Consider the following 55,418-nt stretch of genomic DNA (forward strand, 5'->3'; position numbering starts at 1 on the left):
CGGAGCGGGCCCTATACGGGGCGTAAAGCGAAGCAGCCCCGTATAGGGCCCGCGGAGGCCCGACCCCGCACCATGACCAGCCCCGCGCAGCGGACCCCGCCCCGCGCAGCGGACACCGCGCCCACACCCGGGCAACAAGGGAACACTGAACGCCGTCAACCGGCCGCGCCCGGGACAACCACGACCGTCACCGTCCCCCTGGCCCACACCCGCGGCCTCGCACTCACCCCCGGGGGTACCCGGACCGTATCCGTCCGACCCGGACCCAGAACCCGCAAACGCCAGCCGCGCGCAAACCGCGGAACGGAGAGTTCGGTCGGACCCCGGCCACGGGGCTCGTACGTCAAGGTGTACGTGCCTGCCTCGTAGCTCTCGGACCGGACGTCGCCCGCCACCGCCACCGCATAGGGACGAACCGTCGCCGCCGTGGAAGGGTGAACGCGGCCCGCCTCGTCCAGCGCGCAGTAGCCGCCCCCGTAGCACCACGTGTAGCCCGTCCAGCCCGCCGCGTAGCGGGACATGGACGCCAGCGCGTCCTCGTAGAAGCGGGGCATGTTGGGGAGGGAAGGGTTCGGCGGGCCCCACTCGCCGATCACGACCGGGACGTGCCGCTCGCGGGGATAGCGGGTCACCGCCGCCTCGTACGTCTCGATCCAGCCGGCCGCGGGGTCGTAGTCCTTCCCGGCCTCCATGGCGGCGTTGTAGAAGTGCGGTGCGTAGACCACCTTGCGGTCGGCCACGCGTCCCAGGGCCGTCGGGAGTCCCTCGCCGACGATCGGGGTCGGCTCGATGAAGAGCCAGTGCCGGCGGTCGACGCGCCGCACCGCCTCCGCGAGGCGGTTGTACATCGGGGTGAGCTGGTCCCGCTCGATGCGACGCGCGGCGTCCGGCAGGGACTCGCCCGCCCGCAGCCGGCCCATCGGCTCGTTGATGAGGTCGTAGCCGAAGACGGCCGGATGGTCTGCGAGGCGGCCCGCGAGGACCTGCCACATCCTCGCCTGGGCGCGCCGCAGGTCCGCGTCCTCGTAGAGGTGCTCGAACGCCGCCTGCACGGCGGGCTCGTAGTACTCGGCGAACCAGTCGTCGGGGTGCGGGGTGTACGGCAGGCCGTCCGTGCGCGTGGCCCATTCGGGGATGCCGCGGTGGCTGCCGAAGGCCGGCCCGTAGATGTCCTGGTGGGCGTCGATCACCACGCGGACGCGATGGGCGTGCGCCCAGTCCAGGATCCGTTCGACTTTGCGGAGGTAGCGCTCGCTGTACTGGCCCGGCCGCGGCTCCAGGTCGTCCCAGAAGACGAGCAGCCGCGCGACGTCGAAGCCGTGCGCCGCGAGGTCGCGGAAGTGCCTCTCCGTGATGGCGGACAGCGCGTCCGCGCCCCGGTGGTTCTTGTCCTCGACGTTCCAGCCGCGCAGCGTGAGCACCCGCCCGTGCTCGTCGGTCAGGGGCGGGATGCCGCCCGGGGGCGTACGGGCCTGCGCTGTGCCCGGCATGAGAAGCGCCATCAGCAGCAGTAACGCCGCCCCCACCTTGCGCACGGCCCACCCCTTCCCGTCAGACGGTCAGGACCACCTTGCCGAACAGGTCGCCGCCGGCCATCTTCTCCAGCCCCTCCCGCGCCCGGTCAAGGGGCAGGACGCTGTCGATCACCGGCCGCACGCCCGTGGCCGCGCAGAAGGACAGCAGATCGGCCAGTTCCTCCTTGGTGCCCATCGTCGAGCCGACGACCTTCAGCTCCAGGAAGAAGATCCGGTTGAGCTCCGCGGACTTCGGGCTCGGCCCGCTGGTCGCGCCGGAGATGACGAGCGTGCCACCGGGCTTGAGGGACTTGACCGAGTGCGACCACGTGGCGGCGCCCACGGTCTCGATGACCGCGTCGACGCGGTGCGGCAGCCGTGTCCCCGGCTCGTACGCGGCCTCCGCGCCGAGCTCCACGGCGCGCTCGCGCTTGGCCCCGTCGCGGCTGGTCGCGAAGACCCGCAGCCCGGCCGCGGCGCCCAGCACGATCGCCGCCGTGGCGACGCCGCCGCCGGCGCCCTGGACGAGGACGCTCTGGCCGGGCCGTACGTCCGCGTTGGTGAAGAGCATCCGGTACGCGGTCAGCCAGGCGGTCGGCAGACAGGCCGCCTCCTCGAAGGAGAGTCCCTTCGGCTTGGGCAGGACGTTCCAGGCGGGGACGGCGACGCGCTCGGCGAACGTGCCCTGGTAGCGCTCGGTGAGGATGGAGCGCGGCTCGCGCGGGCCCACGCCGTGGCCGGTCTGCCCGATGACGGAGTGGACGACGACCTCGTTGCCGTCGCCGTCGAGACCGGCGGCGTCGCACCCGAGGATCATCGGGAGGGCTTCCTCGCCGAGCCCTACGCCGCGCAGCGACCAGAGGTCGTGGTGGTTGAGCGACGCCGCCTTGACGTTGACGACCGTCCAGCCCGGGGGTGCCTCGGGCTCGGGGCGCTCTCCCAACTCGAGGCCGTTGAGCGGCTGGTCACGGTCGATGCGTGCGGCGTAGGCGGCGAACATGATCCGAACCTAGACCCGGGGCGTCCGTGGCGGAACCACACCGCGATGTGACACGCGCCGCGTCTCTTTCCGGCCGACCCGCCCCGGAGGCCGTCCGTCCCCATTGACCGCGCCCGGAGGCCGGGATTGGCTTCCCTCTGCCCGTACTCGGCACCGCCCGTACATGTCGCCCGGAGGGGTAGGAATGCGCTGACCCGGACGACATCACGGCCGACCCCGCCGTCCGAGCGGTGCCCTTCGGCCACGACCCCACCTTCCGGAAAGGGCTTCATGCCTCGTATCAGACGGGCCGTCGTAGCGGCGGCACTCTTAGGGAGCGGCCTGGCGGTCCTGCCGCCCCTGACCACCGCCTCGGCCGCCGCGAAGGAGCCGGGCGTCGAGCGGGTGAGCGTCGCCACCGGCGGCGCCCAGGCCGACACCGAGGCGACCGGCGCGCGGATCAGCGCCGACGGCCGCCTCGTCGTCTTCGAGTCCCAGTCCACCGCCCTGGTGCCCGGCACCAAGGCCAACCGCAACCTCTTCGCCCGCGACCTCGCCGGCGGGAGGACGGAGCTGGTCAGCGTCGCCACCGACGGCACCCAGGCCGACGGCGCCTCGTACTCGGCATCGGTGAGCGGCGACGGGCGGTATGTCGTCTTCGACTCCGAGGCGGCCAACCTGGTGCCGGGCCGCAACACCGGCAACACGCTCGACGTCTTCGTCCGGGACCGCCGGACGGGCCGCACCGAGGCCCTTCTCCCCCGCCCCGCCGCCGAGCGCTCCCAGACCTCGTCCCCGTCCATCAGCGCCGACGGCCGCTACGTCGCCTTCTCCTCCACCCGCTCCGACCTGGTGCCCGGCGACACCAACGGGCAGGCCGACGTGTTCGTCATGGACCGCCGGGACAACAGCGTCCGGCGGGTCAGCGTCACCAGCGCCGGCGCCCAGGCGGACGGCTTCTCCGTCACCCCGGTGATCAGCGCGGACGGCAGCCGGGTGGGCTTCAAGAGCGTCTCCGACCTGGAGCCCGGAACCGGCGCCTCGCTCCAGCGCCCGAGGGCCCGCAGCTTCTACACCCACGATCTGCGCACCGGGCGCACGGAGCTGGCCGCCAAGCGGCTGGACGGCGGCCCGGCGGCCGCCGACGGGCCCATCAGCCTCAGCCCCGACGGCCGTTTCGCCCTCTACTCCTCCACCTCGGCCGACGTCGTGGACGGCGACACCAACGGCAAGGCGGACGCCTTCGCGAGGGATCTGCGCACCGGCGTCACCCGGCGCCTGAGCCTGGCGGCCGACGGCTCCCAGGGGAACGCCGGCTCGTACAGCGGCGCGGTCATGAGCGCCGACAACCGGCGGGTGTTCTTCGCCTCCGACGCCACCAACCTGGTGCCCGGGGACACCAACGGCGCCGCGGACGTGTTCGTACGCGACCTGCGCACCGGCGGCGTGGAGCGCCTCAGCGTCGCCGCCGACGGCACCCAGGCCGACGGCGGCTCGTTCGGCGCCGAGGTCGACCTCGCAGGCCGCGCCGTGGTCTTCGACAGCGCCGCGGCCAACCTGGTGCCGGGCGACACCAACGGGGTCCAGGACTCCTTCGTCCGTCGCACCCGCTGACCGCCCGGCGACGGCCGGGCCGCGCCCCCGGGCGGGGGCGCGGCCCGGATCGCGCGTCAGCGCCGGGCCACGCCCTCCGCGCGGGCCGCGGCCGCCACGGCGGCCGTGACCGCCGGGGCGACCCGCTCGTCGAACGGCGAGGGGATCACGCACTCCGCGCTCAGCTCGTCGGCCACCACGGCGGCGAGCGCCTCGGCGGCGGCGAGCTTCATGCCCTCGGTGATCCGCGAGGCCCGCACCTGGAGGGCGCCGGCGAAGATGCCGGGGAAGGCGAGCACGTTGTTGATCTGGTTGGGGTAGTCGCTGCGCCCGGTGGCGACGACGGCCGCGTACTTGCGGGCGACGTCGGGGTGGATCTCCGGGGTGGGGTTGGCCATCGCGAAGATCAGCGCGTTCTTCGCCATGGTGGCGACCGCCGACTCCGGGACCGTACCGCCGGAGACGCCGATGAAGACGTCCGCACCGTCCAGCGCCACCTCCAGCGGGCCGGAGAGCCCGGCCTTGTTGGTGTACTGCGCCAGGTCGCGCTTGACGGAGTTGAGGTCCTCGCGCTCCCGCGACACGATGCCCTTGCGGTCGCAGACGGCGACGTCGCCGATGCCCGCCTCGACCAGGATCTTGGCGATGGCGACGCCGGCCGCGCCGGCACCCGAGATCACCGCGCGCAGCTTGCCGAGCGGCCGCTCCGTGAGCGTGGCGGCGTTGCGCAGCGCGGCGAGGGTGACGACGGCCGTGCCGTGCTGGTCGTCGTGGAAGACCGGGATGTCCACCCGGTCCTGGAGCTTGCGCTCGACCTCGAAGCAGCGCGGCGCGGAGATGTCCTCCAGGTTGATGCCGCCGAAGGAGGGCGCGAGGCGCGCGATGGTGTCGACGAGGTCGTCGACGTCCCGGCAGTCGAGCGCGATCGGCACCGCGTCGACGCCGCCGAACTGCTTGAAGAGGATCGCCTTGCCCTCCATCACGGGCAGGGACGCCTCGGGGCCGATGTCCCCCAGGCCGAGCACCGCGCTGCCGTCCGTCACGACCGCCACGACCTGGGACTTCCAGGTGTAGTCGTGGACGAGCTCGGGCTGCTCGGCGATGGCGCTGCAGACCTTGGCGACGCCCGGCGTGTAGGCGAGGGACAGATCGTCCCGGTCCCGCACGGGGACGGTCGCCTGGATGGCCATTTTTCCGCCCCGGTGCAGCGCGAAGGCCGGATCGAAAAGTTCGTCGTGAGCCTCGTCCGGACCGTTGCCGCTCCGAGGATTCACAATCTCCGCTGCCACTATTTGACCCCTTTGTCGAATTGCCGTCGAGGGTAGCTGCCCGAGGTAGCGGACGGCCGGGCGCACCGCACATGCGCCCTGAGCCCCGGGTCCGGGGTGCAGGTCTTTCTATCAAATGAGCGCTACGGCCGACGAGTGAGTATGCGGCGCCGTAACCCACGGCACACACACGGAGACGTCAAAACCGTGTCAACTGGTGCCGGAAGTCCATGGAGTGAGACAGAAGGTGCGTGATGTGCGTCTCGCGCCTATGAGGAACGCCCCAGTCCGGTAGTACGAACCGACCTGGTGCCGCACGGGGATCACCCGTTATCCGATTTTGACATGGCTGGCACCCCGAACGGTGCAGTCCAGATGGCAAGATGCCCAAACCACACGAGGTCGCGGCTCCCGCCGATGCGTGCTCGTGACCTTGTGTGACCAGCGCTTATGCAGCGAGATCCGTCGGCTATCCCCTCACCCGCAGGAGGAATCAGCAATGACCGCAAGCTCCACCCATCGCCCGGCTGCCGCCAGGAGTCGTACGGCCGCCGTCGGCGCGATCGCGGTCGCCGGCGCCCTGCTGCTGACCGGCTGCGGCGACATGAGGGACAAAGCAGGCCCCGCCGACCAGGGAGTGAAGGGGTCGCAGGCGCCGCTCTTCGGCAAGCTGCCGAAGCGGATCCAGGATTCCAAGGTCATCAAGGTCGGCTCCGACATCGCCTATCCGCCGGTCGAATTCAAGAAGGGCGGCAAGGCGGTCGGCATCGACCCCGACATCGCTGCCGCCCTGGGCAAGGAGCTGGGGGTGCGCTTCGAGTTCAACAACGGCACCTTCGACAACCTGCTGATCGGTCTGCGCTCCAAGCGGTACGACATGGCGATGTCGGCCATGACGGACACCAAGGACCGCCAGGAGGGCAAGGACTCCAAGACGGGCAAGAAGGTCACCGACGGTGTCGACTTCGTCGACTACTTCACCGCCGGCGTCTCCATCTACACCAAGAAGGGCGACACCAAGGGCATCTCGTCCTGGTCCGACCTCTGCGGCAAGAAGGTCGGCGTGCAGCGCGGCACGGTCTCCGACGACATGGCCAAGGCCGAGTCGGAGAAGTGCGAGAAGGACGACAACGACGCGATCTCCATCGAGGCCTTCGACACCGACCTGGAGGCCCAGACCCGGCTGAAGGCCGGTGGCGTCGACGCCGTCTCCAGCGACTTCCCGGTCGCGGCCTACGCGGTCAAGACCTCCGGTGGCGGAAACGACTTCGAGGGAGTCGGCGAGCAGGTCGAGGCCGCTCCGTACGGCATCGCCGTCGCCAAGGACAACGCCCAGCTGCGGGACGCCCTCAAGGCGGCCCTCGACGCGATCATCAAGAACGGTGCGTACGAGAAGGTCCTGAAGACCTGGGGCGTCGAGGCCGGCGCCGTCAAGGAAGCCAAGATCAACGGCGGTTCCTGACCCCTCTCCCTCCCCTCGTACGGCACGCTGAAAGGCCATACCCCGTGACTGCTTCCCCCGAAAAGCCGGAGCCCGACAAGTCGGAGCCGGACCGTCCGCAGCCCGAGGCCGCGGACGACAAGACCACCGGCGCGACGCCGGAGCCGAAGCCCGAGAAGGCGGCTGAGGACAAGGCCGAGCCCGAGAAGGCCTCGGACGCCAAGGCGGACAAGGCTGACAAGCCGGACACCGAGAAGTCGGACGCCAAGGCTGCCGCCGCGTCCGACAAGACGGACGACAAGGCGGACGACAAGCCCGCCGACGCCGAGCCGGAGCCCGAGAAGAAGGCCGCCGAGAAGGCCGCCGAGACGCCGGACGCCGACAAGAAGGCCCCCGCCAAGGCCGACCTCGCGAAGAAGAGCGCCGACGAGCCGGCCGCCGACGGCCCCCGGGCCAAGGCCGCGACCAAGACCGCGGGCGGTGGCGGCGGGCCGGAGGCCATCAAGGCCATCCCCGTCCGGCACTACGGCCGCTGGGTCTCCGCCGTCCTCGTCCTCGCCCTCCTGGGCCTGCTGTTCAACGCCTTCGCCACCGCGAACGTCAACTACAGCGCCATCCCGGACTACCTCTTCGACTCGACGGTCGTGACGGGCCTCGGCAAGACCGTCCTGATCTCGGTGCTCGCCATGGCGCTGGGTCTGGCGCTCGGCATCGTGCTGGCCGTGATGCGGCTGTCGAAGAACCCGGTGACCTCCTCGGTCTCCTGGCTCTACATCTGGTTCTTCCGGGGCACCCCGGTGTATGTCCAGCTGCTGCTGTGGTTCAACCTCGCGCTGATCTTCCCGTACATCAACCTCGGCCCGATCTACCGGGACGAGATGAGCGACTTCATGACCCCGTTCATGGCCGCGCTGCTCGGCCTGGGGCTCAACGAGGCCGCGTACATGTCGGAGATCGTCCGTGCGGGCATCCAGTCGGTCGACGAGGGCCAGACCGAGGCGTCGCACGCGCTCGGCATGAACCAGGGCAAGACCCTGCGGCGGGTCGTGCTGCCGCAGGCGATGCGGGTGATCGTGCCGCCCACCGGCAACGAGTTCATCAACATGCTCAAGACCTCGTCGCTGGCGGCGAGCGCCGCGCAGTACCTGGAGCTGCTGCGCTCCACCTCCGACATCGGCCAGACCACCGGTGCCACGGTCGAGATGCTCTTCCTCGCCGCCACCTGGTACCTGATCCTGACCAGCGTCTTCAGCGTCGGCCAGTTCTACCTGGAGCGGCACTACGCCCGCGGCTCGCTGCGAGCCCTGCCGCTCACGCCGTGGCAGAAGATCAAGACCAACCTGGCCACCGTCGGTCACCGTTCCCCCGGAGGTGTCAGCGCATGAACGCGATGGTGAAGGCCGAGGGCGTCCACAAGTCCTACGGCGCCGTCCAGGTCCTCAAGGGCATCGACCTCGAGGTCGCCCCGCGCGAGGTGTTCTGCCTCATCGGCCCGTCCGGTTCCGGCAAGTCCACCTTCCTGCGGTGCATCAACCACCTGGAGAAGATCAACGCCGGTCGGCTGTCCGTCGACGGCGAGCTGGTCGGCTACCGCCAGAAGGGCGACAAGCTGTACGAGCTCAAGGACAGCGAGGTGGCCCTGAAGCGGCGGGACATCGGCATGGTGTTCCAGCGCTTCAACCTCTTCCCGCACATGACGGCGCTGGCCAATGTCATGGAGGCGCCGATGCAGGTCAAGGGCGAGACCAAGGCGGTGGCCCGGGAGCGCGCCCTGAAGCTCCTCGACCGCGTCGGCCTGGCCGACAAGGCCGGCAACTACCCCTCCCAGCTCTCCGGCGGCCAGCAGCAGCGCGTGGCGATCGCCCGCGCGCTGGCCATGGAGCCGAAGCTGATGCTCTTCGACGAGCCCACCTCGGCGCTCGACCCGGAGCTGGTCGGCGATGTCCTGGACGTCATGCGGGGCCTCGCCGAGGACGGCATGACGATGATCGTCGTCACCCATGAGATGGGCTTCGCCCGCGAGGTCGGCGACTCCGTCGTCTTCATGGACGACGGCGTGGTCGTCGAGTCCGGCCACCCGCGCGAGGTGCTGACCAACCCGCAGCACGAGCGGACGAAGTCGTTCCTGTCCAAGGTCCTTTAGGGCCGGCCGGGCAATGACGAGGAGGCGGTACGGGCGAGCCCGTACCGCCTCCTTCTGCCGTCCGCGCCTACTTCAGCGCCAGCACCATCGCGTCCGTGGGCGAGCACCACACCTGCCGGGCCTCGGCGAAGCCGGCCTCGCGCAGCGTACGGGCGTGCCACTCGGCGGAGGGCATGTCACCGTCGGCGTGCTCCCCGTAGATCGCGAAGCGCTCGGCGGTCGGCCCGGCGAGCACCGGGTCGGCGGCCGCGAGCTCCCACCACTCGCGCCAGTCGACGGCGCCCTCGGCCTTGGCCCGGTCCATGCGCGCGTGCCGCAGGGCGCGTTCGGCCGCGTTGATACGGGGCGTGGAGTCGTCCGGCATGCCGTCGGCGTTCATGAAGACGCCGCCCTCCCGGACGAGCCCGGCGAGCTGTCCGTAGAGCGTGCGCAGCGGTTCCGTGTGCAGCCAGTGGAGCGCGGTGGCGGTGAGCACCGCGTCGTAGCTGTCGTGGGGCAGCTTCCGGGTCCACCGCGGGTCCTTGAGGTCCGCGGTCACGAACTCGATCCGGCTGTCGCCGGCGAAGGTGCCGCGGGCGATGGTCAGCAGGGCGGGGTCGAGGTCGACGCCGGTGGAGACGGCCTTGGGGAAGCGGTCGAGGAGGCGGGCGGAGATCGAGCCGGTGCCGCAGGCGAGGTCCAGCACCCGGGCCTCGGTGCCGACGCACGCCTCGACCATGTCGAGCATGACCCGGAACCGCTCCTCGCGGTCGGGCAGGTACCACTCCTGCTGCCGGTCCCAGCTCTCCTGCCAGGCGCCCCAGTCCGGGCCGGTGACGGCCTGTGTCATGACATCCCCTCCAACAGGTCACACGGTGTAATACCCTCGATCGCACACCGACCATTACTGATCGACAGCAGCGACCATAGACCGCCTGCGTAAGGACCACAAGTGGAACTGGCCTATTACTCGGACTTCGCCGTGCGGCTGGTCAACAGCGAGGAGCCCGCGCGCGGCACCGACCAGCTCACCTCGGTGGAGGCCGTGCGCGAGCTCTTCGGGGCCGGTGCGCAGGGCGCCCGGCGCGCGGCCGACAGCGACGTCACCCGGCTGAGGTCCGTACGGGCGCGGCTGCGCACGGTCTTCGAAGCCGCGGCCGAGGGCGACGAGGTGCGGGCCGTGGACCTGCTCAACGCGCTGCTGATGGAGTTCCCCGTCAGCCCGCAGATCTCCGGGCACGAGTTCCGCGACGACGACGGCCGCCCCAAGTGGCACATGCACATCGCCGATCACGCCGCCAACGCCAGCGCCTCGTACACCGCGACCGCCTGTATGGGCCTGGCCGTCCATCTGACGGAGTACGGCGTGGACCGGCTCGGCATCTGCCAGGCGGCCCCCTGCCGCAACGCCTATCTCGACACCTCGACCAACCGCTCGCGCCGCTACTGCTCCGACCGCTGCGCCACCCGGGCCAACGTCGCCGCCTACCGCGCCCGCAAGCGCCTGGAGAGCCAGGAGGCCGAGGCCGCCGGCACCGCCCGTACGGGCCTGAGCGCCGACGCCAGCCACGCGAGCAGCGCACCCGCCGAGCGCTGACCCGGGGCCGGCGGGCGGCGCAGCCGCACCCAGGCGCGGGCCACCACGAACTCGTCGGGCACGGTGCCGAACTCCCGGCTGTCGTTCTCCACGAGCGGGTTGTCGCCCATCACCCACCAGCCGCCCTCGCGGCGCTCCACCGCCCGCTTGACGATGAGCAGGTCCTGCCGGAACGGGTGTCGCAGCACCACGACATCACCCGGTCGCACGGCCGCCCCGTACTGCACGACCAACTGGTCGCCGGGGTTGAGCGTCGGCACCATCGACGGGTTGTAGACCTCGGCCAGCCCGATCCGCAGCAGTCCGCGACGCTCGCGGTCCTGCTCATGCCCGCGCTCGTCCACTTGCTCCCGCACCACGGCACCTCCGGTCCGTTTCCTCCACCAGTCCCAGCCTGACACCGGTCTTTTGTCCTAAGCCCCCCGGGGCACCCGAGAAAAGCCTTCCCACACCGAGTAATCTCGCACCTGAGAAGACGATCACGAGGAAGGACAGCTCTATGCTTTCCCGCCTGTTCGCCCCCAAGGTGCAGGTCAGTGCCCACTGCGACCTGCCCTGCGGCGTTTACGACCCGGCCCAGGCCCGCATCGAGGCCGAGTCGGTCAAGGCAGTCCAGGAGAAGTACCAGGCCAACGAGGACCCGGACTTCCGCACCCGCGCCCTGATCATCAAGGAGCAGCGCGCGGAGCTGGCCAAGCACCACGTCTCGGTGCTGTGGAGCGACTACTTCAAGCCGCCGCACTTCGAGAAGTACCCCGAGCTCCACCAGCTGGTCAACGACACCCTCAAGGCGCTGTCCACGGCCAAGGCGTCGAACGACCCGAAGACGGGCGAGAAGGCCCTGGAGCTCATCGCCCAGATCGACAAGATCTTCTGGGAGACCAAGAAGGCCTGACCCGGTATCGGCCGCCCGGTCATCGCCGCGTCGCCGCCACCGATTCACCGTCCGCGCCCGGTCCGTCTCGGACCGGGCGCGGTCGGCTTTCCGTTCGCTCAATTGATCGCATCCGAAGGTATTCCCATCGGTCTGTCGTCAAACTCTCCCCGGCCAGGGCGCCATGTGGTTCTCTGGATGGCCAGTACGGTTCACCGCACGCGCATCACGGGGGATGCAATGGGCGATCCACCCATCGAGCTCTTACTCCTGACCGAACGTCCCGTCGCCCGGAACGACGAAGTGACGGAAATCGACGCGATCGTCGAAGTCAGATGCCGCTCCACGGAGAGCGTCGGCCGCGCCGCGAACGCCATGAATCTCTGTCTGGTGATCGACCGCAGCGGCAGCATGTCGGGCAAGAAGCTCGACACCGTCAAGCGGAGCTGTGCCGACATCCATCGGCGCATCACCGGTGACGATCTCTTCACCGTGGTCGTCTTCGACGACGACGCCCAGGTCGTCATCAATCCGCAGACACCCGCCGATCAGGTGGAGGAAAGGCTGGCCGCCATCACCTCGGGCGGCCTGACGAACCTCTCGCTCGGCTGGTATCAGGGGCTCCTGGAACTCCAGACGCACATGGAGGACAACCACTACAGCCGGCTGATCCTGCTCTCCGACGGCATGGCGAATGCCGGGGAGACGAAGAAGACGACGCTCGCCGGTATCGCGTCGAGGGCGCGCGACGAGGGCATCACGACGTCGACCATCGGGGTCGGCAACGACTTCCAGGAGGATCTCCTGGAGGCGATCGCCACGGCGTCGGGCGGCAAGTTCTGGTACATCGACGAAGCGGGAATCGAAAACATCCTCGAAGAGGAGTTCCAGGGCGCTCTGACCGTGGCCCTGGACAGCCCCACGGTCGAGCTGTCCCTGCCCCGGGGTGTGACCATGAGCCGGGAGCTGAATTCCCTGCGCAAGGTCTCCCGGCGGTATCGGCTCCGGCCGCTCAAGGGTCAGGACACCTTCAATTTCGCGGTCCGGCTGGAAATCGATCCGACGCGGATGAACGCCGGGGAGCTGACCCTCGGCGCGGCGCTCTACGACAGCGGCCGACGCGTCGCCGGCACCGAGCGGAACGTCACCCTGGCCCCCTTGCAGGACGTGGCCCGCGCCCCGGTCGACCCCCTGGTCCGCAGCGTCGTGGAGCAGCACGAGGCGGCCACGACCGACGAACAGGCCCTCCGGCAGCTGGACTCCAACGACCTCAGCGGGATGCGGACGATGCTCACGGCGGAGGTCGCCAGGATGCGTACGATCGAGGAGGGGCTGTTCGCGGAGTCCGACGGTCCGGACGGCGACCGCTACCTCGGCGAGATCGGGCACCTCGGCTGGCACCGCTCGACGAACGAGGTGCAGGCGACGATCGTCGACCTGGTGGAGCGGTATACGCAGGAGCCCGAGGTCGGCTCCATCCTGATCCGGCTGCGCAAGAGCGTCGCCCATAAGTACGGCATGAAGAACGTCCGCCAGGTCGGCTCCATGGGCTACGACGACGACGTCCAGCTCGCCCTCCTGGTGGAGGCCATCGGCGTCACCGACATCCTGATCGGCAAACACCCCGAGGACCGGGACGTACTGGAATCGAAGCGCGAGAAGCTCCGTGAATACCTGGCACGCTTCACCCGATAGCGACTGGACGACGGGTGGCACCCCAATCGTCGGCCACGGCGGCGGCATCGGGGAATTCGGCGCCTCCTACGCGCTCGAACCGCGGACCGAGCCGATGCTCAACGGCCGGATCACCGCCGAGGTGCTGCTGACGAGCCGCCGGGGCACGGGCGCCGGGCTGATCTGCCGGGCCGACCACGACTGGACGTTCCTCGCCTTCTACACCGCGCCGGAAGGGGCGGACGACACCACTACGGTCGCGAGATTCGGCGTCTTCCGGGAGGGCGTGCTGACCCCGGTGGCGGCGCTGCCGGAGCCGGTCGATCTGAGCCCCGGCTACAACCGGTTCTCGCTGGAATTCTTCTCCGGCCACGTACGGGGCGAGATCCGCGCCGGCGAGCGGACGTACGAACTCCACGCGAGCTGCCCGCACCTCCCGCTCCCGGGGCGGGTGGGGGTCGTCAAGTTCTACGGCGCGGGCGTCCTGATCAAGTCCGTGTCTGCCGAAAGGACGGAAATGCCGATCGCCGCACCGCAGGAGGAACGCACGGAAGGGTAGTTCGAGTTCGACGTCTTCCTCTGCCACGCGAGCGAGGACATCGCGGAGGTGAAGCGGATCGCCGAACGGCTCAAGGACAACAAGATCACGTATTGGCTGGACAGCGAACAGATCAATTTCGGCGACGACATCATGGACAGGATCGAAGCCGGTCTCAAGGCCAGCAGATACGTCCTGCCCTGCGTCAGCGCGGACCTCGTCCGCAGCGGCTGGTCGCGGGCGGAGTACGGGAGCGTCCTGAACGCCGAGCTCAGCGGCCCCTCCCGGCAGACCGTGATCCCACTGATGCTGGAGCAGACGGCATACGAGGACCTCCCGTACCTCACCAGGAACAAAAGGCGGGTCAACTACACCAACCAGGTCGAATTCGCCGCGTTCCTCGACTTCCTGATCAGCCGCTGAAAGCCCGCCGCCGGTCCGCTACAGCTCCTCACCCGACAGCAGCGGCTCGAAGGACCGGTAGGCGGCGTAGTTCCGGAAGTGCCGGGCGTAGAGTTCGGCGCCGTCGACGAGGTTCTCGTCGAGAACCTCGTTGACGTCCACCACATGCCGCAGCTTCCAGGTGATCAGCTCACCGCGTTCGTTCTCATAGCTCGTCTCCAGTCGCCGGCCCCGCTCGGCGGCCTTCTCGCGCGCCTCCGCCGGATTCCCGGCCATGAGCAGGACGAAGCTCTCCTGGTAGAGCGGAGTGTGATCCGCGGCGTCGGCCGAGCTCTCGCTCAGCAGAACGGCGATGTACGTGCCCATGTCCTCGGCCTGCTCACTTCTTGAAGCGGTTGTCGTTCAGGAGCTTCCAGGCCGTGTTGCACGACTTCTCCCGGCAATCCTTGAGGAAGCCGAGCGTGTCTCCGTAATGCTGCCCCGGGAACACCTGCCGGATGCCCCCCTTCCGGCACCGGGAGATGAAGTTGTTGGCGATCTCGCCCAGATTGTCGTTCGCCACACAGACGTCGTAGCCGGGCACCGGCGCGGCCGCCGCGCCCGCCGCCGCGGGGACCCCGGCCACCGCACCGGCCGCGAGCACGAGCGCGACCGCGCCCCGAGCGATGAGTCCTCGCATGTCAGCAGCCCACGAACTTCCCGTACGCGATCCAGACCTCACCCTTGTTGTTGAGGCTGATGTTCCCGGACTTGTGGGCCCCGGTGTACTTGCCGCGCCACTTCCTGAGCTGCCCGAAGGGCGACTCCAGCGCCAGGTACGGCGAGTCGAGCTTCCAGTCGCCCGAGTACTGGGCGTAGACGCCGTCGGTGCCGTCGGTGCCGCTCGACCAGCAGGCGCGCGAGCCGGAATACAGCACGAGGTTGCCGTCGTACTGCATTTCGAGGCGGTTCCCCCCGTTCTGGAGGCAGTGTCCGGGGAGCAGCCGGTCAGTGAACGACGTGCCGTCGTTCCGGCATCCCTCACGGGCGGCGGGGGCGCCGGGAGCCTGCGCGGGCGTGGCGGAGCCCGACGCCCCCACCAGCGCCAGAGCCACGAGCAGGTTTCCGGCGGCGATTCCGCAGGCGCGGGACACGCGGGACATCTTCCTCATGCAGTGCTGCCCTCCGTTGAGCGCTTACGAGCGACAGACACAGAGGGTACCGATCTCAGCACTCCACGTCACCGGAAAGCCGGGGTCGGTGTGACGTGTAAGGGTTCGCGCCCAACAGGCCGTTCCGGTTGGATATGGGCACACACGTCCGTACAAGCGGGGGGCTCATGTTCGACGTATTCATCCTGGCTCTGCCGAGCCTGATGGCGGCCGGCGGGATCGCGGCGATGGTGTGGGCGGTGATACGGATGCGACGGCTGAGGGCGGCCTGGCGGAGCGGCATCGAGGTCCAGGGCCGGTGTCTGCGCCTGTACGCGCGGACGACCACCCGTCGTCGGCAGGGCGGGCACACCTCGTCGTCGACGACGCTGCACCACGTCCATGAGTTCACCACCGCCGACGGCGAGGTGCGCCGATTCGAGGAGGCCGGCGGTTCCGCGACGGTCATCGAGGGCGACACCGTCGTCATCCGCTACCCGGCGGGCCGGCCGGACCGGGCGACGGCGATCCCGCCCGGGGACGCCAGGACGTGGGCGGGGACCGGGATCCTGCTGGCGTTCCTCGGCATCTTCGTCGCCGCGTGCGTGGGCTTCGGTGTCTTCTACCTGACCGTGTTCGGGCCCTTCGAGGACGAGGTCTCGGACCGGATCGAGCAGGTGCCCGGCATGGCGCCCGCCGAGCCGTCCGCCGACGTCCCCGCCAGGACGCCACCCGCCCTCCCGACGGGCCCGCCCGACGGATTCCCCACGGGCCCGCCGGAGGGCTTCCCCACGGACCTCCCCACCGGGCCGCCGAAGGGCTTCCCGTCGGGGTTCCCCGAGCCGCCCCGGCCCTGAGGCGAACGACCTGGTCACCCTGTCGTGAGGGCCACCCGTCGTCGGAGCGGCCCGCACGCCCTGTCGGAGCCCTCGGCGGCAAGCCGCCGGAGGAACCCGGCACGAATCCGTCATGTCCTGCCGATCGCTGGGTATGCGCGAGGGCGAGGAAACAGAAGGAGCCGCACGATGGTCGTCATCGAATCCCCCTGCGGGGACGCCGCCGGCGCACGCCACGCGACGGCGGAGTTTCTGGCCCAGCACTGTCCCTGGGCCGATCTCGACGCGGTCGTACTCGTGGTCTCCGAGCTGGTCACCAATGCCATCCGGCACACCGGCGGCTGGTGGCGGCTGTGCGTACGGGCCGTCCAGGGCCGGCTGGTGGTGGAGATCGCCGACGCCAGCACCCAGCCGCCCGTGCCCCGCACCCCGTCCCTGACGGGGGCCGGCGGGCTGGGCTGGCACATGGTGGAGCGGCTGGCCACGTCCCTGGAGGTCGACCGGGGGCCGGAGGGCAAGACCGTGAGAGCCACGTGGCTGCGGCCGGCCGTACCGGCGCCGGTGGGGGTCTGACACCCCCGGCGGTACGGAGCGGCCCGGGCGAGGTCGGGGAGCCCGGGCCGCGGACCGTTACCGCTGCTGGCCCACCATCCCCGCCCGCAGCCTGGCGACGATGCGGCTCAGCAGCCGTGACACGTGCATCTGGGAGATCCCGAGCTCGGCGCCGATCTCCGACTGGGTCATCTCCCCGCCGAACCGCATCCGCAGGATCTGCCGGTCCCGCTCGCTCAACTCGGCGACCAGGGGCTTGAGCGCGTGCAGGTTCTCCACCCCTTCGAGGGCGGGGTCGAGGTCGCCGAGCCGGTCGGCGTAGCTGTTGCCGGCCTGGTCGGAGCCCTCGTCCACGGGCACGTCGATCGATCCGGCGGTGTAGCCGTTGCTGGCGACGATGCCCTCGATGACCTCTTCCCGGCTGAGGCCGAGGTGCTCGGCCAGCTCGGCGGGGGTGGGCGAGTGGTCCAGCTCCTGCGACAGCTCGCTGGTGGCCTTGGCGAGTTCGACGCGGAGCTCCTGGAGGCGCCGGGGCACGTGCACGGACCAGCTGGTGTCGCGGAAGTGCCGCTTGATCTCGCCGACGATGTACGGCACGGCGAAGGTCGTGAACTCGACCTCGCGCGAGAGGTCGAAGCGGTCGATCGCCTTGATCAGGCCGATCGTGCCGACCTGGATGATGTCCTCCATCTGGTCGCCGCGGCTGCGGAAGCGGGAGGCGGCGAAGCGCACGAGGGAGAGGTTTATCTCGATCAGGGTGTTCCGGGCGTACTGGTAGGCGTGCGTGCCCTCTTCGAGCTCGTTGAGCCGGTCGAAGAAGAGCTTGGACAGCTCGCGGGCGTCGCGCGGCGCCACTGCGGTCGCGTCCTCGATGTACGGCAGCCCCCCGACCGATTCTTCGAGCCGCTGCGGAGCAGCCGTCGAATGTCCTGTCGTAACCGTGGATGCCGTGGTGGTCACGTCGTCCTCCCCTATCCGTTGGTGACGACCGCCCGCCTACCCGAGGCGCCGGTGGCTATGCCTCCTTTTTTCGCCGACGGCGAAGGAAACGGAACGGGAGAACGGTCGTTGCCCCCTGGCCATCCCGGATTTCCTCCCTCGTCACCGGCGGGCGTGAGCATGCCACTCATGACCGCATCGACCTCCTCGGCCGCACCCAACTCCCCGGCCTCACCGCCCTCTTCGCCGGCCGTTCGCCGGGTCCTGGCGGCCGTCGCCGTCGCCACCCTCGCCGTCGGCGCGACCACGACGACGGCCACCGCGGCCACCGCCTCGCCCGCGTCCGCCGTCGCGAACTCCGGCCACACATCCGGAACCGCCGGCCTCAAAGGCGTCGACTACGCGACCTGGTCGCGCGAGGTGAGGTCCGTCATCGACGGGGCACGGCCCTACGTCACCGAGCGCACCGGGAACGCGCACGGCGAGAAGCAGGCCATCGTCCTGGACATCGACAACAGCTCGCTGGAGACGGACTTCCACTGGACGTACCCGACCCCGGCGATCGCGCCGGTCCTGGAGCTGACGCGGTACGCGCACGAGCGCGGCGCCGCGATCTTCTTCGTCACCGCCCGGCCCGGCGTCCTCGAACCGGCCACCTCCTACAACCTGCGGCGGGTGGGCTACCCGGTCAGCGGCCTGTACGTGCGCCGGCTCCCGGACCTCTTCCGGGACGTGAGCACGTACAAGACCGCCAAGCGGGCGGAGATCGAGGCCCAGGGCTACAAGATCATCGCCAATATCGGCAACAACACCACGGACCTGGCCGGCGGCCACGCCGAGCGGACCGTCAAGCTGCCGGACTACGACGGCAAGCTGTCCTGACCACCGCCACCGGAAGGGCCGGGCGCGACCGCCCGGCCGCCGGAAGGGACGCGCCGCTCAGTGACGGGCTTTCGCGCGGTCGAGGGCGGCCACGCCCAGGGCCGCCAGTCCGATCTGGATGAGCCACTCGATCCAGTCGACGCCCTTGGTGTCGTCCACCCCCAGCGCGTGGGCGATCGCCGCCCCCGCGAACGCCGCGACGATGCCGACCAGGATCGTCCACAGCACGCCGATGTGCTGGCGCCCCGGGACCACGAGGCGGCCCAGCACACCGATGATGACGCCGATGACTATCGCGCTGAAAATTCCCGAGATTTCCACGACTCCCCCTTTCCAGCCCTTTCCGGTACTTCCGGCCTGTTTCCTGTCGTTACCTCTGCCCAGTCCACGGGGGGTGCATGTCCGCCGGTTCCACCGGCGGAGCGTGCCTAGACTGGTCGTGCGCGGGTGCGGGGAAAGCCCGCCAGGGACGGGAGAGTGCGACAGTGGCCGCAGGTGTCGGGAGCGTCGAGGGCTTCCCAGGGGGCATCGACGAGGGCTTCGACGACCCGTCGGCGGAGGTGCTGTCCGAGGCCGCCGCCGCGTTCGGGCTGCTCGCCTCGTCGGCCCGGCTGCACCTGGTCTGGGCCCTGGCGCAGGGTGAGAGCGACGTCAGCGGGCTCGCCGAGCGGGTCGGCGGCGCGCTGCCCGCGATCAGCCAGCACCTGGCGAAGCTGAAGCTCGCGGGGCTGGTGCGGTCGCGCCGCGAGGGGCGCCGCGTGGTGTATCTGGTGGACGACCCCGATGTCGTCACGATCGTCCGCCTCATGGTCGGCCAGCTCGCCGACCGCAAGGCCGGTACCGGAGCCGTCACCGGCACCGGGCGCCTTCGTGGTCTGGGCGCCTGAGGGGCCTGCCGCGCGACCGATCGCGGACGGCACGACCCTGGAAGTCCTGCGCGCCCTGGAGACCGGGCCGCGCGGGTTGGTGGAGGCCCGGGCGGAGGAGCGGCTCGCGCGCCACGGCGAGAACACCTTCCCCGGCCGCCGCCCCGCCTCCTGGCCCCACCGCTTCGCCCGCGGCCTGCGTGACCCCTTCACAGCCGTCCTGCTCGGCCTCGGCCTGGTCTCGGCGGCGGTGGCCGCCTGGGGCACCGCCTGTGTGATCGCGGTCCTGGTGACGGTCAGCTGCGTGCTGCGCGCCACCGGCGAACACCGCGCCGACCGGGCGGCCGCCGGGCTGCGCGATCTGATCGCCACCACGGCCACGGTGCGGCGCCGCGCCACGGACACCTCACCACCGCTGGCCCGCGAGCTGCCCGTGGACCAGCTCGTGCCGGGCGACGTCGTGGTCCTGGCCCCCGGCGACCTGGTCCCGGCGGACCTGCGCCTGCTGCGTACGACCGGGCTGACGGTGCACGAGGCGGCCCTGACGGGCGAGTCGGCGCCGGTGACGAAGTCGGCGGAGGAGACAGCGGCGTCGGCCGCCGACTCTCCGGGCACGGCGGACCGCGCCGCGCACCACGGCCCGGACGGTCCCGACCCGACGCCGGAGCCGGCCGCGCACCACGCCCCGGACCGTCAGCCCCCGACACCGACCCCCTCCGCGCACACCGCCCCCAACCGGCCCCACCTCTGCCTCCAGGGCAGCAGCGTCGTCTCCGGCAGCGGTGTCGGCGTGGTCGTCGCCACCGGCGCGGACACCGTCCTCTCCGGGGCGCTGCCGCGCGTACCGCTCGAACAGCCACGCCTGCCGCGCCCGTTCGAGCGGTCGGTGAACGGGATCGCCTGGACCCTGGTGCGGTTCATGCTCTGCACCGCGCCGCTCGTGCTGGTCGCCGGCGCCCTGCTGCGCGGGCGCGGGCCGGAGGCGCTGCCGTTCGCCGTGGCGGTGGCGGTCGGGCTCACGCCCGAGATGCTGCCGGTCGTCGTGACGACCGCGCTGGCGCGGGGCGCCGCGCTGCTCGCGCGCGGCGGCGAGGTCGTCGTCAGGCGGCTGCCCGCGCTCCACGACCTCGGCGCCGTCGAGGTGCTGTGCGTGGACAAGACCGGCACGCTCACCCAGGACCGGCCCGTCGTGGCCTGTGCCGTGGACGGCGAGGGCCGGCGGGATCCGGCCGTTCTGCGCTGGGCCGCCGTCAACGCCCTGTGGACGCTCCAGCTGGCGGAGCTGCCCGCCCCCGACGCGCTCGACGAGGCGATCCTCGACGCGGACGAGGCGGCGGACGGCGACGCCGCGGACTTCGACGGCGTCGCCGCGCTCCCCTACGGGCCCGGCCGCCGCCTCGCCACCGCCGTCGTGGCCCCGTCCGGCGGCTCGTACGGAAACGTCCGCGCCCTGAGGGCCACCCACACGCTCGTCGTCAAGGGCGCCCCCGAGGACGTCCTGGCGCTCTGTGCCCTCACCGCCGAGGACCGGGTGCGGCTGGCGCGCCGCGCCGACGGGCTCGCGGCGGACGGGCTGCGCGTGCTGGCCGTGGCGGTCGCCGAGCGGCCGGCCCGCTCCCGCCCGTACACCCCGGCGGACGAGCGCGAGCTGACGTTCCTCGGCTTCGTCGGGCTGCGCGACGCCCTCGCGCCCACCGCTGCCGAGGCGCTCGCCGTGCTCGCGCGGCGCGGCGTCACCGTCAAGGTCCTCACCGGCGACCACCCGGGCACCGCCGCCCGCGCCTGCCGCGAGCTGGGCCTGGACCCCGGCGAGGTCGTCACCGGCGACCGGATCGACGGCCTGGCGGAGCCGGAGCTGGCCCGCCTGGCCGCCCGGACGACGGTCTTCGCGCGGTGCGCGCCCGAGCACAAGGCCCGCATCGTGCGCGCCCTGCGGGCGGGCGGCCGCACCACGGGGTTCCTCGGCGACGGCGTGAACGACCTGGCGGCGCTGGGCTCCGCCGATGTGGGGATCTGCCCGCGGCAGGGCGTCGACGTGGCACGGGAGGCGGCCGATGTGGTGCTCGCCTCGAAGGACCTGACGGCCCTGGACCGGGCGATCGTCGCCGGGCGGCGCAGCACCGGCAACATCGCCGCCTATCTGCGGATCACGCTCTCGTCCAACCTGGGCAACGTCGTGGCGATGCTGGTGGCCGGGGTGCTGCTGCCGTTCCTGCCGATGCTGCCGGCGCAGGTGCTCGTGCAGAACCTGTGCTTCGACGCGGCGCAGCTGGCGCTCGCCTTCGACCGCCCGGCCGCGGCCGCGCACCGGCGCCCGGCGGTCCTGCGGCCGCGCGCCCTCTTCCGCTTCATGACGGTGTTCGGCCTGCTGAACGCGGTCGCGGACCTGGCGACCTTCGCGGTGCTGGCGCCGGCCGTACGGTCGCCGGGCGGCGCGGAGGGGCAGTCGGCCTTCCACGCCGGGTGGTTCACGGAGAACCTGCTGACGCAGGCGCTGGTGATGCTGTTGCTGCGGTCGGGGCGCCACGCGGCGCAGGGCCGGGCGCCGGGGCCGATCCGGGTCGCGGCCACGGCGCTGGCGGTGGTCGGCCTGCTGCTGCCGCTGTCACCGCTGGGCCCGGCCCTGGGCATGTCGGCGCTGCCGCCGCTGTATTACGGGCTGCTGGCGCTCGTCCTGCTGCTGTACGGGGTGGCCTTGGCGGCCGTGCGGGCGCGCTACGAGCGCTCGGCCGCGGCGTCGCTCGGCTGACGGCCCATCGGCGGCCGGGCGGCCGTCACCAGTCGCCGCCGCCGAAGCCGCCCCCGCCGCCGTCCCCGAAGCCGCCGCCGTCCCCCCAGCCGCCGCCGGAGAAGTCGTCGCTGTTGAAGTCGGATCCGGTGTAGTCGCCGCCGTCCGGGCCGGTGTCGCCGGGCGACGCGGCGTAGGCGGGGCCGCTGAGCATGCCGCCGAGCATCGTGCCCACGAGGAGGCCGGGCAGCAGACCGCCGCCGAAGTAGCCGCCGGCCCAGGGGGCGTAGGCGGGTCCGGCGTTCCAGTACGGCTGCGGACCACCCGCGGTCTGGACCGTGCGGGACATCGGCTCCTCGCCGTCGGCCACCCGGGCCGCGTCGGCCGCGCACGCCGGTACGGTCCGGGGCGCGCCGCCCGGGGGCGCCCACTCGACGTCCCGCACGGACGGCCCGTGGCGCGGGTCGAAGAAGCAGGGCATGCGGCGCTCGGGCAGCGGGGCGCCGGTGCGGCGGGCGGCGAGGGTGGCGAGGGCGAAGCGGCCCTTGTCCAGGGACTCGGTCACGCCCGTGACCGCCGTCGGTTTGGTCGCGGCGGCCATCTTGGCCTTGGCCTCCTCGTAGGAGTCGAGGGCCTCCTCGTAGTCCTTGCGCATCGCGTCGTCGGCGCCGGCCTCGGAGGGGGAGAAGTCGAGCCGGTCGAGTTCCTCGCCGAAGGCGGTGATGTCCTCGTCGACGACCACGCGCAGGGCGTCGAGCTCGGCGCGCTCGCGCTCCTCCCGGCGCTTCTTGTTGCGCCGGTGGAGGGCGTACGCGCCCGCGCCGCCGGCGACGACGATCGCGCCGACGGTGATCAGGCCGGTCGCCGAGGCGCCGGAGCCGGAGTCGCCGCCCCAGGAGTCGGGCTCGCCGCCCTTGGCCTGCCGGTCGGCCTGGTCGACGAAGCTGTTCAGCTGCGCCTTGGCGTCGCCGCCGGAGCGCTGGACGGATCCGACGAGGTTGCGGACGGAGTTGATCGACATCACCCTGCGGTCGGCCTGCGCGTTGAACTGGTCGCCGCGGTGGATGACGTAGACACCGGCGATGCCGACCTTGGTGCGCAGGTCCTGGAAGACCGTCGTCTTGGGGTACTCGTCGGTGGCGGGCAGCACCGCGACGAATACGGGCTTGCCCGCGTCCCTGATCTTCTTCGCGAGCGCTTCGGCGTCGGCCTGCGGGAGCTGGGCGGCGGCCCTGGGGTCGACGTAGACCGGGCCCTTCCGCAGGGTGTCCGCGGCCGCGTCCAGTCCGGTGGCGGTGGAGGTGTCGGCATGTGCGGCCGGGGTGAACAGCGCCGCGCCGGCCAACGCGATCAGGGCGGCGATCAGGGCCAGCAGCGGCCTGGGCAGCGCCCGGGGGGTGGCGGACATGGCGTTGCTCCTCGGAGAAGGACTGATCGTCTGGCTCGGAGAACTCGAAGGACTCACAGGACTCACGGGATCCACACGGCTCACTGTGCGCTTACCACTCTGCGCCTACCACCAAAACGGATGAATCAGGCACGCTGTTCCCCTCGCTCTTTCGTGCTGTTCCCTTGCCCCGCCGCGCGGCCGACCACTCGGTCAGCCGTACGAGAGATTGGCGCAGGGGTCGTCGTCGGCCGACCGGGCCTTGCCGGTGACCTCGGAGGAGAGCGTGCCGGGCGGGGCCGAGGGGGAGGGCGGGGCCGAGGCCGAGGGCCGCTCGGCGTAGTCGCGGCCAAGCGTGACCGTGATGCCGTCGGCGGCGTCGCCCCGTACATACGCGCCGGGGAACAGCGCCGTCAGGCTGCGCGCGCGGGCCGCCTGGCCGGGGCCGAAGGTGATCACGGTGGTGGACTGGTCCCGCTCCTCGGCGGTCCTGGTGTCCGTCACGGTGAAGCCGTGGTCCTTGAGGGAGGCGGCGGCGCGGGCGGCGAGGCCGGTGACGTCGGTGCCGTTGGCGACGGAGACCCGGGCGCCGTCGCCGGAGACGCCCGCCCGGGCGGCTTCCGCGCTCGGCCGGGCCGCCTTGCCTCCGCCACCGGGCTTCCGGGTGGCGTCCTGGCCGTCGAGCGTGCGGTCGGCCTTGAGCGAGGCCCACAGCGCGTCGGCCTCGGGCTGGACCACGTCGACCCGGTCGCCCTCGTAACGCCAGGGCACGGTGATGAACTTGATGTCGTGCAGGTCGATGTTCTTCAGCGACATCGCGAAGGAGAGCAGCTTGTCGGCCGAGCCGAGCCCGGGGTCGACGGTCAGCGACTTCGTCGCCGCGTCGGCGAGCGGCAGCAGCGTGGTGGGGTCGAACCCCTGCGACCGCACCTTCTTGATCATGCTGGAGACGAACGCCTGCTGGCGCTGGATCCGCCCGATGTCGGAGCCGTCGCCGAGCCCGTGCCGCACGCGCACGTAGTCCAGCGCCCGCTGACCGGAGACGCTCTGCTGCCCCTTGCGGAAGAGCAGGTCACCGCGCGCGCCGAGGTTGGGGTTGAGGTCGCCCTGGTAGACGTCCTTGGGCACGCACACCGCGACGCCGCCCACGGCCGAGGTCATCGAGGCGAAGCCCTCGAAGTCGACGACGATCGTGTGGTCCACGCGCAGGCCGGTGAGCTTCTCGACGGTGTTCTGGGTGCAGGCCGGGTTGCCCTTGGCCGACTCCCCCACGGAGAAGGCGGAGTTGAACATCGCCCGGGTCCGCCCCGCCGTCCAGCTGCCGTCGGGCAGCCGGCACGGCGGGATGTCCACGAGGGTGTCGCGGGGGATGGAGACGCCGATGGCGTGCTTGCGGTCGCCGTAGACGTGCAGCAGGAAGGCGGTGTCCGAGCGGCCCACGTCGCCCTCGCCGCCGCCGAGCCCGCTGTTGCCGCCCGAGCGCGAGTCCGAGCCGATGACCAGGACGTTCTGCCCGGCCGCGCCGGCGCCGGGGCGGTCGTCCGAGAGGCCGCCCGCGTCGAAGGTGCTGATGTTGCCGTTGAGCTTGAGGTAGAGCCAGCCGGCGGCTGTGGCCAGCAGCACCAGGAATGCCACCACCACGACGGCGGGGGTCCGCATCCGGCCGTGCGCGCGCTTGCCTCGGGTGCCTGTCATCTACGAGCCCTCATCTACTCCCCCGGTCCGTGCCTGTCGTCCGGAAAGACGGACGAGCGGGGACTTTGGTTGTCCAGTTGCGCAAACTGGCAAGTATGGTGAAGGCGATCGCCGCCGGAGAGAAGACCGAGAGAAGAGAAAGAAGGCCCTCATGCTGCGCAACGCCCTGGAGCCGTGGCACATCCTCGTGGTGGTGCTCGTCGTGGTCGTGCTGTTCGGTTCCAAGAAGCTCCCCGAGACCGCCCGCTCCCTGGGAAAGTCCCTGCGCATCCTGAAGAGCGAGGCCAGGGCGCTGAAGAGCGACGGCGCGGCCGGCCCCGCCGACAGCCCCCGGTGATCCAGAAGTCACTCTGTCGTCCCCTGCCGTACACCCGCCCCTGGTGAGCTTCGTCCGGCCGGGCATCCTGCCCGGCCGATGAGGAGGAAACACCATGGGTTCTCGTCCGTACCGGCGCCGTCTCGCCTGGGGCGCCGCCGCACTGCTCGTCGCCGGGATCGCGGTGCCCGCGGTGGCCGTCGCGTCGGAGTCGGGCGGCGCATCGGACGCACCCGCGCTCAGCGCGGGCCACGGCGCCAAGAAGGCCAAGAACGTCATCCTGCTCATCGGTGACGGCATGGGCGACTCGGAGATCACCCTGGCCCGCGACTACACCGTGGGCGCGGCCGGCCGGCTGAACATGGACAAGTTCCCGCTGACCGGCGCGTACACCACGTACTCCGTCGACAAGAACGGCAAGCCGGACTACGTCACCGACTCCGCCGCCAGCGGCACCGGCTGGGCGACCGGGCAGAAAACCGTCAACGGCCGGATATCGAAGTCGCCCGGCACCGACAAGCCGATGACGACGATCCTGGAGCTGGCGCAGCGCAACGGCCTGGCGACCGGCAGCGTCACCACCGCCGAGCTCACCGACGCCACCCCGGCCGTCCTCGCCTCGCACGCCACCGACCGCAGCTGCGCCGGCCCGGCCGACATGAAGGCGTGCCCGGCCGACACCATCGCCAAGGGCGGCCCGGGCTCGATCGCCGAGCAGAGCGTCAACCACAAGGTCGACGTGCTCCTGGGCGGCGGCAAGGCCCGCTTCGACCAGAAGATCACCGAGGGCCCCTACAAGGGCCTGACCGTCACCGAGCAGGCCCGCAAGCTCGGCTACGACGTGGTCACCGACGACAAGGGCCTGAAGGGCGCCCGTGCCGGCAAGCCCGTACTGGGCCTCTTCGCCCCCGGCAACGTCCCCGTCGAGTTGACCGGCAAGGCCGCCGCCCAGGGCGGCACCGACCCGCAGCGCTGTGTGACGAACAACCCCGAGCGCAAGGCCGGCACGCCGAGCCTGGACGACCAGACCCGCAAGGCGCTCCAGCTCCTGGAGACCAAGGGGAAGGACACCAAGAAGGGCTTCTTCCTCCAGGTCGAGGGCGCCTCGATCGACAAGCGGGACCACGCGGCGGACCCCTGCGGCCAGATCGGTGAGACCGCCGCCCTGGACCGCGCGGTGAAGGTCGCCCGCGCCTACGCCGCCACGCACCCGGATACCCTGGTAGTGACGACGGCCGACCACGGCCACACCAGCCAGATCGTTCCGCTGGAGGCGACCCCGCCGGGGCTGTCCTCCACGCTCGTGACCGACGAGGGCCAGCAGCTCAAGGTCAACTACTCCACGAACACGCCCGGCCAGGCCCAGGAGCACACCGGCACCCAGGTGCGCATCGCGGCGCAGGGCCCGCAGGCGGAGCGCGTCCTCGGGGTCACCGACCAGACGCAGCTCTTCAGCACCATCCGCTCGGCGCTCGCGCTGCGGTGACACCGGCCTGAGGGGGTGGGGCCCGGCCGCGGACGCGGCCGGGCCCCTGAGGTTTGTGCCAGTTATCCGGCCAGAAGATTGGTGGATCACATACCCGTCTACCGGCCGCCAACCGTCAAGACTATTGGTCCCGTACTCACCACCGTCCGCCCGCGCAGGAGGAGCCGCCGATGACCGGGTCCCGTGTACTCGCCCTCGGCCACTACCAGCCGGCCAGGGTGCTGACCAACGACGAGCTGGCCACCATGGTCGACACCAGCGACGAGTGGATCCGCTCCCGGGTGGGCATCCGCACGCGCCGGGTCGCCGAGCCCGACGAGACCGTCGCCTCGATGGCCGGCCAGGCCGCCGCGAAGGCGCTGGCCAACAGCGGGCTGGCGCCCGAGGACATCGACCTCGTCCTCGTCGCCACCTGCACGGCCGTCGACCGCAGCCCGAACACGGCCGCGCGCGTCGCCGCCGAGCTGGGCCTGCCCTCCCCCGCCGTGATGGACCTCAACGTCGTCTGCGCCGGCTTCACCCACGCCCTCGCGAGCGCCGACCACGCGATCCGCGCCGGTTCCTCGAAGAACGCGCTGGTCATCGGCGTGGAGAAGTTCACCGCCGTCGCGGACTGGACCGACCGCTCCACCTGCGTCCTGGTCGGCGACGGCGCGGGCGCCGCCGTGATCACGGCCTCCGCCGAGCCGGAGATCGGCCCCGTGATCTGGGGCTCGGTGCCGGGCATGGGCCACGCCGTACGGATCGAGGGCACGCCCTCCCGCTTCGCCCAGGAGGGCCAGTCCGTCTACCGCTGGGCCACGACCCAGCTGCCGCCGATCGCCCGCCAGGTCTGCGAGCGCGCCGGCGTCCTCCCGGAGGACCTGGCCGCGGTCGTCCTCCACCAGGCCAATCTCCGCATCATCGAACCGGTCGCCCGCAAGCTGGGCGCGGTCAACGCCGTGATCGCCACGGATGTCACGGAGTCCGGCAACACGTCGGCGGCCAGCATTCCGCTGGCCCTCTCCAAACTGGTCTCCCGAGGCGAGGTCCCCTCCGGCGCGCCGATCCTCCTCTTCGGCTTCGGCGGCAACCTGTCCTACGCGGGCCAGGTCATCCGCTGCCCTTAGCCGACCAAGCCCGTCCGGCGTTTGAGGACAAAGGGGGTCTGGGGGCTTGCCCCCAGTTATGGGAAGGGGCGGGTCGGGGAAAACCCCACCGGTCACCGACTACGGCACCTCCCGCAAATACAGCGCCCCACACGAGTGACACAACGGAAGCCCGGACGTCCCCCAGTCATCCACGGACCGCGTCTCCGCCGAAGGATCCAGCTCCCGCCCGCACATAGCCGTCGCGGAGTCCTCCCGCACGACGTGCCAACTGCGAACACCGCCGTTCTCATACTCCGCCCGCAACTCATGCTCCATGAGCACCAAGATGCGGTACGAACAAGCGCCCCGCCACCCCACCAGGGGCCCGTCAGAACACCGACCACCCGGTAAGCGTCGTGAAGTGATCCAACGCCGCCACCCCCGCCACGGAGTTCCCCCGCGCGTCCAGCCCCGGACTCCACACACACAGCGTGCAGCGCCCCGGTATGACGGCGACGATGCCCCCGCCCACGCCGCTCTTGCCCGGCAGCCCCACCCGGTACGCGAAGTCGCCGGCGGCGTCGTACGTGCCGCACGTCAGCATGACCGCGTTGACCTGTTTGGCCTCGCGCCGCGGCAGCAGCCTCGTGCCGTCGGCGCGCAGCCCGTGGCGGGCCAGGAAGCCGCTCGCGAGGGCGAGGTCGCGGCAGCTCATCTCGATGGAGCACTGCCAGAAGTAGTGCTCCAGGACCGTGGGCACGGGGTTGTCGAGGTTGCCGTAGCTGGCCATGAAGTACGCGAGGGCGGCGTTGCGGTCGCCGTGCTCGGTCTCGGACGCGGCGACGGCCGGGTCGAAGGCGACGGAGGGGTTGCCGCTCTCCGCGCGCAGGAACTCCAGCATCGTCGTGCTGGCGTCGCCGGTCAGCGTCTGGAGCCGGTCGGTGACGACGAGGGCGCCTGCGTTGATGAAGGGGTTGCGGGGGATGCCGTTCTCGTATTCGAGCTGGACGAGGGAGTTGAAGGGATTTCCGGACGGTTCCGTGCCGACCCGTTCCCAGATGCGTTCGCCGCCCTCCGCGAGGACCAGCGCGAGGCTGAACGCCTTGGAGATGGACTGCACGGAGAACGGCCGTTCCCAGTCCCCCACGCCGTACACCCCGCCGTCGATGTCGACGACCGCCATGCCGAAGTGACCGGTGTCCACGCCGGCCAGCGCCGGGATGTAGTCGGCCACCTGGCCGCGGCCGACCAGTGGCCGCGCGAACGCGGCGACCTCTTCGAGAACGGCCTGGTAATCCACTGTCCTTCAGTCTCGCGCTTCCGTGTCGACGATGAGATTTTCGACCTGAGGCCGAATCGGCTCGCACGATATCCGAACGCCCGGCCCACCTGCGAACTTTTGGGTAAAAGGGGGTCATTCGGCCTACGCGTCCGGCGTATGCCACGCGATTTCGCTAGGAGGGCGGCATGGCCCCACCCATGTCCGCGAACGAGTTCCTCGCCGCACTGCGGCGCGAAGGCGCCACGGTCGTCGAGGTCGACGGCTGGCGCGACCACAACCGGGACGGGCACGGCCCCTGGGGCCCGGTCAACGGCGTGCTGATCCACCACACCGCGTCCTCCGGCACCGACAGCAGCGTGCGGCTGTGCTGGAACGGCTACGACGAGCTGCCCGGCCCCCTCGGCCACGGCGTCATCGCCAAGGACGGCGTGATCCACCTCGTCGGCTGCGGGCGCGCCAACCACGCCGGGGGCGGTGACGGCGACGTGCTCCAGGCGGTGATCGCCGAGAAGCGGCTGCCGCCCGTCCGCTGGGCGGACACCGACGGCAACGTCCACTTCTACGGCTTCGAGTGCGTCAACCGGGGCGACGGCAAGGACCCCTGGCCGGAGGAGCAGCTCCTGGCCATCGAGCAGGTGGCGGCCGCGATCTGCCGCTTCCACGGCTGGAGCGAGCGGTCCGTGATCGGCCATCTCGAATGGCGGCCGGGCAAGCTGGATCCGGTCGGCTTCTCCATGGAATGGCTGCGCGAACGGGTCCGTGACCGGCTCAAGTGACGACAGAAGTGACAATAGAGACGTGACCAGCGACCTCTCCGCCGACGCCGCCGGACCCGCCGCGCTGCGGCCGCGACTGCCCTCCCCGCTCGTGGAGCTGCCCGACGAGCGGTTCACCCGGCACGGCGTACGGCTGCTCCTCAAGCGGGACGACCTGATACATCCGCGGCTTCCGGGCAACAAGTGGCGCAAGCTGGAGCCGAATCTGCGGGCCGCCGCCGAGTCGGGCCGGCGCACGCTGCTGACCTTCGGCGGCGCGTACTCCAACCACCTGCGGGCCACCGCCGCCGCGGGCCGGCTGCTCGGTTTCGCCACCATCGGCGTCGTCCGGGGCGAGGAGCTGGCGGACCGGCCGCTCAACCCCTCCTTGGCGCGCTGCGTGGCGGACGGCATGCGGCTGCGCTTCGTCAGCCGCGCGCTGTACCGGCGCAAGGCCGAGCCCGAGGTGCTGGCCGAGCTCGTCGCGGAGGCGGGGGACGACTGCTTCGTCGTACCCGAGGGCGGGTCCAACGCCGCGGCCGCGCGCGGCTGCGCGGCGCTCGGCCACGAGCTGCGCGGCATGGCGGACGTCGTGGGCGTCGCCTGCGGCACGGGCGGCACGCTGGCGGGTCTCGCGGCCGGGCTGGGCGAGGGCCAGCGGGCGATCGGCTTCCCGGTCCTCAAGGGCGGCTTCCTCGGCGCGGAGATCGACCACCTCCAGCGGGAGGCGTTCGGCGGCCGGCGCGGCTCCTGGCGGCTGGAGGAGCGCTTCCACGGCGGCGGCTACGCCAGGTCCACCCCGGAGCTGGACGCCTTCGCCGACGACTTCACCGAGCGGCACGACCTTCCGCTGGAGCGGCTCTACGTGGCCAAGGCGCTGTACGGCCTGACCACCCTGACCGAGGAGGGCACCTTCGCGAGGGGCACGACGGTGGCGGCGGTGATCACGGGACCACCGGCGGGGGTCTGATTCCCCGCCCCCGGTCTCACTCCTCCCGATAGGCCGCCGCCTCCTCCAAGTCCAGCCGCCGCAGCAGCGTCCGCAGCATCTCGTCATCGATCCGGCGAGCGTCCCGCAAGGAGACGAACACCTCCCGCTCCGCCTCGATCATCTCCCGGGCCAACCGCCGGTACATGTCGTCCGCGGACTCCCCCGTCGCCTCGTCGACCGCCCCCAGCCGTTCCCACACCGCGTTGCGGCGCCGCTCCAGGACCGTACGCAGCCGGTCGGCGAGGGGCGACGGAAGCGCGTTGCCGCCCTCCGCGAGGAGCTCGTCGAGGCGGCGCTCGGCGGCGGTGGACGCCTCGCTCTGGGCCTGCGCCTCGGCGAGCGTCTCGGCGCCCCGGTCGCGAGCGGGCAGCCGCAGCAGGCGGATCAGCGTGGGCAGGGTCAGACCCTGGACGACGAGCGTGCCGATCACGGTACTGAAGGTGAGGAAGAGGACGAGGTTGCGGGAGGGGAACGGCTCGCCGCTGTGCGTGGTCACGGGGATGGAGAAGGCGATGGCGAGCGAGACCACGCCGCGCATCCCGGCCCAGCCGACGACGAACGGCGCCTTCCAGTTGGTGTCGGGCTCACGCGCGCGGATCCGGGCGGAGAGGACTCGCGGCAGGAACGTGGCGGGGAAGACCCAGACGAAGCGGGTGACCACGACGGCGGCGAAGACCGCGGTGGCGTACCAGAGCGCGGTCTCCCCCAGCCCGTACTGCCCCAGTCCGCGCAGCACGACGGGCAGTTGGAGGCCGATGAGCGCGAACACGGCGGATTCCAGGACGAAGGAGACCATCTTCCACACGGCCGCCTCCTGGAGGCGGGTGGCGAAGTCCACCTGCCAGGAGTGGTGTCCGAGCCACAGGCCGACGACCACGACGGCGAGCACCCCGGACGCCTCGACCTCCTCGGCGGCCGCGTAGGCGACGAAGGGGATGAGGAGGGAGAGGGTGTTCTGGAGCAGCGGTTCGCGCAGGTGCTTGCGCAGCCAGTGCAGCGGCACCATCAGCACCAGCCCGACCCCGACCCCGCCGATCGAGGCCACCGCGAATTCCCGGAGCCCCTCGCCCCAGGTGGCGCCCTCGCCGACGGCGGCGGCCAGCGCCACCTTGAAGGCGGTGATCGCGGTCGCGTCGTTCACCAGCGACTCGCCCTGGAGGATCGTGGTGATCCGCGAGGGCAGGCCGAGGCGGCGCGCGATGGCCGTGGCGGCGACGGCGTCCGGCGGGGCGACCACCGCGCCGAGCACCAGGGCCGCGGTCAGCGGCAGGCCGGGCACCACCAGATAGGTGACGTAGCCGACGGCGAGGGTCGCGAAGAGCACATAACCGACCGAGAGCAGCGCGACGGGCCGGATGTTGGCCCGCAGATCGAGGTACGAGCTTTCGAGCGCGGCCGTGTGCAGCAGGGGCGGGAGCAGCAGGGGCAGCACGATGCCGGGATCGAGGGTGTAGTCCGGCACGCCCGGCACGTACGCGGCGACGAGCCCGGCGGCGACGAGCATCAGGGGCGCGGGCACCGGGGTGCGCCGCGCCGCGCCCGCGATCGCGGCGCTCGCCGCGACGAGCATCAGCAGTGGCATTACGTCCATCGGTCCGCGCCCGTCCCCATCCGCCCGTCTCCATCCCTCGGCAGTGCGATCTAATCTGGCAATCATGAGCGAGTGCCCGCACGTTCCCGAGCTGCCGCGCCTTGAGCCGGTGCCACTGCACGCCACCTGCCCCGAGTGCGAGGCGGCCGGCAGCCACCCCGTGCAGCTGCGACTGTGCCTGGTCTGCGGGCACGTCGGGTGCTGCGACTCCTCGCCGTACCGGCACGCGACCGGCCATTTCACGGAGTCCGGGCACGCGGTGATGCGCAGCTTCGAGCCGGGACAGAGCTGGCGCTGGTGCTACGTGGACCAGCGGATCGTCTGACCCCGCGGCCCGCCGGAGGGCCGCCCCCGCCCTGCCCGGGACCGGCCTGCGGACCCGGCCGCCGGAGCGCTGTCACCGCCGACCGCTAGCATGCACCCATGATCCGACCCGCCACCCCCGCCGACGTTCCGGCCCTCCACGCCATGATCCGCGAACTCGCCGAGTACGAACGGGCGCTGGCGGACGCGCGGGCGACCGAGGAGCAGTTGCGCGAGGCGCTGTTCGGGGCCCATCCGGCGGTCTTCGCACTGATAGCGGAGAGTGACGAAAGCTCCGTGAGTGACGGCCTCGCGATGGGTGAACCGCTCGGCTTCGCGCTGTGGTTCCGCAATTTCTCCACCTGGACGGGTACGCACGGTATCTATCTGGAGGACCTCTACGTCCGGCCGCGGGCGCGCGGCGCCGGTTACGGCAAGGCGCTCCTCGCGGAGCTCGCGCGGATCTGCGTGGACCGCGGTTACGAGCGTTTCGAATGGTCAGTGCTGGACTGGAACGCACCGTCGATCGCGTTCTACCGCTCCCTCGGCGCCGAGCCGATGGACGAGTGGACGGTGCAACGGATGTCCGGAGAACCGCTCCGCACCCTTGCGGCGCTCGCGCAGAGTGACGAAAATCCCAACAGGGCGACCGCTCTTTCGATTTGAGACCGCAAGCCCCTAGCCACTGTCCGTGCTCATGGGTTTACCATGAGTGACAGTCGCGGGGCTGCTCCACAAACCCCCAGATCGCGATAGCGTCGCAGCCGAACCATGTGCCGCACCGGCCCACGCCGCCCTCCGCCCCGGAGGGCATCCAGGGCGCGGGACCGGCGCTGCTCGTAACAGCTCAAGAAGCTTGTGCCACCTTGGAGGTGAGGGTGTCCCCAATCGCAGGCGAGCCCGGGACCCAGGACTTCGTGGAAGTCCGGCTGCCCGCTGCGGGTGCCTACCTGTCGGTGCTGCGGACGGCGACAGCCGGCCTCGCGGCCCGTTTGGACTTCACCCTCGACGAGATCGAGGACTTGCGCATCGCCGTCGACGAGGCGTGCGCGATCCTTCTGCAACAAGCCGTGCCCGGCTCCGTCCTCAGCTGCGTGTTCCGCCTGGTGGGCGACGCGCTCCGGGTGACGGTCTCGGCGCCCACCACCGACGGCCGCGCGCCCGAGCGCGACACCTTCGCCTGGACGGTGCTCTCCGCCCTGGCCGGTGAGGTCGACTCGACCGTCGCGGACGACCGTACGGTCAGCATCAGCCTGCACAAGAAGCGCGGCGCCGGCCCCGGACAGCCGTGACGGAAGAGGGGGCTCCGTGAGTACTGCATCGCCGCGGGGAGTGCGTACCCCGGCCATCCCGCAGCAGCCTGCCCGACCGCTTCCGGGAGACCCGGGAGAGCCGGTGAACCCGGCACCGGCCGAGGCGAGCGACCCACCAGAGCGGGCGGACCACATGGAAGAGCACCAGCACCAGCAGTGGCATCAGCGCCCCGACGCGCACGACCGCAGCGGTGCCCGGGCCCTGTTCATCGAGCTGCGGACGCTTCCGGACGGCTCGCCCGAGCGCGCCGAGCTGCGCAACCACCTGGTGCGGATGCACCTGCCCCTGGTGGAGCACCTGGCGCGGCGCTTCCGCAACCGCGGCGAGCCGCTGGACGATCTGACCCAGGTCGCCACGATCGGCCTGATCAAGTCCGTGGACCGGTTCGACCCGGACCGCGGGGTGGAGTTCTCGACCTACGCCACCCCCACGGTCGTCGGCGAGATCAAGCGGCACTTCCGCGACAAGGGCTGGGCGGTGCGGGTGCCGCGCCGGCTCCAGGAGCTGCGGCTGGCGCTGACGACCGCGACCGCGGAGCTGTCCCAGCGGCACGGCCGGGCGCCCACCGTCCATGAGCTGGCCGAGCAGCTGGGGATCTCCGAGGAGGAGGTGCTGGAGGGCCTGGAGTCGGCCAACGCCTACAGCACGCTCTCCCTGGACGTCCCGGACACCGACGACGAGTCCCCGGCGGTCGCCGACACCCTCGGCGCGGAGGACGAGGCGCTGGAGGGCGTGGAGTACCGCGAGTCCCTCAAGCCGCTGCTGGAGGATCTGCCGCCGCGCGAGAAGAAGATCCTGTTGCTCCGCTTCTTCGGCAATATGACCCAGTCGCAGATCGCCCAGGAGGTCGGCATCTCCCAGATGCACGTCTCCCGGCTGCTGGCGCGGACCCTGGCCCAGCTGCGGGACCGGCTGCTGATCGAGGAGTAGCCGCAGGGAGGACCTCCCGGGCGGATACGTCCCGGATCACTCCCGTGCCGGTGACACCGGGCCCCGCGGGGCCTACGACTCGCGGGGGCCGATGCCGAGCGCCTCGGTCGCCGTGGGGTTCACCAGCAGCGCCAGGGTGCCCACGGCCACCAGCGCGAGCGCGATGCCCGCGGCGATCAGCGCGCCGCCGGTGTTGAACAGCGTCCAGGCCACCGGCAGCGCCATGATCTGAGTGATCATGGCGGGCCCGCGGCTCCAGCTGCGCAGCTGCCACAGCCCGCGCGCCGCGACCAGCGGCAGCGCGCCCAGGGCCAGCACCGTCAGCCCGCCCATCTCGGCCTGCTGCGGGCTGTCCGGCTTGCCCAGCAGACCCATGACCAGCAGATAGACCCCGGCGACCAGCAGCGCGACGCCCTCCAGGGCGCTCAGCGCGGCGGCGGCCGTCAGCCGGGCCGGCCGGGGGCCCGCGGGCTCGGCGGCCCGGGACGCTTGCGGCCGTGCGGCGCTCTGGGCGGCGCTCTTACGGGGGGTCTTCGACGCGGACTGCTTACTGCTCACCCCTGCAGGGTAGCCGCAGACGCACGGTGGAAGCGGGCGACCGAGGGGGCGGGAGACAGGCCGGGGATGGGTCGTGTACCGACAGGTAGGTAGGCTGGCGCGCATGCGCGCGCTCCTCGTGGTCAATCCTTCGGCCACCACCACCAGTGCCCGTACTCGCGATGTCCTGGTCCACGCGCTCGCCAGCGATCTCAAGCTGGAGGTCGCCACCACCGAGTACCGCGGGCACGCCCGCGACCTCGCGCGCCGGGCGGCGGAGAACGGCAACACCGATCTGGTGGTCGCGCTCGGCGGTGACGGCACGGTCAACGAGGTCGTCAACGGTCTGCTGCACGACGGCCCCGACACCGAGCGCCTGCCCCGGCTGGCCGTGGTCCCCGGCGGTTCCACCAATGTCTTCGCCCGTGCGCTGGGCCTGCCCAATGACGTGGTGGAGGCGACCGGTGCCCTGCTGGACGCGCTCCGCGAGGGCACCGAACGCACGGTCGGTCTGGGACTGGCGGCCGGGACCCCGGGCACGGAGGACGAGGCCGTACCGTCCCGCTGGTTCACTTTCTGTGCCGGATTCGGGTTCGACGCCGGGGTCATCGGCCGGGTGGAGCAGCAGCGCGAGCGCGGCAAGCGTTCGACACACGCCCTGTATGTGCGACAGGTGATGCGCCATTTCCTCGGCGAGACCAATCGCCGACACGGCACGATCACCCTCGAACGGCCGGGCGAGGAGCCGATCGACAATCTCGTCATGTCGATAATCTGCAACACCGCGCCGTGGACCTATCTGGGCAACCGGCCGGTCTACGCCTCACCCCAGGCGTCCTTCGACACCGCCCTTGACGTGCTGGGATTCACCAAACTGTCCGCCGCGACGGCCGGCCGGTACGTGACCCAGCTGCTGACCTCCACCCCCGAGCGGGGTCCGCAGGGAAAGCACGCCGTATCCCTGCACGATCAGACGGCCTTCACCTTGCATTCCCAGGCCCCACTGCCCTTCCAGATGGACGGTGACCACCTCGGACTGCGGAGAAGCGTGACGTTCACAGGCGTTCGCCATGCACTGCGTGTGATTGTGTGAGTGGTAGGGCCTAAAGTCCTTCCACTCGAACGTTTAGGCTGGGTTCCACCCCCTGGAAGTACGGCTGTGACCTAGCCGACACCGAGGAATCAAAAAAAACTTTCCAGAAGGGGTTGTATCCGCCGCCGAGGTTTGCGAGTCTCTTCATGGCGATCGGGACGGCCGCTCTTCAAGGCTCCCCGACTCAGCCCGAACCCCCTCCCTTTTTCTTGGACTGCCCCAGTTCCGACTGGTAGTCAGCCCTTCCCTTGCGGGGGGATTCGTGAAAGCGTTCACATTCACAAGCAACGTAGCCGCAATAACGAGGAGATGGAGCAGCCATGGACTGGCGTCACAACGCCGTTTGCCGCGAGGAAGACCCGGAGCTCTTCTTCCCCATCGGCAACACCGGTCCTGCGCTGCTGCAGATCGAGGAAGCCAAGGCCGTCTGCCGCCGCTGCCCCGTCATGGAGCAGTGCCTGCAGTGGGCGCTCGAGTCCGGCCAGGACTCCGGCGTCTGGGGTGGCCTCAGCGAGGACGAGCGCCGCGCCATGAAGCGCCGCGCCGCTCGCAACCGGGCGCGTAACGCCAGCGCCTGACCAACACCCCTCGGCCCCCGAGCCGCAGCGCGCAGTACCCCCCGGATGCGCTAAAAGCTTTGAGCCCCGGACCTGATCCAGGTCCGGGGCTCAGTGCTTTCATGGCGTCGATCCCACGCGGTACGGATCCCGCGCGGTACGAACCGTCCCGTTCGGGACCGGGCCCGCGCGGTCGGGACGTACCGGTCGCGGTCAGGACTTCTCGGCGCCCACCGGGATGTCGAGGACGACCCGGGTTCCCCGCCCGGAAGCGGGCACCATGTCGAAGGTGCCGCCCATCTCCCCCTCGACCAGGGTGCGGACGATCTGCAGCCCGAGATTGCCGGCGCGCTGCGGGTCGAAGCCCTCCGGCAGGCCGCGGCCGTCGTCCTGGACGGAGATCAGCAGGCGCGCGTCCTTGCGGGTGCCGCTGCGCATGGCCGTTATCTCCACCGTGCCGTGCTCCCCCGGTCCGAAGCCGTGTTCCATGGCGTTCTGGAGCAGTTCGGTCAGCACCATCGACAGCGGTGTGGCCACCTCGGCGTCCAGGATGCCGAAGCGGCCCGTGCGCCGGCCGGCCACCCGGCCGGGTGAGATCTCGGCGACCATGGCGAGGACCCGGTCGGCGATCTCGTCGAATTCGACGCGCTCGTCCAGATTCTGCGAGAGCGTCTCATGGACGATCGCGATGGACCCGACCCGGCGGACCGCCTCCTCCAGCGCCTCGCGGCCCTCGGGCGAGCCGATCCGGCGGGCCTGGAGGCGCAGCAGGGCGGCGACGGTCTGGAGGTTGTTCTTCACCCGGTGGTGGATCTCCCGGATGGTGGCGTCCTTGGTGATCAACTCTCGCTCGCGGCGACGGAGTTCGGTGACGTCGCGCAGCAGTACGAGCGAACCGATGTGGTTTCCCTTGGGTTTGAGGGGAATCGCCCGGAGCTGGATCACCCCGTCACTGCCCTCGACCTCGAACTCCCGTGGCGCCCAGCCGCTGGCGAGCTTGGCCAGCGACTCGTCCACCGGCCCGCGCGACGGTGCCAACTGAGCGGTGGTCCCGCCCAGATGATGCCCCACGAGGTCGGCCGCGAGGCCGAGGCGGTGATAGGCGGAGAGCGCGTTGGGGCTGGCGTACTGCACGATGCCCTCGGCATCGAGCCTGATCAGGCCGTCGCCGGCGCGCGGCGAGGCGTCCATGTCGACCTGCTGGCCGGGGAACGGGAAGGTCCCGTTCGCGATCATCTGGGCGAGATCGGAGGCGCTCTGGAGGTAGGTGAGCTCCAGCCGGCTCGGCGTCCGCACGGTCAGCAGGTTGGTGTTCCGGGCGATGACGCCCAGGACCCGGCCCTCGCGGCGTACGGGGATGGACTCGACACGGACCGGGACCTCCTCGCGCCACTCCGGGTCGCCCTCGCGGACGATCCGGCCCTCGTCGAGGGCGGCGTCGAGCATCGGGCGACGGCCGCGCGGCACCAGGTGGCCGACCATGTCGTCCTGGTAGGAGGTCGGGCCGGTGTTGGGCCGCATCTGCGCGACGGAGACATAGCGGGTGCCGTCGAGGGTGGGCACCCACAGCACGAGGTCGGCGAAGGACAGGTCGGAGAGCAACTGCCACTCCGAGACCAGCAGGTGCAGCCACTCCAGGTCGGAGTCGCCCAGGGCGGTGTGCTGGCGTACGAGGTCGTTCATGGAGGGCACGGCTGTGAGCCTACCCGCGGTGGGCGGCGTCATCGGTTTCCGCCTGTCGGGCGCACGGGCATGGACAGCGGCGAATGGTCTAGTCCACAATGAGTGAGCAGAACTTCCGCCTTCCCCGCACAGGAGGGCGGAGCGAGGCCCGGCGCTCTCTGCCCTGATCGCGCCACGGCCTCCCATCGGCCTCGCCGGCCGTGGGGTCCGCACACCCCGCGCACCCGGTGGCCGGTGACGGCTCCGGGCTGCGGTGCCGACCGGGTCGAGGGTCCCGGTCAGGCGCCGCGGCCCGAAGTGGTTCCGGGCCCGCTCTCCCGGGCTCTCTTCCCCCCGCGCCGCCGTGCGGAACGCCGTACGGGCCAGGCGTCAGCGGGTCTCCGTCACCTTCGCCAGGGCGCGCGGCGCGTCGGGGTCCTGCCCCCGGGCCATGGTGATCTCGTAGGCCAGCATCTGGAGCGGCAGGATCTCCAGTACCGGCTGGAGTTCCTCGGGGACGCCCGCCGTCGGGAGGGCGAAGCCCGCCGACGCCTTGGCGACCTCCGCCTCGCCACCCACGACGAACAGGTCGGCGCCCCGTCCGCGCAGCCGCTCCAGCACCGGCTGGAGCGCCTGGCCGCCCTTGCCGTCGGTGACGATGGCGATGACGGGCGAGATGTTGTCGACCATGGCGAGCGGGCCGTGCAGCAGGTCGGCGCCGGAGTAGGAGAGGGCGGGGATGTAGCTCGTCTCCATGAGCTTCAGCGCGGCCTCCTTCGCGGTCGGATATCCGTAGCCGCGGGAGGTGAGGACCATCCGCTCGGCGAAGCGGTAGCGGGCGGCGAGCTGCTTGACCTCCGCACCGCGCGCGAGGATCCGCTCGGCCGGTTCGGGCAGCGCCAGGGCGGCCGCGCCGTCCCCGCCGCCCAGCCCCTCGACGAGCAGGAAGAGGGTCAGCAGGGAGGCGGTGTACGTCTTGGTGGCCGGGAGCGCCCTTTCCGGACCGGCCAGGATGTCGAGGTGGTACTCCGAGACCGCGGCCAGCGGCGAATCGGCGTTGTTGGTCACCGCCAGGGTGAGCGCGCCGGCCTCGCGGGCGGCGCGGGTGGAGGCGACCAGGTCGGGCGAGCCGCCGGACTGGCTGATGGTGATCACCAGCACGCCGGTGAAGTCGGGCCGCGCCCCGTAGGTCGTGAAGACCGACATCGAGGTCAGGCCGCACGGTTTGCCCAGCCGCACTTCGAGCAGGTACTTGGCGTACAGCGCCGCGTTGTCGGAGGTGCCCCGGGCCGTCAGCAGGACGAAGCGCGGTCCGTGCGCGGCGATCCGTTCGGCGACCCGGTGGATCGCCGGGGCGCCCTCGGCGAGGATGCGGCGCAGTACGGCGGGTTGCTCGGCCATCTCGGCGGCCATCATCCGGCCCGGCTGCTCGCGCGTCATGCGGCACCTCCCGATCGGCTCCGGGTGCCCGTACGGCACGGCCGCGCGGGCCCTCCCAGTCGACCACGGCCGACCGGCCGCCCGCCAGCCGGAAGCCCACGGTGCCCGGGGCGCCCACGACTGCTAGATTGGTCTATACCACACGAGTTCTCTCCACTCTCCAGATCGGCAGGCCCAGCGTGGAAGTTGTCATCGTCCAGGACGCCAAGGCAGGCGGCGAGCTCATCGCGGAGGCCATGGCCGCCCTGCTCCGCCGTAAGCCGGACGCGCTGCTCGGCGTGGCCACCGGCTCGACCCCGCTGCCCATCTACGAGGCGCTGGCGGCCAAGGTCCGCGCCGGCGCCGTGGACGCCTCGCGCGCCCGCGTCTGCCAGCTCGACGAATACGTCGGCCTGCCGGCCGACCACCCGGAGTCCTACCGCTCGGTGGTGCTGCGCGAGGTCGTGGAGCCGCTCGGCCTGACCGAGGACTCCTTCATGGGGCCCGACGGCACCGCCGCCGACGTCCAGGCCGCCTGCGAGGCGTACGACCTGGCCCTGCCGGAGGCCGGCGGCGTGGACCTCCAGCTGCTGGGCATCGGCACCGACGGGCACATCGGCTTCAACGAGCCGTGCTCCTCGCTCGCCTCCCGCACCCGCATCAAGACGCTGACGGAGCAGACCCGCGTCGACAACGCGCGCTTCTTCGACGGCGACATCGAGCAGGTGCCGCACCACGTCATCACCCAGGGCATCGGCACGATCCTGGAGGCCCGCCACCTGGTGCTGCTGGCCACCGGCGAGGGCAAGGCCGAAGCCGTCGCCCAGACGGTCGAGGGCCCGGTCTCCGCGCTGGTCCCCGCCTCGGCGCTGCAGCTGCACCCGCACGCGACAGTCGTCGTGGACGAGGCGGCGGCGTCCAAGCTGAAGCTGGCGGACTACTTCCGCCACACGTACGCGAACAAGCCGACCTGGCAGGGCCTGTAGCACCCGGGCCTCGATCGCCGGACGGGCTCCATGGAGCCCGTCCGGCGATCGAGGACAAGAAGTCGGGAGACTTCAGGCCCCGGCGATGACCTCCGCCGCCGCCAGCCCACACACCCGCGCCGCCCCATGCGTGGCGATGTGCAGCGCCCCCGTCGGCGGTGCCTGGTTCAGCCCCATCTCTACGACGACCGTCTCCGGCCGAACGGCCAGCAACGCGTCGAGCGCCTTCGCCATCCAGTCGTGCCGATGGACATCCCGCACGACAGCGACGATCCGCCGCCCCTCCGCGGCCCGGAGCACCGCCTCCGTGCCGGCCGCGTCGGGGCCGTACGTGCCGGTCCGTGTGCCGGGCAGCAGCCGGCCGAGCTCATGGGCCACCCCCCACGGCGTCTCGTCGCCGACCGCGATGTTCGCGCCGGGGGTGAACGAGGCGACGTACACCGGACGCGCCAGAGGTTCGTACGCACCCGCCGCCGTCACCCGCAGAGCCCGCCGCGCCGCCGCCAGCCCCACCTCCGGAGCGAGCGCGGTCCCCTCCTGATCCGCGCTCGCCCCCGAGGTCCAGGCCGACAGGACGCGCACCCGCGCCGCCGCGTCGGCGAGCCGCTCCTCGGGAAGCTCTCCCGCGCGTACGGCCCCGACGAGCGCGTCCCGCAGGCGCAGCACCGTGTCCTCGTCGGCGAGGCCGCCGCCCACGCAGATGGCGTCGGCGCCCGCGGCGACGGCCATGACGCTGCCGCGTTCGATGCCGTAGGTGGCGGCGATGGCCCGCATCTCCATGCCGTCGGTGACGATCAGGCCGTCGAAGCCGAGACCGCCCTCGGTGACGGGGGCGCGCAGCAGGCCGTGCAGCGCGGCGGGGCTGAGCGTGGCCGGCAGGTCGGCGTCGAGCGCGGGCAGCAGGATGTGCGCGCTCATGACGGCCTTGGTCCCGGCGGCGACGGCGGCCCGGAAGGGCACCAGCTCGCGCGCGTACAAGGTGGTGAGGTCCGCGTCGATGCGCGGCATGTCGTGGTGGGAGTCGACCGCGGTGTCGCCGTGGCCGGGGAAGTGCTTGGTGCAGGCGGCGACGCCGGCGGCCTGCATGCCCTCGATGTAGGCGGCGGTGTGGCGGGCGACCAGGCGGGGGTCGGCGCCGAAGGACCGTACGCCGATGACCGGGTTGGCCGGGTCGGAGTTGACGTCCGCGGAGGGGGCCCAGTTGAGGTTGACGCCGCAGGCGGCGAGGCGGCGGCCGAGCTCCCGGGCGACGGCCCGGGTCAGCTCGGTGTCGTCGACCGCGCCGAGCGCGAGGTTGCCGGGGAAGGAGGAGCCGGTACGGACCTCCAGGCGGGTGACGTCGCCGCCCTCCTCGTCGATCGCCACGAGCACGTCGTCCCGCTCGGCGCGCAGCCGCGCGGTGAGCGCGGCGAGCTGCTCGGGCGAGGCGATGTTCCGCCCGAACAGGCCGACGGAGGCGAGCCCTTCACCGAGCCTGCGCAGCAGCCAGTCCGGGGCGGTGGTGCCGGTGAAGCCGGGCTGGAGGACCGTGAGGGCGTTCCTGGTGAGTGTGTCCATAGGAAAGTGCTAGCCCTTCACCGCGCCGGAGGTCAGGCCGCCGACCGCCCTGCGCTGGAGGATGACGAAAAGGATGAGGATGGGGACGGCGAAGAGCGAGGAAGCGGCCATCGTGGCGCCCCAGTCGTCGCCGAAGGTGGTGCGGAAGCCGGTCAGCCACACCGGGAGGGTCTGTCCGGCCTGCTTGTTGAGGATCAGGACGTAGGGGAACTCGTTCCAGACGGTGATGAAGCCGAAGAGCGAGGTCGCCATCAGGCCCGGCGCCAGCAGCGGGAAGATCACCTTGATGAACGCCTGGGGGCGGGTGCAGCCGTCGACCATCGCCGACTCCTCCAACTCCTTCGGCACGGCGGCGACGTAGCCGCGCAGCGTCAGGACGGTGAAGGGCAGCACCATGACGGTGTAGATGGCGGCGAGCGGCACCAGGCTGTTCAGCATCTCGGCGTCGCGCACGATGATGTAGTACGCCAGGGCCATGACCTCCCAGGGGGCCATCTGCGCCATCATCATCACCAGGATGAAGCTCTTGCGGCCCCGGAAGCGCATCCGCGCGATGGCGAAGGACGCCAGCAGCGCGATGACCAGGGACAGGCCGACCGCGATCAGGGTGACGGTGAAGGAGTTGCCCACCAGCGTCCAGAAGCCGTCCGCGTCCACGGCCTTCTCGAAGTGCTCGAAGGTCGGGCTGGTCGGGAACCAGACGGGGGTCTCGCTGACGACGTCCTTGTTGGCCTTGAAGGCCGTGGAGAACATCCAGTAGACGGGGAAGACGAATCCGATGAAGAGGACGACCGCCGTCGCCCCCGGCCAGACGCGGCCCATCAGGGAGCGCTTCACAGTTCGTCCTCCTCTTGCTTGAGCACCAGCCGCAGGTAGTACGCCGTCAGGGCCAGCAGGATCACGATGGTGAGGATGGAGATCGCGGCGCCCATGCCGAAGTGCTGGCTGCCCATGCCCTCCTGGAAGGCGTAGACGGGCAGGGTCTCGGTGAGCCGGTCGGGGCCGCCCTCGTTGATCGCGAAGACCTGGGTGAACGCCTTGAAGATCCAGATGACTTCGAGGAACGTCGTGGCCAGGAAGAACGGCTTGAGGAAGGGGTAGGTCACCGAGGTGAACCGCTTCCACGGGCCGGCGCCGTCCAGCGACGCCGCCTCGTACAGCTCGTCGGGGATCGTCGTGGTCGCCGCGTAGAGGTTGATCGCCACGAACGGGACCGACTGCCAGACGATCAGCACGGTGATCACGAAGAAGGTGGAGAACTGGCCGCTGGTCCAGCTGTAGTCGGCCATCGAGTGCCAGCCGAGCTGGTCCAGCACGTAGTTGACGACGCCGAACCGCTGGTCGAAGAGCCACTGGAAGACGGTGGTCGCGGCGACGACGGGCATCGCCCAGGCCAGCACCAGGCCGAGCGAGAGCATCAGCCGCATCTTGGTGCCCAGGCGCGCGAGCAGCAGCCCGATCAGGCAGCCCAGCGCCATGATGAGGAAGACGTTGGCGGCGGTGAAGACCACCGAGCGGGCGGTGACGCCCCAGAACTCGGAACTGCCGAGCTGCTCGCTGTAGTTGTCGACGCCGCTCCACTCGGTGACGTGTTGGATCAGCTGGCGCGGGTTGAGGTTCTGGAACGACAGCAGGCCGTTCTTCACCAGCGTCCAGCCGAGCAGCAGCACGGTGACCGCGGCGGCGGGGAGGATCAGGAGGTACGGGACGCCTGCCGTGATCCCCTTGCTCCGGCGGGGCGGCGGGGCGCCGCCTTCGCCGATCCGGGGGGCGGGCTCCGCCGCCACCTCTTCGATCTGCGCTGACATCGTCGTCCGCCTTCTCCCCTGTGGAACGGTATTGCGTGGTACGCGGTGGTGGGGCCGGCCGGTGCCGGCCCCACCACCGATCAGGTCACTGCTTCTGGCTGAGGCGCTTGTTCATGTCGGCCTCGACCTGCTTGGCGGCTTCCTCGGGGGACTTGCCGCCCAGCACGGCCGTCATATACGCCTTGACCGGGTTCGGGGCGTTCTCCACCGCGGCCCACTCGGGGATCAGCGGGGTGGTGCCGCCGTTCTTGGCGCCGGGGGCGGCGGCCTCGGCGGCCGCGTTGCCCTTCACGTTCGCCACGAGCGAGTCCTTGTTGGGGATCGAGCCGACCTCCTTGGCCAGCGCTCCCTCGTTCTTGTCGGACAGCGCGATCTTCAGGAACTCCTTGGCGAGGTCCTGCTTCTTGCTGCCGGCGGCGATGGCGAGGTTGGAGCCGCCGAGGAAGACGCCCTCGGGCTTGTCGGCGGTCTCACCGGGGATGGTGAAGTAGCCGATCTCCTTCTCGATGGCCGGGTTCGCCTTGACGGCGGTGGCGGCCTCCCAGCCCATGCCGATGAAGGCGCCGGTCTTGCCCTTGGCGAAGACGTCGGCCTGCTGCGGGGTGGCCTCGTCCTTGTCCTTGGGCGCCTTGCTGAACGCCTGGTACTGCTTGTAGATCTCCATGGCCTTGCCGACCTTGGGGTCGGCAAGGTTGGAGACGTACTTCTTGCCGTCCTTCTTCACCAGGTCGGCGCCGGTGCCGATGGTCAGGCCGTCGAAGAAGTACCAGTTCTGGCCGGGGAGGTAGAGCGGCTCGGCGTCGCCCTTCTTCTCGATGGCCTCGAACGCCTTGAAGAGGTCGGCGCGGGTCTTGGGAATGTCCTTGACGCCCGCGTCGGCCCAGACCTTCTTGTTGTAGATCACGACGCGGTTGGTGGCGTACCAGGGGGCCGCGTACTGCTTGCCCTCGAAGACGGCGGGCTTGTTGAGCGACTCGCTCCAGTCCCCGCCGATCTCCTTCTTCAGCTCGCCGAGGTCGGAGAGACCACCGGTCTGGGCGTAGGAGGGGGTCTGGGTGTTGCCGATCTCGATGACGTCCGGCGGGTTGGACTCCGAGAGGGCGGTGGTCAGCTTCTGCTGGATGCCGTCCCACTTCTGGATCTGGACATTGAGCTTCGCGCCGGTCTTCTGTTCGAACTCGGCCTGGACATTCTTCGTCCAGCCCGCCGGATTCGAGCCATCCATGAACCAGACGGTCAGGCTCTTGGCCCCGCCCCCGTCACCCGATCCCTTGTCACTGTCGCTGGACCCGCAGGCAGCAACACTCACCAACATGGCCGCGACACCTGTCGCCGCTATGAGCCCACGCTTCACAGCACTCTCCTCAAGGACCGAATGTGGTCTTTAATGGTTTAGACCAGTGCCCGCAGCTTGGCCTAGACCTTTTGGGGTGTCAAGGGTGTATAAGAGTCGCTGTCGGCTCCGTTACCGGACCGACACCTCAAGGTCGACCCGGACATCTCCGGGCCCCTCGGGCTCTGCCCGTGCCACGATGTGACCGCGACAGACGGAGGAGCCGGTGACAGCAGCAGGATCGGAGTCGGGAAGGCAGGCGATGGTGACCGAGGGTGGTACGCCGGAGAGCGGCAGCGCGTCGAGCGGCGCGCGGACCGCGCGCGTTCCCAAGTACTACCGGCTCAAACGCCACTTGCTGGACATGACCGAAACCATGCCCCCCGGCACTCCGGTGCCACCGGAGCGTACGCTCGCCGCGGAGTTCGACACCTCTCGTACGACCGTTCGCCAGGCCCTTCAGGAGCTGGTCGTCGAGGGGCGGCTGGAGCGGATCCAGGGCAAGGGGACTTTCGTCGCGAAGCCGAAGGTCTCGCAGGCGCTGCAACTGACCTCCTACACCGAGGACATGCGGGCCCAGGGCCTCGAACCGACCTCACAGCTCCTCGACATCGGCTACGTCACCGCCGACGACCGGCTGTCCTCGCTGCTCGACATCACGACGGGCGGCCGGGTGCTGCGGATCGAGCGGCTGCGGCTGGCCAGCGGTGAGCCGATGGCGATCGAGACGACGCATCTGTCGGCGAAGCGGTTTCCGGCGCTGCGGCGGAGCCTGGTGAAGTACACCTCCCTCTACACGGCCCTGGCCGAGGTCTACGACGTGCACCTCGCGGAGGCCGAGGAGACGATCGAGACGTCCCTGGCCACCCCCCGGGAGGCCGGCCTGCTGGGCACGGACGTGGGCCTGCCGATGCTGATGCTGTCCCGCCACTCCCTGGACGCCCGGGGCGAGCCGGTGGAGTGGGTGCGGTCGGTGTACCGAGGGGACCGCTACAAGTTCGTGGCCCGCCTGCGACGGCCTTCGGAGTAGGGGCAGGGGCCGGGGCGTCCGGGGGGTGCTCCGATCGGCCATGCGCCGCGCCCGCGCCTCAACGCGGCGTTGCCATACCGATATGCGGACAGGGGGTGACTCCCAGCAGGACCCTCGCCTAGATTTCCTGCGCATCACGTAGTGATCACATAGGGGGAGTCACCACCATGACGGAACCACCGGCAGGCCCACCAGCAGAACCACCCACCGCACCGGCGGGCGGCCGGAGAGCCGTCTCCGTGCCGATGATCGTGGCCGGTATATGCCTGGCCATACCCTTCGGCGCGATGTTGTGGGTCGACTCCTACTCCCGGCTCACGCCGGCGTTCATCGGCATCCCGTTCTTCTACTGGTACCAGATGCTGTGGGTGCTGGTCTCGACGCTGCTCACCGTCGTCGCCTACGTGCTCGTACGCCGCAACGAGCGGACCCGCAAGGGCGGTGAGCGCCCGTGAAGGACGGCGTGAACGGCGTGGCACTCGCCGTCTTCATCTTCTTCTTCCTCGTCGTCACCGTCATGGGCTTCGTCGCCTCGAAGTGGCGGCGCGCCGAGAACGCCGACAGCCTCGACGAGTGGGGGCTGGGCGGCCGCTCGTTCGGCACCTGGGTGACGTGGTTCCTGCTCGGCGGTGACCTCTATACCGCGTACACCTTCGTCGCGGTCCCGGCGGCGATCTACGCGGGCGGCGCGGCCGGCTTCTTCGCGGTGCCGTACACGATCCTCTGCTATCCGCTGGTCTTCACCTTCCTGCCCCGCCTGTGGTCGGTGTCGCACAAGCACGGCTACGTGACCTCCTCCGACTTCGTCCGCGGCCGGTTCGGCTCGAAGGGCCTGTCGCTGGCGCTCGCGCTCACCGGCATCCTCGCGACGATGCCCTACATCGCGCTCCAGCTCGTCGGCATCCAGGCCGTGCTGGACGTGCTCGGGGTGGGCGGCGGGTCGAACTGGTTCATGAAGGACCTGCCGCTGCTCATCGCCTTCGGCGTGCTCGCGGCCTACACCTATTCCTCCGGGCTGCGGGCGCCCGCCCTGATCGCCTTCGTCAAGGACGCGCTGATCTACATCGTGATCATCGTGGCGATCATCTACATCCCCATCAAGCTGGGCGGCTTCGACGACATCTTCGCCAAGGCCGGCGACGCCTTCGCGGTGAAGAACCCGGAGACGGGCAAGGCGCGCGGCTCGCTGGTGACCGGGGAGCAGGCGCAGTGGGCGTACGCGACGCTCGCCCTCGGCTCGGCGATGGCGCTCTTCCTCTACCCGCACTCGGTGACGGCGGTCCTCTCCAGCAAGAGCCGCAACGTCATCCGCCGCAACACCACGATCCTGCCCCTGTACTCCCTGATGCTCGGCCTGCTGGCGATGCTCGGCTTCATGGCCATCGCCGCGGGGGTCAAGGTCAGCAATGGACAGCTGGCGATCCCGCAGCTCTTCGAGGACATGTTCCCGGACTGGTTCACGGGCGTGGCCTTCGCCGCGATCGGCATCGGGGCGCTCGTACCGGCGGCGATCATGTCGATCGCCGCGGCGAACCTCTTCACCCGCAACATCTACAAGGACTTCATCCGGCCGGACGCCTCCCCCGCGCACGAGGCCAAGGTCTCCAAGCTGGCCTCGCTGCTCGTGAAGGTGGGCGCGCTGGTCTTCGTCCTGACCATGGACAAGACGGTCGCGATCAATTTCCAGCTGCTGGGTGGCATCTGGATCCTCCAGACCGTCCCGGCGCTCGTGGGCGGGCTCTTCACCCGCTGGTTCCACCGGTGGGCGCTGCTGGGCGGCTGGGCGGTCGGGATGGCCTACGGGACGTGGCGGGCATATGACACACCGAGCGCCACACAGGATCATTTCGGAAATACCAATCTGATCCCCCTCATCGGGGAAAAGGGTTACATCGGCCTGACCGCGTTCACGCTCAATGTGATCGTCGTCATCGTCCTGACTTTCGTCCTCAAGGCGGTCGGCGCGCCGGACGGTGTGGACCAGACCAAGGCGTCGGACTACACGGCGGACGCCGGCGAACCCGGTGTCCAGGTGGAGCTCCCGCCGGCCACGGCGGGCGCCCCGAGCGGCCACTAGAAGAGCTCCGGACGGGCCACTGGAAGGGCCCTGGACAGGCTGCCGGCCGGACGTCGATCCGGCGGGACACGAGGGCCGTCGTACCCCCTTGAAGGGGGCGCGACGGCCCTCGGCCGTACCCGGCGCATACCCCGAAGTCCCGGGCCCTGTTAGCACATTCCGACCCACGCGATTACCGCGCGACACAAGATGTGGTGGTGCATGCGACGCCCAGCACTAGATGTATGCTCGTGCTCGCTGTCGTCGCAGGGGAATCCGGTGGAAATCCGGAACTGTCCCGCAACGGTGCATGTATGCCGTTATTACGCATGCAGGAGTCCGAGTACCTGCCGACAGCGCGCCCACCGCCGAGCCACCGCACGGCACCGGGCGTTTTGTATTCGTCCGGGCCTCGCGGGTTGGGCCGATGGACGCTACGAGCGCATGCCTTGGTGCTGTCAGGCATGCCCGTACGCGCCCGTCGCGCGCCACCCGCCCGGCCCACTGCCGAGCGAGGGAGAGCCTCAGTGACCATCGCGCCCGCCGATCCGGTCTCAGCGTCCGCGGAAGCGACCGGCGGCCCCGGGACCGCGCTGCTGCGCACCCTGACCGACCTCACCGCCGATCTGCCCGCCACCGACCCCGGCAAGGTCGCCGCCGCCGCGCTGCGGGGCCGCCACCCGGGTTCGGACGAGGCCGAGTTGCGGTCCCTGGCCACCGAGGCCGCCGCCGGTCTGATCTCCGAGGAGCCCCAGTACTCCCGGCTCGCCGCCCGGCTGCTGACCCGCGCGATCGCCGACGAGGCGGCCGGGCAGGGCGCGACCTCCTTCTCCGCCTCCGTCGAGACCGGCCACCGCGAGGGCCTGATCGCCGACGAGACCGCCGCCTTCGTACGGACCCACGCCGCACGCCTCGACGCCCTCGTCGAGAAGGCCCTGGTCGACGGCGCCGACGACCGCTTCGGCTACTTCGGCCTGCGCACCCTGCACAGCCGCTACCTGCTGCGCCACCCCATCACCCGGCAGGTCGTCGAGACCCCGCAGCACTTCCTGCTGCGCGTGGCCTGCGGCCTGGCCGAGGACCACTCCGTGCGGGCCCTGGAGGACGTCGCCGAGCTCTACGCGCTCACCAGCACGCTCTCCTACCTGCCGTCCTCCCCCACGCTCTTCAACTCCGGCACCCGCCACCCGCAGATGTCCTCGTGCTACCTGCTGGACTCCCCGCTGGACGAGCTGGACTCGATCTACGACCGCTACCACCAGGTGGCCCGGCTGTCGAAGCACGCCGGCGGCATCGGCCTGTCGTACTCCCGCATCCGCTCGCGCGGCTCGCTGATCCGCGGCACCAACGGCCACTCCAACGGCATCGTGCCGTTCCTGCGCACCCTCGACGCCTCCGTCGCCGCGGTCAACCAGGGCGGCCGGCGCAAGGGCGCGGCCTGCGTCTACCTGGAGACCTGGCACGCGGACATCGAGGAGTTCCTGGAGCTCCGCGACAACACCGGTGAGGAGGCCCGCCGCACGCACAACCTCAACACCGCGCACTGGATCCCGGACGAGTTCATGCGCCGCGTCGAGGCCGACGCCGACTGGTCGCTGTTCTCCCCTGCCGACACGCCCGAGCTGGTCGACCTGTACGGCGACGAGTTCGACGCCGCGTACCGCAAGGCCGAGGCCGACGGCAAGGCCGTCAAGACCATCCCGGCGCGCGTCCTGTACTCCCGCATGATGCGCACCCTCGCGCAGACCGGCAACGGCTGGATGACGTTCAAGGACGCCTCCAACCGCACCGCCAACCAGACGGCCGAGAAGGGCAAGGTCGTCCACTCCTCGAATCTCTGCACGGAGATCCTGGAGGTCACCGACGACGGCGAGACCGCGGTCTGCAACCTCGGCTCGGTCAACCTCGCGCAGCACCTGGGCACCGACGGCGAGATGGACTGGGAGAAGCTCGACCGTACGGTCCGTACGGCCGTCACCTTCCTCGACCGCGTCGTGGACATCAACTTCTACCCGACCGAGCAGGCCGGGAACTCCAACAGCCGCTGGCGCCCGGTGGGCCTGGGCCTGATGGGTCTGCAGGACGTCTTCTTCCGCCTGCGCCTGCCCTTCGACTCCCCCGAGGCGAAGGAGCTGTCCACCCGCATCTCCGAGCGCATCATGCTCGCGGCGTACGAGGCGTCCGCCGACCTCGCCGAGCGGCACGGCCCGCACCCGGCCTGGTCCGCGACCCGCACCGCCCGCGGTGTGCTGCACCCGGACCACTACCCGAACGCCGAGCCGCGCTGGACGGACCGCTGGGACGCGCTGCGCGCCCGGATCGCCGCCGTCGGCATGCGCAACTCGCTGCTGCTGGCGATCGCCCCGACCGCCACCATCGCGTCCATCGCGGGCGTGTACGAGTGCATCGAGCCGCAGGTCTCCAACCTCTTCAAGCGCGAGACGCTCAGCGGTGAGTTCCTCCAGGTCAACACCTACCTGGTCGAGGACCTCAAGAAGCTCGGCGTGTGGGACCGCACCACCCGCGACGCCATGACGGACGCCAACGGCTCGATCCAGGACATGAACTGGATCCCGCAGGAGGTGCGCGACCTCTACCGCACCGCCTGGGAGATCCCGCAGCGCTTCCTGATCGACATGGCCGCGGCCCGTACGCCGTACCTGGACCAGAGCCAGTCGCTGAACCTCTTCATGGCCTCGCCCACCATCGGCAAGCTCAGCTCGATGTACGCGTACGCCTGGAAGCAGGGCATCAAGACGACGTACTACCTGCGCTCGCGTCCGGCCACCCGGATCGCTCGGTCGGCCGGCGCCGCCGCCACCATCCCCGTACAGCAGGTCGCGACCCCGGACGCCGACGCCGTCGCCTGCTCCCTTGAGAACCCCGAGTCCTGCGAGGCCTGCCAGTAATGTCGTCCGAACAGAAGAACCTGCTCGACCCCGGGTTCGAACTGACGCTGCGCCCCATGCGGTACCCGGACTTCTACGACCGCTACCGCGACGCGATCAAGAACACCTGGACCGTCGAGGAGGTCGACCTCCACTCCGACGTCGCCGACCTCGCCAAGCTGTCCCCGGGCGAGCAGCACATGATCGGCCGCCTCGTCGCGTTCTTCGCGACCGGCGACTCGATCGTGGCGAACAACCTCGTCCTCACGCTGTACAAGCACATCAACTCCCCCGAGGCGCGGCTGTACCTGTCGCGGCAGCTCTTCGAGGAGGCCGTGCACGTCCAGTTCTATCTGACGCTGCTGGACACCTACCTTCCCGACCCGGAGGACCGTGCCGCGGCCTTCGACGCGGTGGAGAACATCCCGTCCATCCGGGAGAAGGCCCAGTTCTGCTTCAAGTGGATCAATGAGGTCGAGAAGCTGGAGCGCCTGGAGACGAAGGCCGACCGCCGTCGCTTCCTGCTCAACCTCATCTGCTTCGCCGCCTGCATCGAGGGCCTGTTCTTCTACGGCGCCTTCGCCTACGTGTACTGGTTCCGCTCCCGCGGCCTGCTGCACGGCCTGGCGACCGGCACCAACTGGGTCTTCCGCGACGAGACCATGCACATGAACTTCGCGTTCGAGGTCGTGGACACCGTCCGCCAGGAGGAGCCCGACCTCTTCGACGACGAGCTCCAGCAGCAGGTCACCGACATGCTGAAGGAGGCCGTCGAGGCGGAGCTGCAGTTCGGCCGCGACCTGTGCGGCGAGGGCCTGCCGGGCATGAACACCGAGTCCATGCGCGAGTACCTCCAGTGCGTCGCCGACCAGCGCCTCCAGCGCCTGGGCTTCGCGCCGGTCTACGGCTCGGAGAACCCGTTCTCCTTCATGGAGCTGCAGAACGTCCAGGAGCTGACCAACTTCTTCGAGCGCCGCGCGTCCGCGTACCAGGTGGCGGTCGAGGGCTCGGTCTCCTTCGACGACGAGTTCTAGGGGACGGGTTCCGGAACCGGGTTCTGAAACCCGGTTCCGGAAGAAAAACCCGCGACACGTCGATCGCGGCGTCTCCTGTTCGACGCATGGGTGAAGGGTTGGGATCGGCCGGGCGGTACCTCCGCCCGGCGCCCGGCCGGAATGCGGAAGTACAGGAGACGTGCGATGTCGCGCTTCATGATGATCGTCAAGGCGACCGAGGAGTCCGAGGCCGGTGCGATGCCGACCAAGGAGCTCGTCGCCGAGATGGGCAAGTACAACGAGTCCCTGGTCAAGGCCGGAGCCCTGCTCGCGGCCGACGGCCTGCAGACGTCCGCCAAGGGCGCCCGGGTCACCTTCACCGGCGGGCGGCCGGTCGTGACCGACGGTCCCTTCGCGGAGACCAAGGAGCTCATCGCCGGCTACTGGATCATCCAGGTGAAGGACCGGGACGAGGCCCTGGAGTGGGCCCGCCGGATCCCCTTCGAGGACGGTGAGGTCGAGATCCGCCAGATCTTCGAGCCCTCCGACTTCCCGGCCGACATCCTCCCTCCGGAGGCCGCGGCCCGTGAGGAAGCCCTCCGCGACGAGCTCCAGAAGAAGGCGCGGGGCTAGTCCCGTTCCTATGCTCGTGCCGTGACGGCTTCCGACAGCCCCGACAGCCCCGCCCACCGGGCGGTCGACGCGGCCTGGAGGATCGAGTCGGCACGGCTCATCGCCGGCCTGACCAGGATCGTCCGCGACGTCGGCACCGCCGAGGAACTCGCGCAGGACGCCCTGGTCGCGGCGCTCGAACAGTGGCCGGAGTCGGGCGTCCCGGACAAGCCGGGCGCCTGGCTCATGGCCACCGCCAGGCACCGCGCCATCGACCTCGTCCGCCGCAGGGAGGCCTACGCCCGCAAGCTCGCCCTGCTCGGCCACGAGCTGGAGAACGGACCGCCGGGCACGGTCGAGGACGAGGCGGTCCTCGACGGCGACATCGAGGACGACCTGTTGCGGCTGGTGTTCACCGCCTGCCACCCCATGCTGTCCACGGAGGCGCGGGTGGCGCTCACCCTGCGGCTGCTCGGCGGCCTGCGGACCGATGAGATCGCCCGGGCCTTCCTGGTCGGCGAGCCGACCGTCGCCCAGCGGATCGTACGAGCAAAACGCACCCTCGCCCGGGCGGGCACGCCCTTCGAGGTGCCCGGGGGCGACGAGCTCGCCGGCCGGCTCTCGTCGGTGCTGGAGGTCATCTACCTGATCTTCAACGAGGGCTACGCGGCCACCGCCGGTGACGACTGGATGCGGCCGGCCCTGTGCGAGGAGGCCCTGCGGCTCGGCCGGGTGCTCGCCGGGCTGATGCCCGGCGAGCCGGAGGTCCACGGCCTGGTCGCGCTGATGGAGATCCAGGCGTCCCGCTCGAACGCCCGCACCGGCCCCTCCGGCGAGCCCGTACTCCTCCTCGACCAGGACCGCGGCCGCTGGGACCACCTGCTCATCCGGCGCGGCCTGGCCGCCCTGGCCCGCGCGGAGGAGCTCGGCGGCGCTGCCGGCCCGTACGCCCTCCAGGCCGCGATCGCCGCCTGCCACGCACGGGCCCGCACGGCGGACGGGACCGACTGGCCCCGGATCGCCGCGCTGTACGCCACGCTCGCCGAGCGGACGCCGTCCCCGGTCGTGGAGCTCAACCGCGCGGTCGCGGTCGCCATGGCGTACGGGCCCGCCGCCGGCCTGGAACTCGTCGACGCCCTCGCCTCGGAGCCGGCCCTGAAGGGGTACCACCTGCTGCCGAGCGTGCGGGGTGACCTGCTGGCGAAGCTGGGGCGGCGGGCGGAGGCGGCCGCGGAGTTCGAACGGGCGGCCGCGCTGACGCGGAATGAGCGCGAGCGGGCGTTGCTGCGGGGGCGCGCCGCCGCCGCGTCCCGCTCCTCCCCATAACCGGGGCTCCGCCCCGGGCCCCGGTCCTCAATCGCCGGACAGGCTTGATTGTGCCCGGCCTCGGCGGAAGCCACGCCCGACCGGGGGGGGGAACTCGTAGCCCGTGCCCGGCGGGACTACAGCCGTCCCTGGCGGAACTACGGCCCAACCGCCGGGACGCCGGCCCGTCACCGGCAGGAACTCCAGTCCCGTCCGCTGAAGACTCCGGCCCGTACGGCGGGGACTTCAGCCCGTCCCTGACGGGACTCCGGCCCGCCCGGCAGGGCTTCCGGCGCATACTCCAGCCCGTCCGGCGCTTGAGGACAAGAAACGGTGAAAGGGCGGGGTAGGGGAAAGATCCACCGGGCACGTCCTACCTCAGCGGATCCCCTGCCATGCCCGCGGTCAGCGTCGTCCCGTCAACCGGGTTGATGAGGAGGAAGGAGCCGGTGCGGCGGGAGTGGGTGTAGGGGTCGAGGGCGAGGGGTTCGGCGGTGCGGAGGGTGACTTGCCCGATGTCGTTGG

55 protein-coding genes, 1 pseudogene and 1 riboswitch are annotated in these 55,418 nt (G+C 70.8%); of the genes and pseudogenes, 33 read left to right on the forward strand and 23 right to left on the reverse strand.

Annotation, left to right across the window (positions count from 1 at the left end):
• Nucleotides 1-155: 155 nt before the first annotated feature.
• The gene (locus tag ACZ303_RS30960; RefSeq protein ID WP_467343854.1) at nucleotides 156-1,502 is read right to left on the reverse strand and encodes a cellulase family glycosylhydrolase; all 1,347 of its coding nucleotides are present in this window, start codon (nucleotides 1,500-1,502) and stop codon (nucleotides 156-158) included.
• A 49-nt stretch (nucleotides 1,503-1,551) separates the two neighbouring features.
• Nucleotides 1,552-2,514 (reverse strand): zinc-binding dehydrogenase, encoded by a 963-nt coding sequence (locus ACZ303_RS30965; protein ID WP_467343806.1) that lies wholly within the window; start codon nucleotides 2,512-2,514, stop codon nucleotides 1,552-1,554.
• A gap of 270 nt (nucleotides 2,515-2,784) precedes the next feature.
• On the opposite strand from ACZ303_RS30965, the gene ACZ303_RS30970 reads away from it, so the two are divergent.
• On the forward strand, nucleotides 2,785-4,107 hold the full coding sequence (locus ACZ303_RS30970) for a TolB family protein (RefSeq protein ID WP_467343807.1): 1,323 nt from the start codon (nucleotides 2,785-2,787) through the stop codon (nucleotides 4,105-4,107).
• Nucleotides 4,108-4,163: 56 nt separating this feature from the next.
• Here ACZ303_RS30970 and ACZ303_RS30975 read toward each other — a convergent pair whose 3' ends face one another.
• Nucleotides 4,164-5,375 carry an NAD(P)-dependent malic enzyme gene (locus ACZ303_RS30975; RefSeq protein ID WP_467343808.1) on the reverse strand — a complete coding sequence of 404 codons (1,212 nt, stop codon included), beginning with the start codon at nucleotides 5,373-5,375 and terminating at the stop codon, nucleotides 4,164-4,166.
• 478 nt (nucleotides 5,376-5,853) lie between these two features.
• On the opposite strand from ACZ303_RS30975, the gene ACZ303_RS30980 reads away from it, so the two are divergent.
• From ACZ303_RS30980 to ACZ303_RS30990, 3 genes are all read left to right on the forward strand, one after another.
• Complete coding sequence (locus ACZ303_RS30980; protein WP_467343809.1) at nucleotides 5,854-6,816, forward strand: ABC transporter substrate-binding protein; 963 nt, start codon at nucleotides 5,854-5,856, stop codon at nucleotides 6,814-6,816.
• 479 nt (nucleotides 6,817-7,295) lie between these two features.
• Entirely contained in the window at nucleotides 7,296-8,180 is an 885-nt protein-coding gene (locus ACZ303_RS30985; RefSeq protein ID WP_467343855.1) for an amino acid ABC transporter permease, read from the forward strand.
• Complete coding sequence (locus ACZ303_RS30990; protein ID WP_467343810.1) at nucleotides 8,177-8,938, forward strand: amino acid ABC transporter ATP-binding protein; 762 nt, start codon at nucleotides 8,177-8,179, stop codon at nucleotides 8,936-8,938. Before ACZ303_RS30985 ends, ACZ303_RS30990 begins: the two co-directional genes overlap by 4 nt.
• A 67-nt stretch (nucleotides 8,939-9,005) precedes the next feature.
• On the opposite strand, the gene ACZ303_RS30995 is transcribed toward ACZ303_RS30990, so the two are convergent.
• Nucleotides 9,006-9,767, reverse strand: coding sequence for a class I SAM-dependent methyltransferase (locus tag ACZ303_RS30995; RefSeq protein WP_467343811.1), 762 nt, complete (start codon nucleotides 9,765-9,767; stop codon nucleotides 9,006-9,008).
• Between the two features lie 102 nt (nucleotides 9,768-9,869).
• Here ACZ303_RS30995 and ACZ303_RS31000 point away from each other — a divergent pair, with 102 nt between their 5' ends.
• Nucleotides 9,870-10,514 (forward strand): CGNR zinc finger domain-containing protein, encoded by a 645-nt coding sequence (locus ACZ303_RS31000; protein WP_467343812.1) that lies wholly within the window; start codon nucleotides 9,870-9,872, stop codon nucleotides 10,512-10,514.
• On the opposite strand, the gene sodX is transcribed toward ACZ303_RS31000, so the two are convergent.
• Complete coding sequence (gene sodX, locus ACZ303_RS31005; RefSeq protein ID WP_467343813.1) at nucleotides 10,403-10,870, reverse strand: nickel-type superoxide dismutase maturation protease; 468 nt, start codon at nucleotides 10,868-10,870, stop codon at nucleotides 10,403-10,405. The genes ACZ303_RS31000 and sodX overlap by 112 nt on opposite strands.
• A 143-nt stretch (nucleotides 10,871-11,013) precedes the next feature.
• Between sodX and sodN the strand changes: the two genes are divergently transcribed.
• The 4 genes and pseudogenes from sodN to ACZ303_RS31025 all read left to right on the forward strand — a co-directional run.
• Nucleotides 11,014-11,409: a superoxide dismutase, Ni gene (sodN, locus tag ACZ303_RS31010; protein WP_467343814.1), complete on the forward strand. Its 396-nt coding sequence runs from the start codon at nucleotides 11,014-11,016 to the stop codon at nucleotides 11,407-11,409.
• Nucleotides 11,410-11,628: 219 nt separating this feature from the next.
• The gene (locus ACZ303_RS31015; protein ID WP_467343815.1) at nucleotides 11,629-13,083 is read left to right on the forward strand and encodes a vWA domain-containing protein; all 1,455 of its coding nucleotides are present in this window, start codon (nucleotides 11,629-11,631) and stop codon (nucleotides 13,081-13,083) included.
• Entirely contained in the window at nucleotides 13,055-13,621 is a 567-nt protein-coding gene (locus ACZ303_RS31020) for a hypothetical protein (RefSeq protein ID WP_467343816.1), read from the forward strand. The genes ACZ303_RS31015 and ACZ303_RS31020 overlap by 29 nt, the downstream gene beginning before the upstream one ends.
• Nucleotides 13,622-13,639: 18 nt before the next feature.
• Nucleotides 13,640-14,023, forward strand: a pseudogene (locus tag ACZ303_RS31025) (toll/interleukin-1 receptor domain-containing protein); the annotation flags it as partial.
• Nucleotides 14,024-14,041: 18 nt separating this feature from the next.
• Here ACZ303_RS31025 and ACZ303_RS31030 read toward each other — a convergent pair.
• The 3 genes from ACZ303_RS31030 to ACZ303_RS31040 are packed head-to-tail and all read right to left on the reverse strand — an operon-like array spanning nucleotide 14,042 to nucleotide 15,153.
• Nucleotides 14,042-14,368, reverse strand: a complete 327-nt coding sequence (locus ACZ303_RS31030; protein WP_467343817.1) for a DUF4288 domain-containing protein — start codon at nucleotides 14,366-14,368, stop codon at nucleotides 14,042-14,044.
• Nucleotides 14,369-14,381: 13 nt separating this feature from the next.
• On the reverse strand, nucleotides 14,382-14,681 hold the full coding sequence (locus tag ACZ303_RS31035) for a hypothetical protein (protein WP_467343818.1): 300 nt from the start codon (nucleotides 14,679-14,681) through the stop codon (nucleotides 14,382-14,384).
• Between the two features lies 1 nt (nucleotide 14,682).
• Complete coding sequence (locus tag ACZ303_RS31040; protein ID WP_467343819.1) at nucleotides 14,683-15,153, reverse strand: hypothetical protein; 471 nt, start codon at nucleotides 15,151-15,153, stop codon at nucleotides 14,683-14,685.
• Between the two features lie 167 nt (nucleotides 15,154-15,320).
• Between ACZ303_RS31040 and ACZ303_RS31045 the strand changes: the two genes are divergently transcribed.
• Nucleotides 15,321-15,989, forward strand: a complete 669-nt coding sequence (locus tag ACZ303_RS31045) for a DUF3592 domain-containing protein (protein WP_467343820.1) — start codon at nucleotides 15,321-15,323, stop codon at nucleotides 15,987-15,989.
• A 168-nt stretch (nucleotides 15,990-16,157) separates the two neighbouring features.
• Nucleotides 16,158-16,541: an ATP-binding protein gene (locus ACZ303_RS31050; protein ID WP_467343821.1), complete on the forward strand. Its 384-nt coding sequence runs from the start codon at nucleotides 16,158-16,160 to the stop codon at nucleotides 16,539-16,541.
• Nucleotides 16,542-16,598: 57 nt separating this feature from the next.
• On the opposite strand, the gene ACZ303_RS31055 is transcribed toward ACZ303_RS31050, so the two are convergent.
• Nucleotides 16,599-17,480, reverse strand: a complete 882-nt coding sequence (locus tag ACZ303_RS31055; protein ID WP_467343822.1) for an RNA polymerase sigma factor SigF — start codon at nucleotides 17,478-17,480, stop codon at nucleotides 16,599-16,601.
• Nucleotides 17,481-17,648: 168 nt separating this feature from the next.
• Between ACZ303_RS31055 and ACZ303_RS31060 the strand changes: the two genes are divergently transcribed.
• Nucleotides 17,649-18,341 (forward strand): HAD family acid phosphatase, encoded by a 693-nt coding sequence (locus tag ACZ303_RS31060; RefSeq protein ID WP_467343823.1) that lies wholly within the window; start codon nucleotides 17,649-17,651, stop codon nucleotides 18,339-18,341.
• Nucleotides 18,342-18,398: 57 nt separating this feature from the next.
• Here the strand turns inward: ACZ303_RS31060 and ACZ303_RS31065 are convergent, their stop codons facing one another.
• Complete coding sequence (locus tag ACZ303_RS31065) at nucleotides 18,399-18,662, reverse strand: GlsB/YeaQ/YmgE family stress response membrane protein (protein WP_467343824.1); 264 nt, start codon at nucleotides 18,660-18,662, stop codon at nucleotides 18,399-18,401.
• A gap of 164 nt (nucleotides 18,663-18,826) precedes the next feature.
• On the opposite strand from ACZ303_RS31065, the gene ACZ303_RS31070 reads away from it, so the two are divergent.
• Both ACZ303_RS31070 and mgtA read left to right on the forward strand, forming a co-directional pair.
• A complete protein-coding gene (locus ACZ303_RS31070; protein ID WP_467343825.1) occupies nucleotides 18,827-19,228 on the forward strand; it encodes an ArsR/SmtB family transcription factor in 402 nt (133 codons plus the stop codon).
• A complete protein-coding gene (gene mgtA, locus ACZ303_RS31075) occupies nucleotides 19,125-21,956 on the forward strand; it encodes a magnesium-translocating P-type ATPase (RefSeq protein WP_467343826.1) in 2,832 nt (943 codons plus the stop codon). Before ACZ303_RS31070 ends, mgtA begins: the two co-directional genes overlap by 104 nt.
• A gap of 25 nt (nucleotides 21,957-21,981) precedes the next feature.
• Here mgtA and ACZ303_RS31080 read toward each other — a convergent pair whose 3' ends face one another.
• Nucleotides 21,982-23,343, reverse strand: coding sequence for a hypothetical protein (locus ACZ303_RS31080; protein ID WP_467343827.1), 1,362 nt, complete (start codon nucleotides 23,341-23,343; stop codon nucleotides 21,982-21,984).
• A gap of 192 nt (nucleotides 23,344-23,535) precedes the next feature.
• Nucleotides 23,536-25,017 carry an LCP family protein gene (locus tag ACZ303_RS31085; RefSeq protein ID WP_467343828.1) on the reverse strand — a complete coding sequence of 494 codons (1,482 nt, stop codon included), beginning with the start codon at nucleotides 25,015-25,017 and terminating at the stop codon, nucleotides 23,536-23,538.
• A 151-nt stretch (nucleotides 25,018-25,168) separates the two neighbouring features.
• Here ACZ303_RS31085 and tatA point away from each other — a divergent pair, with 151 nt between their 5' ends.
• From tatA to ACZ303_RS31100, 3 genes are all read left to right on the forward strand, one after another.
• Nucleotides 25,169-25,354 carry a Sec-independent protein translocase subunit TatA gene (gene tatA, locus ACZ303_RS31090; protein WP_467343829.1) on the forward strand — a complete coding sequence of 62 codons (186 nt, stop codon included), beginning with the start codon at nucleotides 25,169-25,171 and terminating at the stop codon, nucleotides 25,352-25,354.
• Between the two features lie 94 nt (nucleotides 25,355-25,448).
• Nucleotides 25,449-26,819 carry an alkaline phosphatase gene (locus ACZ303_RS31095; RefSeq protein ID WP_467343830.1) on the forward strand — a complete coding sequence of 457 codons (1,371 nt, stop codon included), beginning with the start codon at nucleotides 25,449-25,451 and terminating at the stop codon, nucleotides 26,817-26,819.
• A gap of 170 nt (nucleotides 26,820-26,989) precedes the next feature.
• Nucleotides 26,990-27,928 carry a beta-ketoacyl-ACP synthase III gene (locus ACZ303_RS31100; RefSeq protein WP_467343831.1) on the forward strand — a complete coding sequence of 313 codons (939 nt, stop codon included), beginning with the start codon at nucleotides 26,990-26,992 and terminating at the stop codon, nucleotides 27,926-27,928.
• 99 nt (nucleotides 27,929-28,027) lie between these two features.
• On the opposite strand, the gene ACZ303_RS31105 is transcribed toward ACZ303_RS31100, so the two are convergent.
• Nucleotides 28,028-28,225, reverse strand: coding sequence for a hypothetical protein (locus ACZ303_RS31105; protein ID WP_467343832.1), 198 nt, complete (start codon nucleotides 28,223-28,225; stop codon nucleotides 28,028-28,030).
• A gap of 52 nt (nucleotides 28,226-28,277) precedes the next feature.
• The gene (locus ACZ303_RS31110; protein ID WP_467343833.1) at nucleotides 28,278-29,189 is read right to left on the reverse strand and encodes a glutaminase; all 912 of its coding nucleotides are present in this window, start codon (nucleotides 29,187-29,189) and stop codon (nucleotides 28,278-28,280) included.
• A 167-nt stretch (nucleotides 29,190-29,356) separates the two neighbouring features.
• On the opposite strand from ACZ303_RS31110, the gene ACZ303_RS31115 reads away from it, so the two are divergent.
• Nucleotides 29,357-29,947 carry an N-acetylmuramoyl-L-alanine amidase gene (locus ACZ303_RS31115; protein ID WP_467343834.1) on the forward strand — a complete coding sequence of 197 codons (591 nt, stop codon included), beginning with the start codon at nucleotides 29,357-29,359 and terminating at the stop codon, nucleotides 29,945-29,947.
• A gap of 22 nt (nucleotides 29,948-29,969) precedes the next feature.
• Nucleotides 29,970-30,896, forward strand: a complete 927-nt coding sequence (locus tag ACZ303_RS31120; protein WP_467343835.1) for a 1-aminocyclopropane-1-carboxylate deaminase/D-cysteine desulfhydrase — start codon at nucleotides 29,970-29,972, stop codon at nucleotides 30,894-30,896.
• Between the two features lie 16 nt (nucleotides 30,897-30,912).
• Here the strand turns inward: ACZ303_RS31120 and ACZ303_RS31125 are convergent, their stop codons facing one another.
• On the reverse strand, nucleotides 30,913-32,508 hold the full coding sequence (locus tag ACZ303_RS31125; protein WP_467343836.1) for a Na+/H+ antiporter: 1,596 nt from the start codon (nucleotides 32,506-32,508) through the stop codon (nucleotides 30,913-30,915).
• Nucleotides 32,509-32,572: 64 nt separating this feature from the next.
• Here ACZ303_RS31125 and ACZ303_RS31130 point away from each other — a divergent pair, with 64 nt between their 5' ends.
• From ACZ303_RS31130 to ACZ303_RS31145, 4 genes are all read left to right on the forward strand, one after another.
• Nucleotides 32,573-32,833: a UBP-type zinc finger domain-containing protein gene (locus tag ACZ303_RS31130; RefSeq protein ID WP_467343837.1), complete on the forward strand. Its 261-nt coding sequence runs from the start codon at nucleotides 32,573-32,575 to the stop codon at nucleotides 32,831-32,833.
• 98 nt (nucleotides 32,834-32,931) lie between these two features.
• Complete coding sequence (locus ACZ303_RS31135) at nucleotides 32,932-33,477, forward strand: GNAT family N-acetyltransferase (RefSeq protein WP_467343838.1); 546 nt, start codon at nucleotides 32,932-32,934, stop codon at nucleotides 33,475-33,477.
• 212 nt (nucleotides 33,478-33,689) lie between these two features.
• Complete coding sequence (locus ACZ303_RS31140; protein WP_030366270.1) at nucleotides 33,690-34,103, forward strand: ATP-binding protein; 414 nt, start codon at nucleotides 33,690-33,692, stop codon at nucleotides 34,101-34,103.
• A 16-nt stretch (nucleotides 34,104-34,119) separates the two neighbouring features.
• Entirely contained in the window at nucleotides 34,120-35,055 is a 936-nt protein-coding gene (locus tag ACZ303_RS31145; protein ID WP_467343839.1) for an RNA polymerase sigma factor SigF, read from the forward strand.
• A 72-nt stretch (nucleotides 35,056-35,127) separates the two neighbouring features.
• On the opposite strand, the gene ACZ303_RS31150 is transcribed toward ACZ303_RS31145, so the two are convergent.
• A complete protein-coding gene (locus ACZ303_RS31150) occupies nucleotides 35,128-35,613 on the reverse strand; it encodes a hypothetical protein (RefSeq protein ID WP_467343840.1) in 486 nt (161 codons plus the stop codon).
• Between the two features lie 103 nt (nucleotides 35,614-35,716).
• On the opposite strand from ACZ303_RS31150, the gene ACZ303_RS31155 reads away from it, so the two are divergent.
• Nucleotides 35,717-36,685, forward strand: coding sequence for a diacylglycerol/lipid kinase family protein (locus ACZ303_RS31155; protein WP_467343841.1), 969 nt, complete (start codon nucleotides 35,717-35,719; stop codon nucleotides 36,683-36,685).
• A gap of 320 nt (nucleotides 36,686-37,005) precedes the next feature.
• Nucleotides 37,006-37,263, forward strand: a complete 258-nt coding sequence (locus tag ACZ303_RS31160; protein ID WP_003953983.1) for a WhiB family transcriptional regulator — start codon at nucleotides 37,006-37,008, stop codon at nucleotides 37,261-37,263.
• A gap of 192 nt (nucleotides 37,264-37,455) precedes the next feature.
• Here ACZ303_RS31160 and ACZ303_RS31165 read toward each other — a convergent pair whose 3' ends face one another.
• Nucleotides 37,456-38,925 carry a sensor histidine kinase gene (locus tag ACZ303_RS31165; RefSeq protein ID WP_467343856.1) on the reverse strand — a complete coding sequence of 490 codons (1,470 nt, stop codon included), beginning with the start codon at nucleotides 38,923-38,925 and terminating at the stop codon, nucleotides 37,456-37,458.
• A 369-nt stretch (nucleotides 38,926-39,294) separates the two neighbouring features.
• The gene (locus ACZ303_RS31170; protein WP_467343842.1) at nucleotides 39,295-40,344 is read right to left on the reverse strand and encodes an SIS domain-containing protein; all 1,050 of its coding nucleotides are present in this window, start codon (nucleotides 40,342-40,344) and stop codon (nucleotides 39,295-39,297) included.
• 179 nt (nucleotides 40,345-40,523) lie between these two features.
• Between ACZ303_RS31170 and nagB the strand changes: the two genes are divergently transcribed.
• Complete coding sequence (nagB, locus tag ACZ303_RS31175) at nucleotides 40,524-41,309, forward strand: glucosamine-6-phosphate deaminase (RefSeq protein WP_467343843.1); 786 nt, start codon at nucleotides 40,524-40,526, stop codon at nucleotides 41,307-41,309.
• A 72-nt stretch (nucleotides 41,310-41,381) separates the two neighbouring features.
• Here the strand turns inward: nagB and ACZ303_RS31180 are convergent, their stop codons facing one another.
• From ACZ303_RS31180 to ACZ303_RS31195, 4 genes are all read right to left on the reverse strand, one after another.
• Nucleotides 41,382-42,866 (reverse strand): glycoside hydrolase family 3 protein, encoded by a 1,485-nt coding sequence (locus ACZ303_RS31180; RefSeq protein ID WP_467343844.1) that lies wholly within the window; start codon nucleotides 42,864-42,866, stop codon nucleotides 41,382-41,384.
• 9 nt (nucleotides 42,867-42,875) lie between these two features.
• Nucleotides 42,876-43,703, reverse strand: a complete 828-nt coding sequence (locus ACZ303_RS31185) for a carbohydrate ABC transporter permease (RefSeq protein WP_467343845.1) — start codon at nucleotides 43,701-43,703, stop codon at nucleotides 42,876-42,878.
• Nucleotides 43,700-44,674 carry a carbohydrate ABC transporter permease gene (locus ACZ303_RS31190; protein ID WP_467343846.1) on the reverse strand — a complete coding sequence of 325 codons (975 nt, stop codon included), beginning with the start codon at nucleotides 44,672-44,674 and terminating at the stop codon, nucleotides 43,700-43,702. Before ACZ303_RS31190 ends, ACZ303_RS31185 begins: the two co-directional genes overlap by 4 nt.
• Nucleotides 44,675-44,759: 85 nt before the next feature.
• Nucleotides 44,760-46,028: an extracellular solute-binding protein gene (locus ACZ303_RS31195; RefSeq protein ID WP_467343847.1), complete on the reverse strand. Its 1,269-nt coding sequence runs from the start codon at nucleotides 46,026-46,028 to the stop codon at nucleotides 44,760-44,762.
• Nucleotides 46,029-46,269: 241 nt separating this feature from the next.
• On the opposite strand from ACZ303_RS31195, the gene ACZ303_RS31200 reads away from it, so the two are divergent.
• From ACZ303_RS31200 to ACZ303_RS31230, 7 genes are all read left to right on the forward strand, one after another.
• Nucleotides 46,270-47,037 (forward strand): GntR family transcriptional regulator, encoded by a 768-nt coding sequence (locus tag ACZ303_RS31200; protein WP_467343857.1) that lies wholly within the window; start codon nucleotides 46,270-46,272, stop codon nucleotides 47,035-47,037.
• Between the two features lie 167 nt (nucleotides 47,038-47,204).
• Nucleotides 47,205-47,492, forward strand: coding sequence for a DUF3311 domain-containing protein (locus ACZ303_RS31205; RefSeq protein ID WP_467343848.1), 288 nt, complete (start codon nucleotides 47,205-47,207; stop codon nucleotides 47,490-47,492).
• A complete protein-coding gene (gene mctP, locus ACZ303_RS31210) occupies nucleotides 47,489-49,114 on the forward strand; it encodes a monocarboxylate uptake permease MctP (protein ID WP_467343849.1) in 1,626 nt (541 codons plus the stop codon). Before ACZ303_RS31205 ends, mctP begins: the two co-directional genes overlap by 4 nt.
• 237 nt (nucleotides 49,115-49,351) lie before the next feature.
• A riboswitch (adenosylcobalamin-variant (AdoCbl-variant) riboswitch) is annotated at nucleotides 49,352-49,450 on the forward strand.
• A gap of 170 nt (nucleotides 49,451-49,620) precedes the next feature.
• Nucleotides 49,621-52,002, forward strand: coding sequence for a ribonucleoside-diphosphate reductase subunit alpha (locus tag ACZ303_RS31215; RefSeq protein WP_467343850.1), 2,382 nt, complete (start codon nucleotides 49,621-49,623; stop codon nucleotides 52,000-52,002).
• Nucleotides 52,002-53,015, forward strand: coding sequence for a ribonucleotide-diphosphate reductase subunit beta (locus ACZ303_RS31220; RefSeq protein WP_467343851.1), 1,014 nt, complete (start codon nucleotides 52,002-52,004; stop codon nucleotides 53,013-53,015). The genes ACZ303_RS31215 and ACZ303_RS31220 overlap by 1 nt, the downstream gene beginning before the upstream one ends.
• A gap of 165 nt (nucleotides 53,016-53,180) precedes the next feature.
• A complete protein-coding gene (locus ACZ303_RS31225) occupies nucleotides 53,181-53,609 on the forward strand; it encodes a YciI family protein (protein ID WP_467343852.1) in 429 nt (142 codons plus the stop codon).
• A gap of 21 nt (nucleotides 53,610-53,630) precedes the next feature.
• On the forward strand, nucleotides 53,631-54,914 hold the full coding sequence (locus ACZ303_RS31230; protein WP_467343853.1) for an RNA polymerase sigma factor: 1,284 nt from the start codon (nucleotides 53,631-53,633) through the stop codon (nucleotides 54,912-54,914).
• Between the two features lie 352 nt (nucleotides 54,915-55,266).
• Here ACZ303_RS31230 and ACZ303_RS31235 read toward each other — a convergent pair.
• Nucleotides 55,267-55,418, reverse strand: a 152-nt coding sequence (locus tag ACZ303_RS31235) for an elongation factor 1-alpha C-terminal domain-related protein (RefSeq protein ID WP_467343858.1), incomplete at its 5' end; no start/stop codon positions are given.

This window comes from Streptomyces sp. NPDC023527, from assembly GCF_055560115.1.

Coding starts and splice junctions, on each gene's coding strand:
- ACZ303_RS30960 (WP_467343854.1), bottom strand. CDS start 1,502: ATGGCGCTTCTCATGCCGGGCACAGCGCAGGCCCGTACGCCCCCGGGC.
- ACZ303_RS30965 (WP_467343806.1), bottom strand. CDS start 2,514: ATGTTCGCCGCCTACGCCGCACGCATCGACCGTGACCAGCCGCTCAAC.
- ACZ303_RS30970 (WP_467343807.1), top strand. CDS start 2,785: ATGCCTCGTATCAGACGGGCCGTCGTAGCGGCGGCACTCTTAGGGAGC.
- ACZ303_RS30980 (WP_467343809.1), top strand. CDS start 5,854: ATGACCGCAAGCTCCACCCATCGCCCGGCTGCCGCCAGGAGTCGTACG.
- ACZ303_RS30990 (WP_467343810.1), top strand. CDS start 8,177: ATGAACGCGATGGTGAAGGCCGAGGGCGTCCACAAGTCCTACGGCGCC.
- ACZ303_RS30995 (WP_467343811.1), bottom strand. CDS start 9,767: ATGACACAGGCCGTCACCGGCCCGGACTGGGGCGCCTGGCAGGAGAGC.
- sodN (WP_467343814.1), top strand. CDS start 11,014: ATGCTTTCCCGCCTGTTCGCCCCCAAGGTGCAGGTCAGTGCCCACTGC.
- ACZ303_RS31015 (WP_467343815.1), top strand. CDS start 11,629: ATGGGCGATCCACCCATCGAGCTCTTACTCCTGACCGAACGTCCCGTC.
- ACZ303_RS31030 (WP_467343817.1), bottom strand. CDS start 14,368: ATGGGCACGTACATCGCCGTTCTGCTGAGCGAGAGCTCGGCCGACGCC.
- ACZ303_RS31035 (WP_467343818.1), bottom strand. CDS start 14,681: ATGCGAGGACTCATCGCTCGGGGCGCGGTCGCGCTCGTGCTCGCGGCC.
- ACZ303_RS31040 (WP_467343819.1), bottom strand. CDS start 15,153: ATGAGGAAGATGTCCCGCGTGTCCCGCGCCTGCGGAATCGCCGCCGGA.
- ACZ303_RS31045 (WP_467343820.1), top strand. CDS start 15,321: ATGTTCGACGTATTCATCCTGGCTCTGCCGAGCCTGATGGCGGCCGGC.
- ACZ303_RS31050 (WP_467343821.1), top strand. CDS start 16,158: ATGGTCGTCATCGAATCCCCCTGCGGGGACGCCGCCGGCGCACGCCAC.
- ACZ303_RS31060 (WP_467343823.1), top strand. CDS start 17,649: ATGACCGCATCGACCTCCTCGGCCGCACCCAACTCCCCGGCCTCACCG.
- mgtA (WP_467343826.1), top strand. CDS start 19,125: ATGTCGTCACGATCGTCCGCCTCATGGTCGGCCAGCTCGCCGACCGCA.
- ACZ303_RS31080 (WP_467343827.1), bottom strand. CDS start 23,343: ATGTCCGCCACCCCCCGGGCGCTGCCCAGGCCGCTGCTGGCCCTGATC.
- ACZ303_RS31085 (WP_467343828.1), bottom strand. CDS start 25,017: ATGACAGGCACCCGAGGCAAGCGCGCGCACGGCCGGATGCGGACCCCC.
- tatA (WP_467343829.1), top strand. CDS start 25,169: ATGCTGCGCAACGCCCTGGAGCCGTGGCACATCCTCGTGGTGGTGCTC.
- ACZ303_RS31095 (WP_467343830.1), top strand. CDS start 25,449: ATGGGTTCTCGTCCGTACCGGCGCCGTCTCGCCTGGGGCGCCGCCGCA.
- ACZ303_RS31100 (WP_467343831.1), top strand. CDS start 26,990: ATGACCGGGTCCCGTGTACTCGCCCTCGGCCACTACCAGCCGGCCAGG.
- ACZ303_RS31105 (WP_467343832.1), bottom strand. CDS start 28,225: ATGGAGCATGAGTTGCGGGCGGAGTATGAGAACGGCGGTGTTCGCAGT.
- ACZ303_RS31115 (WP_467343834.1), top strand. CDS start 29,357: ATGGCCCCACCCATGTCCGCGAACGAGTTCCTCGCCGCACTGCGGCGC.
- ACZ303_RS31125 (WP_467343836.1), bottom strand. CDS start 32,508: ATGGACGTAATGCCACTGCTGATGCTCGTCGCGGCGAGCGCCGCGATC.
- ACZ303_RS31130 (WP_467343837.1), top strand. CDS start 32,573: ATGAGCGAGTGCCCGCACGTTCCCGAGCTGCCGCGCCTTGAGCCGGTG.
- ACZ303_RS31135 (WP_467343838.1), top strand. CDS start 32,932: ATGATCCGACCCGCCACCCCCGCCGACGTTCCGGCCCTCCACGCCATG.
- ACZ303_RS31155 (WP_467343841.1), top strand. CDS start 35,717: ATGCGCGCGCTCCTCGTGGTCAATCCTTCGGCCACCACCACCAGTGCC.
- ACZ303_RS31160 (WP_003953983.1), top strand. CDS start 37,006: ATGGACTGGCGTCACAACGCCGTTTGCCGCGAGGAAGACCCGGAGCTC.
- ACZ303_RS31165 (WP_467343856.1), bottom strand. CDS start 38,925: ATGAACGACCTCGTACGCCAGCACACCGCCCTGGGCGACTCCGACCTG.
- ACZ303_RS31170 (WP_467343842.1), bottom strand. CDS start 40,344: ATGACGCGCGAGCAGCCGGGCCGGATGATGGCCGCCGAGATGGCCGAG.
- ACZ303_RS31180 (WP_467343844.1), bottom strand. CDS start 42,866: ATGGACACACTCACCAGGAACGCCCTCACGGTCCTCCAGCCCGGCTTC.
- ACZ303_RS31190 (WP_467343846.1), bottom strand. CDS start 44,674: ATGTCAGCGCAGATCGAAGAGGTGGCGGCGGAGCCCGCCCCCCGGATC.
- ACZ303_RS31200 (WP_467343857.1), top strand. CDS start 46,270: ATGGTGACCGAGGGTGGTACGCCGGAGAGCGGCAGCGCGTCGAGCGGC.
- ACZ303_RS31205 (WP_467343848.1), top strand. CDS start 47,205: ATGACGGAACCACCGGCAGGCCCACCAGCAGAACCACCCACCGCACCG.
- ACZ303_RS31220 (WP_467343851.1), top strand. CDS start 52,002: ATGTCGTCCGAACAGAAGAACCTGCTCGACCCCGGGTTCGAACTGACG.
- ACZ303_RS31225 (WP_467343852.1), top strand. CDS start 53,181: ATGTCGCGCTTCATGATGATCGTCAAGGCGACCGAGGAGTCCGAGGCC.